The sequence below is a fragment of the Dyadobacter bucti genome (assembly GCF_005869225.1).
GTDB classification, from domain to species: Bacteria; Bacteroidota; Bacteroidia; order Cytophagales; family Spirosomataceae; genus Dyadobacter; species Dyadobacter bucti.
Window position 1 is genome coordinate 1 of sequence record NZ_SWFP01000021.1, and the last position, 47,526, is coordinate 47,526.

Annotated in this window: 38 protein-coding genes and 1 rRNA gene; 18 read left to right on the forward strand and 21 right to left on the reverse strand. The window is 45.6% G+C overall.

Translation table 11 applies throughout. The annotated features are described in order from the left end of the window. Positions 1–268: 268 nt before the first annotated feature. Together rrf and FBF61_RS33140 are read left to right on the forward strand one after the other, a co-directional pair. Positions 269–380, forward strand: a 5S ribosomal RNA gene (gene rrf, locus FBF61_RS33135). Between the two features lie 163 nt (positions 381–543). Continuing rightward, entirely contained in the window at positions 544–2,208 is a 1,665-nt protein-coding gene (locus FBF61_RS33140) for a mechanosensitive ion channel family protein (RefSeq protein WP_138485287.1), read from the forward strand. A gap of 266 nt (positions 2,209–2,474) precedes the next feature. Here FBF61_RS33140 and FBF61_RS33145 read toward each other — a convergent pair whose 3' ends face one another. From FBF61_RS33145 to FBF61_RS33165, 5 genes are all read right to left on the reverse strand, one after another. Further along, positions 2,475–3,497 (reverse strand): LLM class flavin-dependent oxidoreductase, encoded by a 1,023-nt coding sequence (locus FBF61_RS33145; RefSeq protein WP_138485320.1) that lies wholly within the window; start codon positions 3,495–3,497, stop codon positions 2,475–2,477. Positions 3,498–3,631: 134 nt separating this feature from the next. Continuing rightward, positions 3,632–4,762 (reverse strand): PepSY-associated TM helix domain-containing protein, encoded by a 1,131-nt coding sequence (locus FBF61_RS33150; protein WP_138485288.1) that lies wholly within the window; start codon positions 4,760–4,762, stop codon positions 3,632–3,634. Between the two features lie 14 nt (positions 4,763–4,776). After that, positions 4,777–7,185, reverse strand: coding sequence for a TonB-dependent receptor (locus FBF61_RS33155; protein WP_205748351.1), 2,409 nt, complete (start codon positions 7,183–7,185; stop codon positions 4,777–4,779). Between the two features lie 349 nt (positions 7,186–7,534). Continuing rightward, positions 7,535–7,900: a DUF2200 domain-containing protein gene (locus FBF61_RS33160; RefSeq protein ID WP_138485290.1), complete on the reverse strand. Its 366-nt coding sequence runs from the start codon at positions 7,898–7,900 to the stop codon at positions 7,535–7,537. 286 nt (positions 7,901–8,186) lie between these two features. Beyond that, a complete protein-coding gene (locus FBF61_RS33165) occupies positions 8,187–8,753 on the reverse strand; it encodes a dihydrofolate reductase family protein (RefSeq protein ID WP_138485291.1) in 567 nt (188 codons plus the stop codon). Between the two features lie 456 nt (positions 8,754–9,209). On the opposite strand from FBF61_RS33165, the gene FBF61_RS33170 reads away from it, so the two are divergent. Both FBF61_RS33170 and FBF61_RS33175 read left to right on the forward strand, forming a co-directional pair. Further along, complete coding sequence (locus FBF61_RS33170; RefSeq protein ID WP_205748352.1) at positions 9,210–9,608, forward strand: hypothetical protein; 399 nt, start codon at positions 9,210–9,212, stop codon at positions 9,606–9,608. A gap of 17 nt (positions 9,609–9,625) precedes the next feature. After that, a complete protein-coding gene (locus FBF61_RS33175; protein ID WP_138485292.1) occupies positions 9,626–10,201 on the forward strand; it encodes a hypothetical protein in 576 nt (191 codons plus the stop codon). A gap of 234 nt (positions 10,202–10,435) precedes the next feature. Here FBF61_RS33175 and FBF61_RS33180 read toward each other — a convergent pair whose 3' ends face one another. Further along, positions 10,436–11,761, reverse strand: coding sequence for a Gfo/Idh/MocA family protein (locus FBF61_RS33180; RefSeq protein WP_138485293.1), 1,326 nt, complete (start codon positions 11,759–11,761; stop codon positions 10,436–10,438). 314 nt (positions 11,762–12,075) lie between these two features. On the opposite strand from FBF61_RS33180, the gene FBF61_RS33185 reads away from it, so the two are divergent. Then, complete coding sequence (locus tag FBF61_RS33185) at positions 12,076–12,681, forward strand: DinB family protein (RefSeq protein ID WP_138485294.1); 606 nt, start codon at positions 12,076–12,078, stop codon at positions 12,679–12,681. A 38-nt stretch (positions 12,682–12,719) separates the two neighbouring features. On the opposite strand, the gene FBF61_RS33190 is transcribed toward FBF61_RS33185, so the two are convergent. The 6 genes from FBF61_RS33190 to FBF61_RS33215 all read right to left on the reverse strand — a co-directional run bounded on the left by FBF61_RS33190 (position 12,720) and on the right by FBF61_RS33215 (position 22,992). Further along, complete coding sequence (locus FBF61_RS33190) at positions 12,720–13,118, reverse strand: response regulator (protein ID WP_138485295.1); 399 nt, start codon at positions 13,116–13,118, stop codon at positions 12,720–12,722. Beyond that, positions 13,115–16,147, reverse strand: a complete 3,033-nt coding sequence (locus FBF61_RS33195; protein WP_138485296.1) for a PAS domain S-box protein — start codon at positions 16,145–16,147, stop codon at positions 13,115–13,117. Before FBF61_RS33195 ends, FBF61_RS33190 begins: the two co-directional genes overlap by 4 nt. 378 nt (positions 16,148–16,525) lie before the next feature. Continuing rightward, positions 16,526–18,469 carry a sensor histidine kinase gene (locus FBF61_RS33200; protein ID WP_138485297.1) on the reverse strand — a complete coding sequence of 648 codons (1,944 nt, stop codon included), beginning with the start codon at positions 18,467–18,469 and terminating at the stop codon, positions 16,526–16,528. 56 nt (positions 18,470–18,525) lie between these two features. Then, the gene (locus FBF61_RS33205; protein WP_138485298.1) at positions 18,526–19,170 is read right to left on the reverse strand and encodes a response regulator; all 645 of its coding nucleotides are present in this window, start codon (positions 19,168–19,170) and stop codon (positions 18,526–18,528) included. Further along, positions 19,130–21,079, reverse strand: coding sequence for a sensor histidine kinase (locus FBF61_RS33210; protein ID WP_138485299.1), 1,950 nt, complete (start codon positions 21,077–21,079; stop codon positions 19,130–19,132). Before FBF61_RS33210 ends, FBF61_RS33205 begins: the two co-directional genes overlap by 41 nt. Further along, complete coding sequence (locus FBF61_RS33215; RefSeq protein ID WP_166444688.1) at positions 21,079–22,992, reverse strand: sensor histidine kinase; 1,914 nt, start codon at positions 22,990–22,992, stop codon at positions 21,079–21,081. The genes FBF61_RS33210 and FBF61_RS33215 overlap by 1 nt, the downstream gene beginning before the upstream one ends. Positions 22,993–23,121: 129 nt before the next feature. Here FBF61_RS33215 and FBF61_RS33220 point away from each other — a divergent pair, with 129 nt between their 5' ends. The 10 genes from FBF61_RS33220 to FBF61_RS33265 all read left to right on the forward strand — a co-directional run bounded on the left by FBF61_RS33220 (position 23,122) and on the right by FBF61_RS33265 (position 36,135). Further along, positions 23,122–23,367: a hypothetical protein gene (locus FBF61_RS33220; RefSeq protein ID WP_138485301.1), complete on the forward strand. Its 246-nt coding sequence runs from the start codon at positions 23,122–23,124 to the stop codon at positions 23,365–23,367. A 408-nt stretch (positions 23,368–23,775) separates the two neighbouring features. Continuing rightward, on the forward strand, positions 23,776–25,953 hold the full coding sequence (locus FBF61_RS33225) for an Ig-like domain-containing protein (protein ID WP_138485302.1): 2,178 nt from the start codon (positions 23,776–23,778) through the stop codon (positions 25,951–25,953). Positions 25,954–26,004: 51 nt separating this feature from the next. After that, positions 26,005–27,243, forward strand: a complete 1,239-nt coding sequence (locus tag FBF61_RS33230) for a hypothetical protein (RefSeq protein WP_138485303.1) — start codon at positions 26,005–26,007, stop codon at positions 27,241–27,243. A 3-nt stretch (positions 27,244–27,246) separates the two neighbouring features. After that, positions 27,247–28,542, forward strand: a complete 1,296-nt coding sequence (locus FBF61_RS33235; protein WP_138485304.1) for an OmpA family protein — start codon at positions 27,247–27,249, stop codon at positions 28,540–28,542. An 11-nt stretch (positions 28,543–28,553) separates the two neighbouring features. Then, positions 28,554–29,774: an outer membrane beta-barrel protein gene (locus FBF61_RS33240; protein WP_138485305.1), complete on the forward strand. Its 1,221-nt coding sequence runs from the start codon at positions 28,554–28,556 to the stop codon at positions 29,772–29,774. Between the two features lie 6 nt (positions 29,775–29,780). Then, on the forward strand, positions 29,781–30,914 hold the full coding sequence (locus FBF61_RS33245) for a hypothetical protein (RefSeq protein WP_138485306.1): 1,134 nt from the start codon (positions 29,781–29,783) through the stop codon (positions 30,912–30,914). Then, positions 30,911–33,778, forward strand: coding sequence for a tetratricopeptide repeat protein (locus FBF61_RS33250; protein ID WP_138485307.1), 2,868 nt, complete (start codon positions 30,911–30,913; stop codon positions 33,776–33,778). The genes FBF61_RS33245 and FBF61_RS33250 overlap by 4 nt, the downstream gene beginning before the upstream one ends. 311 nt (positions 33,779–34,089) lie before the next feature. After that, the gene (locus FBF61_RS33255) at positions 34,090–34,539 is read left to right on the forward strand and encodes an Hsp20/alpha crystallin family protein (RefSeq protein WP_138485308.1); all 450 of its coding nucleotides are present in this window, start codon (positions 34,090–34,092) and stop codon (positions 34,537–34,539) included. Between the two features lie 91 nt (positions 34,540–34,630). Next, a complete protein-coding gene (locus FBF61_RS33260) occupies positions 34,631–34,924 on the forward strand; it encodes a hypothetical protein (protein ID WP_138485309.1) in 294 nt (97 codons plus the stop codon). A 38-nt stretch (positions 34,925–34,962) separates the two neighbouring features. Further along, positions 34,963–36,135: a cation:proton antiporter domain-containing protein gene (locus FBF61_RS33265; RefSeq protein WP_205748353.1), complete on the forward strand. Its 1,173-nt coding sequence runs from the start codon at positions 34,963–34,965 to the stop codon at positions 36,133–36,135. 79 nt (positions 36,136–36,214) lie between these two features. Here the strand turns inward: FBF61_RS33265 and FBF61_RS34835 are convergent, their stop codons facing one another. Further along, a complete protein-coding gene (locus FBF61_RS34835) occupies positions 36,215–36,397 on the reverse strand; it encodes a hypothetical protein (RefSeq protein ID WP_166444689.1) in 183 nt (60 codons plus the stop codon). Between the two features lie 329 nt (positions 36,398–36,726). Here FBF61_RS34835 and FBF61_RS33270 point away from each other — a divergent pair, with 329 nt between their 5' ends. Then, positions 36,727–37,065, forward strand: a complete 339-nt coding sequence (locus tag FBF61_RS33270) for a hypothetical protein (protein ID WP_138485310.1) — start codon at positions 36,727–36,729, stop codon at positions 37,063–37,065. Between the two features lie 185 nt (positions 37,066–37,250). Here FBF61_RS33270 and FBF61_RS33275 read toward each other — a convergent pair whose 3' ends face one another. Then, positions 37,251–37,667, reverse strand: a complete 417-nt coding sequence (locus tag FBF61_RS33275) for a response regulator (RefSeq protein ID WP_138485311.1) — start codon at positions 37,665–37,667, stop codon at positions 37,251–37,253. A gap of 1,464 nt (positions 37,668–39,131) precedes the next feature. Here FBF61_RS33275 and FBF61_RS33280 point away from each other — a divergent pair. Further along, on the forward strand, positions 39,132–39,965 hold the full coding sequence (locus FBF61_RS33280; RefSeq protein WP_138485312.1) for a PAS domain S-box protein: 834 nt from the start codon (positions 39,132–39,134) through the stop codon (positions 39,963–39,965). A 75-nt stretch (positions 39,966–40,040) separates the two neighbouring features. Here the strand turns inward: FBF61_RS33280 and FBF61_RS33285 are convergent, their stop codons facing one another. From FBF61_RS33285 to FBF61_RS33315, 7 genes are all read right to left on the reverse strand, one after another. After that, positions 40,041–40,754, reverse strand: coding sequence for a hypothetical protein (locus FBF61_RS33285; RefSeq protein WP_229215342.1), 714 nt, complete (start codon positions 40,752–40,754; stop codon positions 40,041–40,043). Between the two features lie 32 nt (positions 40,755–40,786). Next, a complete protein-coding gene (locus FBF61_RS33290) occupies positions 40,787–41,551 on the reverse strand; it encodes a LytR/AlgR family response regulator transcription factor (RefSeq protein WP_138485313.1) in 765 nt (254 codons plus the stop codon). A gap of 28 nt (positions 41,552–41,579) precedes the next feature. Then, a complete protein-coding gene (locus FBF61_RS33295; protein WP_138485314.1) occupies positions 41,580–42,644 on the reverse strand; it encodes a sensor histidine kinase in 1,065 nt (354 codons plus the stop codon). A gap of 82 nt (positions 42,645–42,726) precedes the next feature. Beyond that, positions 42,727–43,677, reverse strand: coding sequence for a fasciclin domain-containing protein (locus tag FBF61_RS33300; protein ID WP_138485315.1), 951 nt, complete (start codon positions 43,675–43,677; stop codon positions 42,727–42,729). 156 nt (positions 43,678–43,833) lie between these two features. Continuing rightward, entirely contained in the window at positions 43,834–44,538 is a 705-nt protein-coding gene (locus FBF61_RS33305) for a MarR family winged helix-turn-helix transcriptional regulator (protein ID WP_138485316.1), read from the reverse strand. Between the two features lie 11 nt (positions 44,539–44,549). Further along, positions 44,550–45,794 (reverse strand): NAD(P)/FAD-dependent oxidoreductase, encoded by a 1,245-nt coding sequence (locus FBF61_RS33310; protein ID WP_138485317.1) that lies wholly within the window; start codon positions 45,792–45,794, stop codon positions 44,550–44,552. A 5-nt stretch (positions 45,795–45,799) separates the two neighbouring features. After that, entirely contained in the window at positions 45,800–46,447 is a 648-nt protein-coding gene (locus tag FBF61_RS33315) for a flavin reductase family protein (protein WP_138485318.1), read from the reverse strand. 339 nt (positions 46,448–46,786) lie between these two features. Between FBF61_RS33315 and FBF61_RS33320 the strand changes: the two genes are divergently transcribed. Then, positions 46,787–47,526 (forward strand): T9SS type A sorting domain-containing protein (locus FBF61_RS33320; RefSeq protein WP_138485319.1); only part of this gene is annotated, 740 nt, incomplete at its 3' end.

Genomic DNA, 47,526 nt, shown 5'->3' on the forward strand with positions numbered 1-47,526 from the left:
GCTGCAGGTATACGTGTAGAAATACATTCAGCCGAGCAGTACTAATTACCCAACAGCTTGCACATTAACATATCTTTATCTCTCTCTCTTTTACTTCCAATATGACATGAAAATCAATGTTGAATGTGTCGATGAGCGAATGAAATATCCAGTCGTTCAATCATTCGAAATTGATAACTCAAAGACCTTGTTGGTGGCTATTGGCCTGGACGGTGCGACGATTTGCTTCACCCCCCTTCCCCATACCACACAAACCAACAAAGACCTTGTTGGTGGCTATTGGCCTGGTGTTCACCTCTTCCCATCCCGAACAGAGAAGTTAAGCCCGGGACCGCCGATGATACTTGGATCAAACCTGGTAAAGTAGGTAGCCGCCACAATATTATTACAAAACCTAAACAGCATCCCCATAAAGGATGCTGTTTGCGTTTACAGATACTTTCATATCTCTGACCAGGCCCTAAGTACCTAAACGTTCTGAAATGTATACAGAGGTTATGGCATAAAATTTACAAGGTTCGCGAATTCATGTCGCCTTTAAAGATGCTAAACAAAAAAAATATAAATACCAGTGCCAGACATCTGGCGGTAGGCTGTCTGCTATTAATTTTTGCATTATTTGATGCCAATGCACAGCTTCCTGTGCTGCCCGGCGACAGCGCCCGCCCCGCCCGCGCAGTTTACCCGCCTGATTCCCTGGGCCGGCGCACACCTCGTGGAACGATCGACGGCTTTTTAAAGGCAAGCTACCAGAACGATTATCGAAAGGCTGCTCTGTACATCCGCCGAGACCCGGCGCTTAAAAAAAGGCAGAACTCGATCAAGCAGGCTAAGGCATTGCAAGCGTTGCTGGAAGTCAACGGGCGCATTTATCCGTACTCCTGGATCAGCAATGAACCCGAAGGAAAAACGGACGATAACCTGGGTCCCAATTTGGACCGGATCGGTGCGGTGACCATTGATAACGAATCTTTTGACCTTATTCTCGAAAGCGTCCGGGACAAGCAGGGTAACCCTATATGGCTGTTCTCTACACAAACTATTGAGCATATACCTTTGAACCTGGACGATCTCGAGGGTAAAAATCTGATCAGTGAAATATCTCCGTCCTTCTTGCAGGAAAACAAATGGGGAGGGGTGCCCATAGCACATTGGATCGCAACCATATTTCTGTTAATCGCCTCGTACCTCATGGCTCTGGCCGTTGCAAGATTTTTCGTTTACCTCATTCCGAAAATCTATAAAAAAGCAGGTGATGACCCTTACATTGGAGTAATCCGGGCGTTTTCGCTTCCCGCACAGCTTTACCTCGCTATAGGGGCGTTTATGTATTTCAGCCGGGAATCTGGTGTCTCGCTTGTGGTAAGACAACGTTTCAGCAACCTAACGGTGATTGTCGGATTGGTAGCAGTGATACTTCTGATCTGGCAACTGATTGACGTGATTGGCATTATCACCGAACGACGGATGAAAAGATACCGTAACCAGTCCGCGGTTTCTGCGATACTTTTTTTGCGTAGGGCACTGAAAATTGCCTTGGTTGTAGTAGGGGTGATTATGGTGCTGGACACACTTGGTTTCAATGTGACCACAGGGATCGCTGCACTTGGGATTGGGGGTATTGCTTTGGCGCTTGGTACACAAAAGACCGTTGAGAATTTTGTCGGTAGCGTTACACTCATTGCCGACCAGCCGGTTAGGGTCGGTGATTTTTGCAAGATTGGCGAGATTACGGGCACTATAGAGCGCATTGGTATGCGTGCCACACAAGTGAGGACTAACGACCGCACTGTTGTCACTATTCCCAACGGCGAGCTGTCTTCACTTAAAATAGAAAACTATGCGCACCGTGAAAGGTTCTGGTTTCACCCCATTTTCTATCTGCGTGCAGAAACCACCCCGGACCAGATCCGGCTATTGATTACAGATCTACGCAGGATATTGCTGACACACCCTCGGGTCAATCCCGCCCCCGCCCGTGTCCGGTTTATCGAAATAGGGTTAAATGGTGTGAAAATCGAAATATTCGCCTACGTTGATACTGGCGAGATGGATGTTTTTCTTGAAATACAGGAAGAACTGCTGTTGGAAATGATGGATGTGGTGGCAAGTAGCGGTACCGGATTTACACTTCCAGCACAAACTATCTATTTAGCGAAGGATCAGGGCTCTCCGAAGAAGGAGAGCCCGATCATATCGCCGGAGTAGGTATTTCGAATTCATCCTCACAAATGGATACTGACCGATTCTGGCCACTGGTTGGACACTGGTGCGAACAAATCTTTGGCCAATCCCATAAACGTAATGGACTGTTCCAGTACGCCAAATTTTAAATCGGGAGATTTTGGAATTGATCCGGATTTTCAGGTCCACTGACGATTTCAGTCTTGCTGATCTCTATAGGACCCGGTTCTTCAACGGTTATTTCCAAAAAAAACTTAGTTAAACCCCGTCACGTGCCTTTTGTTAAATATTTAACGCCAACCCAGTCCGGGCGCTACGTGCTCTAAAATGGAAGACAACACATGCACGTTGTAGTCAACACCAAGTGTATTGGGTATTGTCAAAAGGATCGTATCCGCTTCCTGAATAGCTTCGTCCTGCGCCAGCTCTTTGATGAGCCGGTCTGGTTCAGCAGCATAGCTTCTGCCAAAAATCGCGCGTTTGTCCTGCTCGATCATTCCGATTTTATCGCTACGTTCGGCTTCCTGCCCAAAGTAATAGCGATCCTGATCGGTAACCAGTGCGAAAATGGACCGGCTCACCGAAACTCTCGGTTCGCGCTGATGTCCCGCTTTTTTCCATGCTTCCTTATACAACCTAATCTGCTCCGCTTGCTGCACATGAAAAGGCTTGCCACTTTCATCGTATTTCAGGGTAGAGCTTTGAAGGTACATTCCGTTCTCGGCTGCCCAAACAGCAGTGGCATTGGAAGCGGCGCCCCACCAGATGCGTTCCCGCAGTCCTTCCGAGTGTGGTTCCAGTCGTAGTAAGCCCGGTGGATTAGGAAACATCGGGTAGGGGTTTGGCTGCGCAAACCCTACTCCTCTGAGCTTGTCCAGGAATTCCAGTGCCTTACGGCGCCCCATATCTGCGTCGGTTTCTCCCTTTAAAGGTTCATATCCAAAATAGCGCCACCCGTCGATTACCTGTTCCGGTGAACCTCTGCTAATCCCCAACTGCAACCGCCCCTCAGAAATCAGATCCGCAGCGCCGGCGTCTTCTACCATGTAGAGCGGATTTTCATAACGCATGTCAATTACACCCGTTCCAATCTCTATCTTGCTTGTTTTGGCACCGATAGCCGAAAGCAAAGGAAATGGCGAAGCGAGCTGGGCTGCAAAATGATGAACACGAAAATATGCGCCGTCTAAACTGATTTCTTCGGCTGCAACAGCCAGGTCAATGGATTGAAGCAATGTATCGCTTGCTGTTCGGGCGTTATAAGCGGGATGGTTAGACCAATGCCCGAACGATAAAAACCCTATTTTCTTCATCATGCGTCTTTCTCGTTCTTGTTTCAGATTCACCTTAAAATTAGCCAGATTATTTGATTTCGGAACCTTCCGGTTTAGGATATACTTGGCAAGATGCATTTACCTCAAGCCTTCTGCTAAGTAAAACAGGCACATTATCGCTTCTTTCTTCGGCCCCACCAGATCCGAAAGCCGGTAACAGGCAGACTGGCGGCGATCAGGCCGGCAAAAAAAGTCATGATTTTCCCTGGAAGGCCGAGCACAGAACCTGTGTGCAGGTCGTAATTGAGCTGATAGATCTGATCGCCCCCGTTCAGCCGGGCAAATGGAGCGGAACGCAGCAGTTTTCCGGAGTAACGGTCGTAGTTTTCCTGTACGCGGTTGTATCTGTTCCAGTCTTTACGATAGGAAGAAATATTAATCGCCGCATTGGCCTTAAGGGGGAAATTAACCTGATATGCAAATGCTTCGGAGTTTCTCTCACGGGCTGCGGCAAACGCCTTGTCCAGGCCGGAACTAGCATCGGGCAGCATGACAGCGGATGTCGGTAATTTTGTTTTTTCAACAGTTTCCGCACCGTTCGCAAGATACCTGACCGAGTTTTCCATCCATTCAAAAACCCACACAAGGCCCGTCAGGGATGTTACAAGCAGAATGCCAGCGACGTAAAACCCCAGGACTTTGTGAAGATCGTAATTGACGCGTCTGGAACTTGCATCCCATTTGACTTTGAAACTTTGGTCACGGCCTTTCCTGGTCCACTTCTTTGGCCACCACATGATAATGCCCGAAATCAGCAACACTACAAACATCAGTACCGAACCGCCAACCACATAGTGCCCGATCTTTTCGCCAAAAAGCATACGCATGTGCAGGCCGAGTACCAGCTGAAAAAACTCTTGCTTTGTATCTTCTACTTTGACGACTTTCCCATTGTAAGGATTGACATAAACCCTGTAAAAATACTGGTAGTAATCCCAGTAAGTGAGCCCCTCAGGATCGAGCTTGACAGACCTGAACACGTAGGTACGATCAGGTTGTACCGAGATTTCTACTCTTGCGACAGGCTTGTCGTTCAGCGCATTTTCTGCGACGGCCAACAACTGGCTAAGCGGTAGTACCTTGGTTTTCCCGGGCACAACGTACAGCCGTTCTTTGTAAAAAACCGGTTTGAGCTCCTCCACGAATGCATAAGTAGCGCCGGTCAAACCGATGATGACAACAACCAGCCCGGATGTGAGTCCGAGCCAGAGGTGTATTTGATTTATTGCTTTTTTCAGGGTCACAGGTTCCTTTTTCTTTAAAACTTAAAGGTAATGCTACCCGTTACCCGGAGCGGGTTTTGCGCCGCCAGTCGGTAAGACCAGTATTTTTCGTTCGTCAGGTTGTCAGCTTTCAGCCCAATTCGGTATCTGGGCTTATCATAGAAAACAGAAGCATCCAAAACTGTATAGGACGGAATGGTAAATGTAAATGTTTTGGTGTTGGTCTGAAACGATTCACTTCCATAGATACCTCCAAATCCTGCACCCAATCCTTTTGCAGCACCTTTTACCAGGCGGTAGCTGACCCATAAATTGGCCATGCGAGGAGGGCCGGCAGTGGTCGGACGATATCCCTGAATGTTCTCGTTGCTCTTGGTGTATTTACTGTCGTTATAGGTAAAACCGGCGACGATGTTCAGTCCCGGCGCGGGATTGGCAATCAATTCAGCCTCAAAACCTTTGCTGACCTGTGTGCCATCCTGAATTGAGAAATTCACATGGTCCGGATCATCCCGGGTAACGTTGGTGACCGATATGTCATAATAACTGAATGTTGCCGTCACAAAACTGTAATCCAGCTTGATCCCGCCTTCGAATTGATTAGCCTGGTTGGGCTTGAAAGTATTGCCAAAAAAATCAGATCCGCTTACATTGCTGAAACCATTCATATAATTACCGAACAGCGATATTTCGTCTTTGACGATCTGGTAGACAATACCAAACTTTGGAGATAACGCGGTTTGTCTGAAGGCACCCGCCGTAGAGTCCGCGCTCGGGAAATATGTTCCGAGATTGGAATAGCGGTCAATACGAAGACTGGCCATAAGCAGTAAGCGGTCGGTAACATTCAGTACATCGGAGGCATAGGCACTGTATGTTCTTTCATTAAACGATACGAAATTTGTAAAGGCAGGAGTCGCAAATAACGGTGAAACCTTTGCCAGATTGAAATTATTATACGCATTGCCGGGCTTTTTCAAATTCAGCGCAGGCATGTTTACCATAGCATCATTCCTTGTAGCGCGGAGAGTATACACATCGATGCCCGCAACAATACGGTTTCTCAGCGGCCCGAGGCGAAAATCTCCGATAAAATTTTGCTGGAAATTAGTACCGTAATAAGGATAATCCTGGTTAGTAACCGTCTGACGCAGAGTAGAATCGGTCAGAATTGTAAGACCTACCACATTTCCGTCAGCGGAGGATCTTGTCCTGGATACTATCGTTTGCGAAGTCCATTGGGGCGACAATTTATATTTGATCTGACCGTATATGTTATACTGCTGCCCTGAATAGTTGATCGTATTATTAGCAAAAGACAGCTTGTAGGGCAATCCCAGCTCGGTGACACTCCTGGCGGTCCCCCTCGCCGAAGGCGTAACCCGCATGGGCGATGTGGCTTTATAGCCGCTGAATTCTACGTCCAGAAGTAAAGTCAGGCGGTCATTTACAGCATAGGAAAAACTGGGCGCTATCAGAAAGTTACGGGCAAAACCGGCGTCCTGAAAACTTCTTTCGCTGTGCATGGCAGTATTGACGCGTACCAGAGCCGATTTGTCTTCGTTGAGCGGTGTGTTAATGTCGAGCGTCAGACGGTTCAGGTCCCAGCTTCCGGCAGAGAAGGAAACTTCTCCTTTAAAGGCATCGAAAGGTTTTTTGGTAACCCTGTTGAACAATCCCCCGAACGATGATAAGGTACTTCCGAACAAAGTGGCTGACGGCCCCTTAATCACCTCAATCCGTTCGAGATTGGCAGGGTCAACCGAGGAATATGTGAAACTTCCAACACCGTTGCGAACGAGCTGGGGAGTTGCAAAACCTCTTGATATGGAGGTGGTCCTCCCCTGGTTTCTTATTTCCGCGATACCGGCCCCGGGTACATTTTTGAAGGCACTGTTGTAATCCGTAACGATCTGCTCTTTCATCAGCTCTTTGCTGACCACAGTGTAAACCTGCGGATTTTCCATGTTCGAGATCGGCATTTTGGAAACGTCGTCACTTTCCTTTCTGGCGAAACGGTTTCCCCCGCTGGTAATGATCACTTCGTCGAGTTTACGTGAGGAGAAATCAAGCCGGACCGCCAGATCGGCAGTAGGATTATCCTCGGTAATCACAGCACCGGCCGTTGAAGTTTCATAACCTATCAATGAAAATTCTACGATATAAACCCCGGCAGGCATGTTTCTAAATTCAAAACTACCGTTTGCGTTCGCGATGGTGCCTTTTGATGTATTCCTGAGGCTGACCGCGATACCTTGTGCGGGTGCTCCGTCAATCGTTGTCACTATCCCTCTGATTATTCCTGACGGATTCGGCTGAGCGTTAACCGAAATAGCCAATACAATAGTAACCAAAAGGGATTCCAGGATTTGTTTTAAATAAAATGTCTGCTGGCGTATCAGTGGTGAGCGGAGAGAATTCATAACATGTAATGGTAAAAGCATAAATGTTTGTTTTCTTATTTAGACTTATTACAAAGTAAATACAAAAACATATACCATATGCTGCCATCCATATTAAATTGATAGTTCCGGCGCGCTATTATTATCGGCAACTTTCAGCCGGACAGACTGTTTGACCTGATTATTAAAAATGAGAATGCACCTGTGGGCAACCACATTGAAACGGACCGCATTCGTTAGCGGCATTTTATCACGTCGCCGCAGCGGATATGGAGGCTAATAGGGTATTGGATACCGGCACACTATAGAAGGCCTGAATATGTTGATCAGGCGGTTGAGAACTATTGCTGTTTTATTTCTGATTTTTATACCTCAAAACTGGTGTCTGATGCTAAGCTTTACGCAGTATCTTCTCCATCTTCCTGCCTTTCGCTAATTCGTCCACCAGTTTGTCCAGATACCTTGCTTGTCTGGTCAGTTCGTTATCAATTTCTTCAATACGATAGCCACAAATGAGGCCTGTTATCAGGGCCGCATGGGGATTCAAGTTTGCTCTTTCAAAAAATGTCTTAAAAGTTACCTTCTCTTCAATCAGGTCTTTCACTTTTTTTTCGTCAAACCCGGTCAGCCATTCGATTACCTGATGCAACTCTTCTTTTGTCCTGCCCTTATTTTCAACTTTTGCAACATAGTGCGGATATACCGATGAAAAGGTCATTTTCGCGATTCGCTCATTGTGTTCGGGTGTTGTTGGCATAACTTTTTGTCTCCATGTTAAACACTCAATTTTACAATAAACAAAGGTACTTTTCAAGTATTACCTGGCATGTCCAAAGAAGTTCACAGACCTTATCGGCATTAGTCAGAAATGCCGGAGCCGGGTCATTTGTACCACGAAGACGGGAATTTAAAGAACAGTCTGCCAAAAAAGTAGTGAAAGGCGGCTGCACGTGCCAGTTCCGGAGTGTCGGTAAGTCTTAAACGAAATTGCAGATTTTGCCAAGACAAATAGGCTCAATGCGGGCTAAGGCAGTTTGGGACAACTAATCAGTTGTGGGTCGATATTTATTTATTAAAACTCCGTTGTTGCATACAGTAGAGGTTATTAACCGAAGCTTATACCTGTCCGGAAAAATTCTCAGACCATCTCCCAAGACGGTCGGATTGATAAACAGATTTAACTCGTCAATAAGATTGTTTTTGATCAACTCCGACACAAAATTAGCCCCGCCATAAACGATGATATCTTTTCCTTCCAGTCCTTTGAGCTCGTTTACGGATTCAACTAAATCTCTATTTTCCACCACGATATTTCTCCCTTCGACTGAACTGATACTTTTACTGAAAACTATTTTATGTGTGTCTACGAAAATTTTAGCGTAAGGATATTCGGGACTGTCTTGCTCGTTGTCGACAACATTTTCCCAGTATGATGTAAATTCGGCTGCCATCTTGCGCCCCATAATAATAGTATCCATACTTTCAGTAAGTTCGGACAGCACTTGCAGTTGTTGTTTATCTGTTTCAGGTTCCATCCAATCCAACTCGCCATTAGGTCCGGCAGCAAAGCCGTCGGTGGTGATGTTCATTTGCAACTTTAACTTTCTCATCTTTTCAGTGTTTTGTCACATTGGTCTGAAAAAGTGTGCCAATGTTATGGTTCTGTTGTCTTGATAACGGCCTGGAAGTGGCTGTAGATGAACACGCCCGGTTGGGCAGCTTTTGGAAAATATTTCCTCAAAATCTCCCATTTAGACCTCAATAAGAAATTTGTTCTGCAAGATACAGAACACCAAAATTCTTTCGGGCTTACAGTACATTCAGTGACTGGAAGCCCGGACTTTAAAGGGGGCAATTTGTAACACGCCACCAATCACCGCCGTTATGCTTGCGATCTCAGCAATGACTACGAACTGCGGGCACGACAATTTCTGATCATTTCTTTACAGTCGATTACAGCTCAGAAATATATGTGATGCTAATTGGCCTGAGAGGTGAAGAATAAAAATTTAACAACCCTTTATTTCATGATAACAATCAATATGTCTTCAGAAACCAGAAGTTTTATGCAAAGGTTAATGGTACTTCTGATTATTTGCTGCATGTCTGCATGTACACGAAAACTCTCTTTTCGCGAATCGGCCATTGTACCGGCAGCCCAGGGAAATGTGAAGTTCAAAAAGGATAAAAATAAGAATTACGCAATCGATCTGTCGGTCCGTCATCTATCGCCTCCCGAACGACTTGTCGAATCGAGGGATACGTATGTAGTTTGGGCAAAAACAGAACGGAATGGTCTCAAAAACTTAGGTCAACTCAGAAGCAGGCGCGGACTGTTCTCCAAGCAGCTTAAAAGTGAGTTGGAAACGGTAACCACGTTTGAGCCAAGGGGCTTTTTTATCACAGCGGAAAGGGCGGCGGACATTGGCTATCCCGAAGGCCAGGTTGTACTGACCACGGACTGAACAGCTGAACCGGAAGTATGAAAACATTAAAAAATGAACAGCAAAATATTGCAGCAAGGATTTTGACGATCGGCAGCGTTTGTTTTGCTCTGGCGACCTTGGTCGCTTGTAAGGATAAAAACAAAAAGGAACAGCCTGAAAGAATCTGGACCGATGGTATTGAGGCGAATGAAATCAACGCCACCATAGGAGACTATGTAAGCTTTGTAAACAACGATCAGAACAAGATGATGTTTTACCATGCCTACACCAGTGAAGCCCTCACGAAAATGACGTTAGCAGTTTGCGCGATAGCCGGTAAGACGGACCCGGAAATCAACGATGACCTGGAAAAAGCAGAGGGATATGCTGTACAGATCCTGGACAATCCTTTCGAGACCTCCCACATCGGAAAGATTCGAAAGACTGCCCTATTATTATCCGGTGTGCTGCAAACTATGCAAGTAGCAAAGTATCCAGGCTTGTCTGACGAGGCCAGAAGCGTTAGGAATTCGGCTGCGGCAATAGATCCAGGGACGGGCATAGCAGACCAGGAAAATGCCGTGAACATATTTTTTTTAAAAGGAGCGGACCTTCTGGATAAAATGAAATAGAGGCATTTTTATAATCCAACATTTTTTACCCAGGTGCACCCTCACGTCCGTAAGCGAATGTGGTAGTCATGCACCTGAAAGAAACCAGGTCGCAGAAGGTGCGGGTTTGGCATGGCCGGACCTCACACTTCCTGCGACCATCTACTGCGTTTCCGAATCAGCGGCCCGGCCTTTCCCTGCCACCAGGGAGGCTTCCTGGCCTTTCTTGGAAAGGGTTCCTGCTTTTTTCGCGGCCTAGAATTTCCGATATATGCCACCGAGATATTGGTTGGCGTCTTCTTCTGCGAACTGCGCTTTTTTAGCGTCCCAGTGCAATGTTTTATTAGGGAAACGCCCGGCAATTACACCAAGCAATATCGTTTCCGTAAGGCGTGAGGCGTAGGAAAACGGTGCGCTCGTTGATCCTTTTCCCAGACATGCATCCACAAACTCATGGTAATGCTTGTGTGACTCTGAGCTGTAATCGCCAACCGGCCCGCCTAATTTGAACGGCGTGACGTCGATTTCTTTATAGGCACCATCAACGATCAGTTTAGGCAGTACCTGGAAATGCGGCAGATACAATCTTCCTTTTTCTCCAATGAACATGGCGCCCTGGTCGTGCAGGTCCCCTCCGTCAGGGAGCATCAGATCTTCGCGCTGCTTATCGGCACCCACGCCATCATACCATACCCATTTCAAAGTATCTGCCGTGTATTTTGTTCCCGGAAACTCATAAGTAACCATGTTTTTTTCAGGGTATCCAAATCCGTTCGGTTTTCTGCAGTTCGTCGTGATCGTCCTTGGCACATCCAGTTGCAAAGCGTTGTAAGGTGTATCGAAAATATGTACACCCATGTCGCCCAAAGTGGCACAACCAAAATCAACAAGCTTCCGCCAGTTGCCAGGATGGTAAAAGCCACTTTTATACGGTCTTTCTGCCGAAGTTCCCTGCCATAAATTCCAGTCCAGGTTGCTGGGAACAGGATCGCCGGTTTCTGGCATCGGACCATTATAACCCCAGTTTTTGGGTGACCAGGCCCTCACGGTGTGCACTTTTCCGACAATCCCGGATTGGATGAGCAAAGTGGCCAGTTTGTAGTCGTAAAAAGAATGCACCTGAATACCCATCTGGGTTACCAGTTTTTTTTCTTTGGCGATTTTGTCCATTGCCCTTGCTTCTTTCACATAATGGGTGAGCGGCTTCTGACAATAAACGGGCTTGTTCATTTCCATAGCCATCATCGATGCAGGCGCGTGGGTGTGATCAGGTGTGGACACAATCACTGCATCGATGTCCTTACTCATTTCTTGAAGCATCACGCGATAGTCCTTATACGTCTTTGCATTCGGGAATTTTGAACTCACCTCCGCCAAAACGCTTGAATCAACATCGCAAAGCGCCACCACGTCCACATTGCTGTGTAACGATATGGACGCCAGATCGGCCTGACCCATCCCGCCTAATCCGATATGAGCGGTTCTCAACCGTTTGTCGGCAGAAAAAGCCCATGACTCAACGGGCATCATGGCAAGGGACGACAAGGCGGCCGCATTTTTAAGAAACTCTCTTTTATTCATGAATTTAAAGGTTAAATTTTTTTGGGCTGGAATCAGCAGGTTTTTGGAAAAACTTAAAATTGAGCTGTTTTTCGGTCAATTCCAAGAATAGGGGAATTGTTAGTGATCCGTCTGATCCTAATCTGGTTTGTTGCAGCGAATTTTCCAAGTTTTGCAGTAAAATTGTTTTGTTGAGCGAATCGGCTTTTATAAAAGTAACCACATGTAGGTACCGGCAACATCCGTTTGCTCAAAAAAATTACCGGTCACACAAATCCGTTCTTCCCGATTTTTTATTTCCTCTACTTTTGCTTGGACCTATAAACCGACAGAAAATGAAGCATTTAAACCACTATTGCTTACTAGTATTTACTTTACTTACATTCCCTTGTTCGGCTCAGGAAAAGCGCTGGACAGAAACTGACCGTCAGTTTACTATCGACCAATTTAACCGGACCCGGGATGAGTTGGTCAATGAAACGAAAAATCTGGCACCCGAGCAATGGGCATTTCATGAGTCGGCCGAACGTTGGTCCATCGGGGAAATTGTGGAGCACCTCGCGTTATGGGAAATCATCTGGGCGCGGGAAATCAGTATCGGTTCGCGTAACAAGCCGCAGCCGGAACTCAACGAATCGGCCAAACCCGACAGCTACTATCTGGATTTTATTATGGAAACAAACCCACACGTAGCCGCCGATATTGCCATTCCGACAGGTTTTATCAAAGGAAATGATAATCTTAAGTTTTTTCTGAGCCGGCGCGAGCAGAACCTGTCTTTTCTGAAAAAGACTGAGGTGGATATGAGGGCACACTTCGAGTTGACTGCCACCTCAAACCCCAGAAATATGCATCAAGTGTACATTTATCAATGGGGACATGTAGACAGGCACTTAAGGCAGATCCGAAAAGTAAAAGCACATCCAAATTTTCCGAAGTGAGATCTGGTTTTTGGCTTGCTGACGTTTGATCAGATGCGTTATCGGTTAAATATCTTGCTCATCGTTTCCTTGCTCAGCGGTTTAGAATGATAACCCTGCACATGAGGGTGCTTTTCAGCCTTTTCTTTGTCTCCCGGATCGATGGATGAAGAAAGGATAAATATGTTGTACAAAGCATGTAGGCCGGAGGGAAACGAGCTGAATTCATCAAGGAACTCCCATCCATCCAATACCGGCATGTTGATATCAAGAAACAGGACCGTTTGCAGGTCCTCTTTTCTGTTGTCATAGTCAGCCTGGATCCATTCGAGTGCCTTTTCGGGATCAGTAAAGAGCTGGACGCTGGCGGCCGGAGCAATAGCGGCAATGACATATTTACAGATAAGGTTGTTACCGCGATCGTCATCTACGACAATAAATTGCGAAGGCAGCTTCATAAAGCAGGGGTTCTGAAAGCGTTGGAACTAAATTCAACCTTAAATTCGGTGCCCTTATTGACTGCACTTTTTACGGTAATATTCCCGCCGAGCATTTCCACCTGGGTCTTGACCATGAACAACCCCATCCCTTTACCTTCAACATGGTAGTGGAAGCGTTTGTATAGGCCGAATACCTGCGCGCCTCTTTCGGCCAGGTCAATTCCCATGCCATTATCCTGAAACGAAAGGGCCACCTGGTCCCGGTCCAGGCTGCTTTTTATTCTGATCACTGGGTCGATGTCCATCTGGCGGTATTTTATACTGTTCATGATCAGGTTAAAAAAAATGCTGTGTAAATAACTTTTTAGCGTAAACAGTTCGTTTACAGCGCTGAAATCGGTTTCTATCCGCACATGCTCTTTTTCGATGATATTTTGAATACTCGAGCCGATTTCATCTATCATCTGCTGCAAAGAAACCGGCTCCCTTGTTTCGCTTACGCCTCTTTTAACCTGTAAAATCATATTAAGGTCTGAAACGACATCGTCGAGCCGTTTGACATTTACCGATAACTCCTCCAAAAATTGTTCCTTTACCTCCAGAGGGTAGAGATCCTGGTTTACGAGTTCGGCCAAGCCTATGATATTGGCCACGGGGGCACGCAGGTTGTGTGATACAATGTAGGAGAACTGTTCAAGACCCTTGTTGGAGGCGATGAGCTCATCGGTATATTTCTGTAGGTTGCTGTTCAGCTCCTTGAGTTGCGACTCAGAGTGTTTTCGTTGCGTAATGTCCCTGAAATATACCGAAAGACCACTCGCTGATGGATAGGCTGTCACTTCCAGCCAGGTATTGTCCCTTTTATAGAAGACTTCAAAATGCTGGGTCGTATTTTGCTCAAAGGCTTTTTGGTATGAAGTATGGAACGGGGACCCCGTGGCATCAGGAAATACATCCCAGAGATTTTTACCCAGAATATGTTCCTTTCTGCATCTCAATACCGCTTCGGCCTCTTTATTCCAGTATGTAACAATCCAGTCCCGGTCTATTGTGTAAAAGGCATCCCCGATACTTTCGAGAATAATATTTTTCTCTTCAAGCGCTTTCAGCACCTCCTCTTCAGCCTGTTTCTCTTTGGTAATATCATTGGCAAAACACGATAAGCCGACAAGCGTGTTGCTCTCTATTATGGGATGAATGGAGAATCTGAAATGATTACGTTTCCCGTTATAAGAAATTTCTTTTTCAAATTTCATGATCTCCCCGCCTAACGCCCTGGCATTGATTTCCTGCCAGTCGGATTCAGAGCCCGGATCAAACTTGCTCAGAGATTCGAGGATGTAATGGCCGGGGCGAACATCTACGCCATACCTTTCCTGCATCATGTTTTTAAGCGCATCGTTGTAGGTAATGTATCTTAAGTCGGTGTCCAGTGAATAAATGAGTGCGTCTGTATTGTTGATGATCGCGTTCATATTCGACTCTGAGCGCTGGAGTAGCTCCCGGGCCAGTTTCCAGTCGGTAATATCCCTCACGGTCAGGCTGAGGCCGGTGATCTCACCTTTTTCATATACTGGAACGATCATGACGCTGAGCCATTTCCTTTCCCCGTCAAACTGCTCATATATGTGGTCAAACTGCCGGGTCTCACCGGAAAGTACACTGGTGATCACCTTTTCGTAATCAGCGCTTTTGTCCTCACGGACTGCATCATACAAACTGCCGCCGACTTCCATTTTTTCGCCAGTACTTAGCTTATAAAAATTGCTGGCCTTGTTATTAAAGTATTTGACAACTGCTTGGGTATCGGCCAGGATAAAACCTTCCGTGGAATTCTCAAAGATTGCCCGCAGATTGGATTCCGAATTTCGTAGCGCCTGCTCGGATTTTTCTAACTCGGTCACATCGTACAAAACGCCGTATAAACTGGTGGGTTGTCCCTGGTTATCCAGTTCAATATGAGTTTGGGTACGCAGGTGCCTGACCTGCCCATCCTTCCTTACGATCCGGTAGTAATAATCCGCGGCCTGGAACGAATTTAATGCCTCCCTGCTCTGTTTTAGTACATATTCTACATCATCAGGATGTATGAAGGATATACATGAAGCCGTGCTTTGAATGTTGTCTGTGTGGGATAAACCATAAATCCTGCAGGCTTCGTCGGAGAACACACTGGTTTGCGTCGACAAATCGAGTTCCCAACTGCCCAGATGCGCAACGGCCTCTGCCTGGCTTAAACGTTTTTCCTTGTTTTTGAGCTGCTGGTCCGACAAATATCTTTCGGTCACGTCCCGGAAGTTGTCTACAATCCCGTTTACAGCCGGTTCGTGCAAAAGGTTGGTTACCGTAGCATCAATCCAGCGCCAGGTGCCATCCTTGTGCAGCATCCGCCCGGTGTGGCCCTGCAGGGGCACGCCCGGACTGGCCATCACCTTGACCATGATCTTGGCGAGTTCCTGCGCGTCGTCCGGATGTGCCCTCGAAAAAATATCCATTTCCAGTATTTCCTGTGGTGTATATCCCAGCACATTTTTGACTGCTGGCGAAACATAGGTCGGCTGAGCGTTGACATCCAGGACAACCACTGCATCGGTACTGTTTTCAACCAGCGTTCGGAACCGTCTTTCACTATTGATTAACTGTTCCAGTATCTCCTGTTGCTCTTTTTTAAGCTGATATTTTTCCAGACTCCGCTGTATGGCGAACGGCAGGCGGCCGGGCTGGTTCAAGCTGATGTAATCATCCGCCCCGATCAGCAGAAACTCTTCCGTCATTTCGTCGGACACTGCATTGCAGACGATAATGACAGGTACATTCATTCCGCTCTGCCTCAGAATCGCCACAGCCTCAGAGCAATGGATACCAGTTGAAATATATTCCGAAAGGACAATATCTGGCTGGAAACCGGCTAATGCAGCCATATACTGTTGTGTGTCGCTGGCAACACGTATTTCGGCATTTAACTCCGCCTGACATAACGTTTGTTTTGCTGTAAGTACCCCAGCCTCCGAATCCCCCAGGTACACTATTTTCAGGATACTTTTCATCTTTTCAGTGCTTAGGTGTGCTAAAACCAGGGTGGGTCGTTGTTTTTTCTGAAAGGCTGTAAGTCCTCCAATGCCTGAATGTAGAATGATTTTCGCGATGATTTCGCTTAAAAAATTTATTTATTTGCCTCATCTGCAAATAACCCCCCGGGAGCCATCCCTTGGTCGGAGGACTTCTCTCACAAACCAAAGTTTTCGATCTTGTGGGAAACGTATTTCCAGCAACATAAAAAATAAGTCGTTAAAATGAAGCTGCGTGCCTATGGAATAAGCGTCAGGCAACTTGTCTTAACTAGCTATGCAGTGTCTGGTTTGAACTCTACTTGCCCGTCCGGAAGCACGGCGAGAAGGTAACGGAAGGTAAGCCATACAGGTCGGTTAGATGTCAGTCTCATCTTTTGCCAAATGGTAAGGAATGTCGAGAATTACCAAAGACCCGCCGGCACTGGTCTCTCTTGTCAGAGTTGCACCTATATAGTCAGCCCTTAATATACAATTTTTTAAACCTAAGCCCGGAGATTGTGTATTTGACTGGGGGTTATTTCCTAAACCATCATCCTCCACCAGGATTCGTAAAAAACCGCCGAAATAGATTAGTTGAATCGCCGCTCGCCTGGCTTGTGCATGCTTGAGAATGTTTTGAATGAGCTCTGAGACAATTCTGTAAGCGTTCAGTTCAACGTCTTTTGGAAGTCTTTGCTCGTTTCCCGAACACAAGTATTCGAATTGGGTAGTTACAGCCGGTAAGGCAGCGATCAGCTGTGATAGTGACCCCGACAGGCCGATTCTTTCAAATTCCGGTGGCATTAAGTTATGTGATATCCGGCGAAGGTCGTCGCTGCTTTTTTGTATCAGGGGTTCCAAGTTCTCGAATTTTCTCCGCGTTCCGGGAGTCGCCGACTCTGCCATCAGGTCCGTTATACTTCTTTTAATAGTTGCCAGCGTGCCGCCCAGATCGTCATGCAGATCGGCAGCAATTCGCTGGCGCTCCATATCCTGGGTTTGTAAAATCGAAGAGGTGAAGTTTTTTTGCATCCGGTTTAACTGAAGCAGGTATTCATCCCGGTCTTTGAGCAGCTTGTAACCGATACCTGCGCCTAAAATGATAATTTCGATAAGTGAAGAGTAATGGCTCGCTTCGAAAAACAACCACGTCCGGGGATAATGAAAAAGAACTGATGTGGCAAACCACAGCGCGATCACAAAGAAAGGCGCGATCGCAAGCAAATAGAGAAACGCTTCATATTTTCGTCGGAATATGCCGTACAAGATCATAATGGCGACGAGTATCAATGTCATCAGCGACAGAAAAGAGGACAAAGAAGCATTCGTTCCGCTGAATGGGGATAGCCAAAAATAGAAAATAAAAATGAACGATATATATGTGAATATCTTCGCTATTTTGAAAAGCAAAACAGGCGCATATGATTCTATTTGAAGAAAATTGATCGAAAATGCAACCATAAAAAAACCGGCAATCGAGATGAATACGATACTGGTGTTTTCGTCGAGGAAAGGGATATTTAAACTAAAATATTGAGTTAGGAAACCTTCCAGATTGGCTATCGCTAATCCGTAAAAGGAGGTGTAACCCGCATAAAATAACAATAAAGCATGCCGGGTGACCAGGTAGAGGATACTGGTAAGAATAAATGCAACCGCCACAATTCCCAGCGAAAAGTACAATAAGAAGTCGGCAGTAAACAGGTACTCAGTAAAGCCAGCTTTGCTGTATAATTTCAACGGCATTGACAAAACACTGTGTTGGCGCTGACCGCGCCAGTAGATCGACAGGCGTTGACCCGGCTGAATCTCGACAGGAAAGGCAAAATATCTGGTCAGGAGCGGTTTTTCAGATATATGTGTTTTTCTGCTGAATTTTTCCTGCCGGAATCTGATCTGCCCATGCTGATCTACCACATAAAATGCGAGATCGGAGAATTCTTTGTAATGTAGGTTTGAAACAAGCAATTGAGGTCCGGGCCCTTCATTCATCACATCGAACCTTATCCAATGATAGCGATCGTCCATGCCCAGGCTGAGCAATTCCCTGTCGACCAGCTGGAAATCTTGTTCATGTTTCAAAATCGCTTCAACGCTCATTGCGCTGTCAGGAGTGCTAAATAGGTAGAGATGCCCAAAGAGATTGCTTTGGGTGAATCCTTTTCTGATTTTTAAAGGCAGAAACTTGTCTTTGTACAGTGCTTTTTCACCCGTTTCCTCCATGCGCTGCGCGGGAAGCCTTCCAGGATTCAAAAATATCAGCGCAAACCAGACGGTCAGAACATTAATTGCTCGAAAGTAGCTTTTCAGTTTCTTCACAATTGGAGAGTGAATGTATTGTTACCATATCGCAGCCCGGTCTGGTTATACTAACCTCAGATTCCATTTTTTATAGCAAAATCTATTAATTCTGTGACTTTACTCAAACCAAGTTTGAAATGTATATTTTTTCTATGGGTTTTGATCGTGAAAAAACTCAGGTGCAGTTGGTCTGCAATCTGCTCATTGGTGTACCCGTTTTTTATGAGTCGGATGATCTCTATTTCCCGGAAAGTTAAATTGAGCTTTTGCGCAAATGTGTCAATGAATTGGTCCTGATCTGTCGGAGAAGATCCGGCGACGGCATTGTCAAAGTAAAATTCACCTTTCAGGACGGCTTCAACACCCGCTAAAAGTTTGGACGTGGTTGAATCTTTTAATAAATATCCATGAAGCCCGATTTTTCTGGATTCCTCCAAAAGTTTGGCTTGATTGTACATGGTCAGCACGATCACTTTGATTTGGGGATAATCTTTGATAATCCGTTTACCGATATCAATGCCGTTGATGCCTTTTAAATTAATATCTAAAAGAATTAAATGCGGCCTGAGCTGCTCTATGGCTTGAAAAATATCTTTTGACTGGTAAACTTGCCCGCAGACAATGTAATCCGGTTGCTCATTGATCAGGCGTTTGAGCCCCTCGTTGAAAATATGGTGATCATCGACCAGTAGTATCCTGGTCTGACTTGTCAGGCTCATTTGAAAAAGAACGGTAAGGAATGTCGAGTATGACGGATGTTCCGGCTTCTCCACTGTCACGATGGAGGCTGGCACCGATATATTCAGCTCTCAAGGTACTGTTTTTTAACCCCATTCCGGGCACTATTTTGTAGGATTTTTCAGACTTGTCTCCGATTCCGTCATCTTCTACCACAACCCTCAGTAAATCAGGATAATACAATAATTGAACCGATGCACGGGAGGCATGTGCATGTTTGAATATATTCTGGACTAATTCTGATACTATCCTGTACAAATTCAGTTCCACCTGAAGAGGCAGTCTGTCCACATCTCCCGTGATAATAAATTGGAATGCAGTTGGTTGCGAAGGTATCTCCTGAATAAACTGTCTGAGCGAATTGGCAAGCCCGATACGTTCAAATTCCGGTGGCATCAAATTGTGGGATATCCTTCTCAAATCATCACTGCTTTTCCTGATCAGAGGATCAAGCTCGTCCAACTCCTTTGCTACCGAATCAATTTTTATTTTAAACCTCAGATCAGTCAACCTTCTCCGGATCGTCGCGAGTGTGCCGCCCAAATCGTCATGTAAATCTGCCGCAATGCGTTGCCTTTCTGCGTCCTGCGTGTTGACAATGGACGATGTAAAGCGTTTTTCCAAAGCATTTAATCCCATAAAATAGTGGTTCCGGTCGCTGATCAGCTTATAAGCCAGACCGATACCTAAAATCACCATCTCAAAAAATGGTAAAAAGGGGAAAGACTGGTAGTAAAACCACGTTCGTTTGAGTTCGAAGATCAGGGTTAGAATGAGCCAGCATGCGCTGAAAAATAATGGCAGCGTGGCCACCAGGTACAGCAATGCTACCCGTCTGTTGTGAAAGAATGCTAAAATAACCAGGGTCAGGATCAGCAGCGTATCGAACATCGCGATGCCGGAAAGAACCACTGAGCTGGTTCCGGTTAAGGGAGTCAATAACATATACACCCCAAAAGCCAGAACAAGTGTGGCTTGCATAATGCAAAAATGGTAAACCCATTTGGCCAGGAAAGATCTGATATCCAGAAAGTGAATGGCAAAAAGGATCGTAAAAAAATTCAGACTGCATACCAATAAATTTTTGATACTGTCTTCCGGAAATGGAATGTTCAAATGAAAATACTGTATCAAAATTCCCTCCGTACTGGCGATGGTGAGCGCATATGATAGGGTATATCCCGAATAAAAAAGCAGCAATCTGTATTTGGTAAAAATGTATAAAATCGAGCTGAGCAGGAAAATGAAGGTGAACACACCCAGGCTCAGGTACAGGAAAAAGTCATAAGTGGTATTGAAGGTGAAAAAATATTCCTGATCGAAAAGCCCAAGAGGTAGTACAATGAAGCTTTCTTTGCGGTGTACCCGCCAATAAACCGTAGCTTTTTCGAAGGGTTTCAGCCTCAGTGGGAAGGAAAAGAATCTGCCTTGAACGGCTTTGTTGCTGATATATGTATTGCCAGCGTAGTGCTCTTTGGCATATATGATCTTATGATTGCTGTCCAGAACATAGTAGCATACATCATCAAATTCATTCTCATGCAGGTCGGCAATCAGGCTTTTATCGGCCGACGTGCTATTTTGAACGGTATATCTGATCCAGTGAAAGCGGCTATCCATTCCAATGACCGGGATTTCGTCCCTGAGCAACCGAAACGATTTTTGCCGCACGCTGCTGATTCCTTCCGGGGATGCTGTGCTGAAAATATAAACATGACCCACCAGACTTGATTTTTCGAAATCTGGTCCAATGATGAATGGAATGTAGTTTCGTGTGAGCCTTGGGACTGTTTCGCTAGGTCCGGTCTGCGAAAAAGCGGGTGCCCAGGAGAAAACCATTGATATTAAAATCAGCCTGAACATGTTAAATGTTGGTACAGTGCGCTCCATTATTCGGAAAGCACGGACGTGGTTGGCTCAGTATATGGTACTTCTACGACGACGAAGGTGCCTGATTGACTGACTTCCAGAACCAGTTTTCCTCCCAGATGAGCCGCCAGCAATGAGCTGCCGGAAAGATCCTTTTGAATGACCTTCACCGCATCCGAAATGGAATCTATCTTTTCGTCCGCCTCGACAACGATTCGCAGTTCGTCGGCGCAATACAATATCTGTAAAGAGCCGCGTCTGATAAGATCCCTTCGCGCAATGTTCTGCAGGGTTTCCGTCGCGATCCTGTAACTGGCGAGCTCTCTTTCAGGAGACATGGCACGCTGCTTTCCGGCAGTCAGAAAAGCGAAACGGGTCGATTTTGCCGGCAGCGAATCAACCGCGTGCTGCACGCTGCCCAACAATCCTATTCTTTCAAATTCCGGCGGCATCAAAGTCTCGGAAAAGCGCCGCAGATCATGACTGCTTTTGTAGATGAGTGGCTCAATGTCTTCCACGACCTGCAGTGCTGACTGTCCGGATTCTTCTTTTTGAGACAGGTTTCTCTTTAAACTGGCGAATTTCAGTCGGATGGTGGCAAGGGTTCCCCCGAGATCGTCGTGCAGGTCGGCGGCAATTCGTCTTCGCTCCGATTCCTGGGTATGGAGAATGGAGGAAGTAAGTTCACGCTGCAGACTACCAAGGCCGTTAAAGTATTTGTCGCGTTCCCTGATCAGCTTATTGCCAAGTTCAATCCCGAGCACTACCATTTCAATGGTCGGAATGAAAAGGACGGACATGTAATATGGCCAGGTAACGGGAGTATCAAATATCATGATCAGTACAAACCATATGCAGGACAGGAAAAACGGTGCCACCGCAAAAAAATAAAGATACGCCTCGCGTTTACGCTGATACATTCCATGCGCGATCATCACCAGGATTAAGACTACCGAAAGTCCTGCCAACAAAAAGAAAATCGTAAAGAACATCGCATTCAGAGAAAACAACGCAATCGCCAGCGCAAGGGCCGGAAGGATAAACGAAAGGTAGTCAGTGACTAAAATGAAACGGGCAGATATGAGTTTTTCAGCCCCCAGGAAGTGTTTGGAGAAATGAAGCAGAAAAAACAGCATGACACCTGTGGCAACCAGCTTGGCACCAATAGCTATTTTGAAAGGATCAATGTGAAAGTACTGTAAGACTATTCCGTCATTGACAATGCAAAGGAAAAAGTAAAAAAGGCAATAGCCCGCATAGTAAAACAGTACTTTCTGTCTGGTAATAAAAAATAGTATAAAACTCAAAAGGAACGCCGAAAGTAGGACTCCCAGGATCAGGAATGCCAAGGAATCGTACATCACCAGAAATGAGTCAAATGATTCTTTGGTGTACAGCCTGATCGGTGCCACCACGCTATTCTCATCTTTATAAATTCTCCAATAAACGGTTACTTCCTTTTTCGGGGGCAGATTGACCGGGAATGCGAAAAATCGCGTTTGTATCGGTTTTTTATTAATAAATGTCCGCTGACTAAAATGTTCCTGCTGATAAATGACTCGGTTCTGATCATCGACCACATAAAAACAGAGGTCTGTCAATTCGTTCAGGTGCAGGTAGGAAACCAGCTGACTGATTTGTACCCCCGCATTTCTAATGTTTATCCTGACCCAATGGTAACGGTTATCGTTGCCAAAATGAGGGATTTCGCGCTCCAAGAGCCGGAATTGAGGACGCTGGGACAAGATCTCCTGAACCCCGAGGCTGCTATCGGCGGTACTGAACGCATAAACGGACCCGAGCAAATCCGATTCACTAAAATTATCGTCTACAATGAAAGCGTTGGTCTTGGCGGAAGTTTGATCACGCAGTTGTGCCAAACAAAGAGCATTAAGACCAAAACAGATGAACAGGATCAGGAGAGGTTTGAGCATAGAAAGATATTTCACGAATATACGGGGAGACGGTGCATGTAAAAAATACCCCGATGGGGGTATTGCAGTACTTGCAGATACCAGTGCAATTTTGTCCATACGAAACCCGACTCTATCAACTCTTCCCGAATGGCGAAACGTCTACTATTACCGGCTATTTATGCATTCCTTTTCTGTTTCAGCTGCACGCGGGAAGTCTCGGTTCAGCTGTCGGGGCCGGTAGTTGAAGATGGCCAGATTTCGGGAAGGGTGATTTTGCCCCCAAACACAAAAGCGGATACTGCCGGGCTGGTAGTGCTTTCTGCTACTGGATTTGATTGTTGGAAAGTGGTTAAATGTCCGAGAAACAGGGGTTACGGAGGGAATTCCTTATAATAATGTTATTGATGAGCCATTTTATTTAATCTTAGGTTCCGACGGGTCATGGAAAGAAATAGAGTCAGATGGCAATGTTGAAGACGCAGGTCGCTATCAAGTCGATGAACAAAAATCGTTGATCTCGATCATTTACCAGTATGAGTCAGCGTAATGGCAGGATGTATATAAAATCACGGACTTAACCCATGAAAAGCTTATTCTCGGATGGGGAAGTGAAGATGGCACTGATTACTACGAATTCAAACGAATTCCTGACGATGGGCGAATTGCTTCTTTAAAAGTGATTTCCACTGTACGCCTTAACAGCAAGGTAGTACGCCCCAAAACCGGAAACTGGGTTAAAGGCCAACGAGGGCTGCATAACAAAAAATAATTTTCCAGCTAAACATGATCCAACCGATTCCTATGAGACTATTCTACTATATCCTATTGGCATTTCTGATTCTTTTTGATACCAGTTGTACAAGAGAAATCAATATTCAGCAAGGCGGACCGGTCATAGAAAAGGGACAGATTGGCGGTAGTGTTGTTTTACCTGCAAATAATAGGGTAGATACTACGGGACTGCGGGTGTTGTCGGCGAAAAACTCCACAACACCGGTCAATGCGGGCTATGCAATTGATACTACTGGTGAAACATCTACGACATTTTTGCTTAATAAACATGGAGATATTCTGCTCATGGGATATAACTATCCGGGACAGACGAAGAGTAGTGTTTCAGCTGAATCTACTGCTTTGGCCTTTTTGATGAATACACTGACGATACGGTCCTTGTCTGTGAGCGGCAGGATCGATGCTATTGAAAAGATTAAAGCAGCTCCATCTTATAATAATCTGGTTGAGGCTGTTGAAAATTCATTGAAATTAGGCAAAGCGATTTCTGATACAACCAATACTGAATTAATAAATGCAATAGGGAAGGTGTTCGAATCTACGATGAGCGGCTTGCGGACTTCAAAAACAGAAGGCCACAATGACCCGATCATCATCAAGACAGCCAACACTGAGTTGCAGCTAAGGAATAATCAGGTAGCGAATTATTATGTTGCAGGTATTTACAAAGATGGTGTTCTACGAAAAACACTTACGATCAAGGGCTACACATTTTTCGCAAGTGGAATCGCTGATGCGCTCCAAGCAATATTTACGGATGGATACGGTATTCCCGAGTCGGTAGATTATCCGATGTCGGAAGAAGGGGAGTATGAGATCAAGATCCGATCGGGTAGGCCGGGCTCAGACGATGGAACCACTGAGCATAAAAAAGCCAGAAACGAAAATGTAACCCGATTTATTTACAGGCAGATTATGGATTATATGCCGATCCCTGCAAGTTGTACAGATGCAGCTTTGTTAGCATTGAAAAACAGGATTGTCAATCTGCTGGCAGTCAAAGAAGTTGTACTTAACAGTACAAGCAGTCCCTCGGATTACGCATTTTTAGCTTCCGGCATCGCCGCGGATGTCTTCGCAGATACCAAAGAAATCCTGCAGCAATGTGAGGGGGTCCCAGAAGAATCGTTTCAGTTTTTCAAGGGATTGGGCAAGGTGGTAAAGGTGCTGGCAAAAGCAATGAATGTCGCCGAAGCGGTAATGAAAACCGCGAATATTTACAGTCACACTGAAGATCTCTTCAAATCCAGGTCGGCCATTGATACATGTTTTCAGGTGGTGGGTTTAAAAACATTCAAATGTGGAGAAGAAGTAACTTATCTGGTGAAAGAGGAAGGTGGAAACAACCAGAAGGGCGAATCCGGGAAGGTCCTTCCAATCCCCATGAAAGTAAGAGTGACGTTTCCTGACGGGAAGCCGGCCATCAAGACAGTAGTTCAATGGGTGATAAAATCGGGCGGCGGCACGGTAAGCGCTCCCACTTCAACCACCAACTACGATGGTATCAGCGAGATCAACTGGACCATTGGATCTGGAAAACAAGAACTGGAGGCATTTGTGAATAAGAAGAAGGAATCAACATCTATGAATTTCCTCGCCAGCACAAACACCGTCGACGTTGCTAAAATAGAGATTGTAAGTAAAAATGTGGCCGGAGGATTTACCAATCCGCTTAAAGTGAAAGTAACTGATGCCGACGGAAAACCGATGCCGAATGTTGAAATAGACTGGAAGGTTAAAAGCGGCATTGTTATGGACAATTCCGATCCTGTTACGAATGATCAGGGAATAGCCGAAGCCGCCTTTGCACTGACTTTAGGACAGGCATTTTCTATGGAAATTACCGTCAAAACGGACGAGTCGAAATTCGTGCTTTTTACAGCCCGTCCATTTATGTTTAATGGTATCGGTACAATTTACTTTCACCCTGCGGACGATAAAGAAATTTTGCCAAATCCATTCCGGGTCTTTTTTGTTGATAAATACTTTCTACCCGTCGCGGGAGTGAATATAAGGCTTACACCTGCAAATAATCCAAAGGCTGATTACAGCGCTTCCAGCAGCGACGCATTAGGACTCATGAACATTTACCGTGACGACGTATCTGTGACACAATATAAACTGGAAATGTTCTACCCGGGGTCTTCGAAGCTTAATGAGAGCCGGAATAACTTCATTATTAAATAATCAGATTCAGAATCCAACTCTTCACCGTCTCACCTTTCGCTCACCGTGCACATGAAACATTTATACATAACCATTATTATCCTACTTTCAAATGTATTCACCACCCACGCCCAGGAAACCCTCTACTGGTCCAACGGCAGCAGTTTTCCCTTTAAACTCGTGGAAGCCACAGAAAGTATTGTGAAGGTGGGTGAAATGAAGGGGGAGCGGATGGTGAAGAGGAGTGTGCCCCGGGAGAATGTGCTGGTCGCATTCAACGCGCGTGGCAACTATCTTTTGGTTTCGGATTTGCCTTCGGACCCTGCCCAGGCTTCGCAGCAGATTATGAATTTTTATAACGCCGCAGGCCCGTCTAATGACTTACTGGTACAAGCCAATCCGCTCAAAGTCATCGAATGCAGCATTAGTTATAAAAGCGATAATGTGGTCAATTACAATACGCCGCAGGGCACTACCGCGTCTGTCAATAGAAATGAGCTGGCGCTGATCATTTTTAAAGACGGGCACCACGAATTCATTTCGCCCCCGGCAGAAGCAGCCACACTGCTGGAAAGTGCGAAAGGGCAGGTTCAAAAGGCGATCAGCCAGCCTGCAAAAAAATCAGTTCCAGAAGCTCAGTCCAATGTGGTTGCACAAAAAACCGCCGACGCTGCTGCGGAACCTGTTCCGGCTCCCGCGCAGAAATGGACAGAACCTGTCGCCGAAAAACAGCCGGAACCAGCTGCTCAAAGGCAGCCCGGGCAGCCCGCGGAGCCGGTTACCCGGGTGGCGGCTCCAAAGAAAGGCTTGTCGGACGAGGAGATCAGTTCCTATGGTAAAAAAGGTATCAAAAAAGTGGATGAATTTGTTCAGTATCTCAACATCATCAGTGACAAGAACATTGATCCAGACAAAAAGAATGAGGCAATCGACCAGGCGGTAAAATTGTTTCTGGCCGACGCTACCATTGAAGTTTCTTCTGCCAACCTTCGGGGTAAGCGGAAATATCCGGTCAAAGACTACCTCACCAGGCTTAAACTGCTTCCTTACAGCTCGACCAACATTGCCTGGAATGAGGTTAACTACGTGAAAGACCTGACCGAAGCCAGCGACGGAAACTACTACGGAACGATCACGGGGTCCCAGACTTTTACCGGCTACGGCGCCAATAATCAGGATGTCATGTACAGCGATGTAACCCAAAAGAGTGTGAAGGTAAAATTGCAATCTTACAAGAAAACGGTAGAGGGGCAGCAAACCACCAATTGGGATATTTTGCTGGGTAATGTAGGTATCAGTGTAAACCAGTAAGCAATGCTACGTGCTCTTTTTTGTGCGCTGTATTTGTGTTTTTCAATGGTATGCCGCGGTCAGTGCGTGAATATTTACGGCAGTATCACTGACGCTTACACAGGAAAAGGAATAGCAAATGTATTGATCACCCAGGCAATGAACGGCACATCGCGACCATCTTCCAAAACTTCACCGGACGGATCTTACCGGATCACATTGCCCTGCGATGCCAGGGGGATCAGGGTGGAGGCGGAGGGATACCGCGTTCAAAGCCTGCCCGTCAATTTGCTTGGAAAACCATTCGCCGCGGGATTTTACGTCCCTGTTAAACTCGTACAGATTGACAAGCAGGCCAGCGATCAGCCTTATTTTCAGGAGCAGCAGAAATACGTGTCGATAGCTGGCGGAGCTGAACGCGCTCAGCAGCATGCAACACGTTTGTTTGAAGTGACGGATGCCATATCAGCCAGGCAGATTAATGCGGAGCTGTGTTTATTTTATACCAAATCGGGCGTAAAAGATTGCCAGAAACTGATAGCCGGACAACCCGGTTACGAGGTCGCTTTTACAAAAACAGATATCGTCGCCATAGAGGTCAAAGCCAATGGGTACCAGACCTATTTCGGGAATCTCATCGTGGATAAGCTGGACAATCAAAAAAGTAAATACCGGATCCGGCTGAGTACGCAGCTGAATATGATGTCCCTGACTGTGGACGCCGGTGGACAGAAAGTCCAGTGCCTGCTTTCCGGTCAGAGGTCAGTTGTGATGTCATCGGACGGTGTTCATTTTTGGGCGGATATTCCGGCAAAAGGGGATTACAAGCTGATCGTAAAAGGGCCAAAGGATGAATTGCTGCATTCCGGAACACTCAGTGCATCCGCAGGGTTGAATTTCTTTTCCCTGATTTTACCGGCTTCAAAAAACATATTGAAAGTACCAGCGCGAGTTGCATTACCCGCTGCTGAAAGCATAGGTACCGGACCTCGGACCATTTATTTTGACAAAAGTGATTACAGACTCCGGTCGGAAAGCAAAAACGTGTTAGATACCATCGCCGTCTGGCTGCAGGCAAATCCCTCCGGATATCTAAACATCGTCGGCCACACGGATAATGTGGGCGACCGTCATCTGAACCGAACCCTTTCGGAATACCGGGCCAGGATCACCTATCATTTCCTTGAACAGGCAGGAGCCGATATCAAACGCATTACGTATAAAGGTAAGGGTGATGGCTATCCGGCCGCACCGAATGACATCGAAACTAACAAGGAGAGGAACAGGAGAGTTGTAATTGAGCTGTTGACTAAACAATAAACACCAACTGTATGCGAAATTTTTATCTGATACTATTCTTACTATCCACCTGTCAATGTTTTGCACAAAATTCAACTGACACGATCTATCAGGTGGATCAGACAAAGTTTGCGGCGATCGTGGATGAAGTAGCGTCCGGCGAGATCGTTTATTTTCTCCCGCAAGACGCACCACGTCAGGAAAAGATCCGTATTGCGAGGGATAAGGTCTGGAAGATCATTTACGGCAATGGCGAAACCGAAGTATTGAATGCGGCCAAACCGAGAGTGGTTCAGACAGATAAAATTCGTTTGAAAAACGGAAAGACCATTGAGGCGGGTGTTTCTGAGGTTACGGCTTCCATGATTAAATATGTACTTCCTTCTGATAGTAAGGAAAGGCAAATAGCTATCAGTGAAGTCGGTAAAATTACCTACGCGAATGGCATCGAACAGGATTTTGAAGAAAAGCCCGTAGCGCAGCCTGAAAAGGCACCAGCTCCGACACCGGAACAACCAAAGCCGACCGTCATAACCGGTAGTGAGAAAATTGCTACGTCGGGTGGGCAGAAAACCGAAGTGACGAAAACGGAAGAAACCATTAAAACTGCCGAAACGCCGCCAGCAAAACCGAATGAGATCATAATTAAAATACAACACGAATATGCCGAGGGCCAATCAGGGAAGGAGCCGAAGCGCGAGCACAAGGGTTACGTCGGTATCCGTGTCGGCGGTTCCATGACATCATTTTATACGGATAAAGTGGCGTGGCCGACCAAGCCTTTTTACAACTGGGAGGCAGGACTGGGATTTAGTCTGGCAAGCACAAAACATTATAATGCCCGTCTTGAACTGGTTTATGCCAACAAAGGCTCTAAGGAAACATCATCAGATCAGCTCCCTGAAATCACAAGCAGGACCAAAATGACCTACGGACAGGCAAACCTGCTGCCGCTCATCCTGAAAGCGGGCGGGCGCAAACTGAATCCGGCCATTGGGGTAGGGGGCTACTATGGTTACCTGATCAAGCACGTCTCCGAGTTCAAGGAATCGGATGGCGAGTACGAGAGCGACGATCTGACCCAGGAATTGATCAACAACAAGTATGACTACGGTGCCCTTTTGATGCTGGCATTCTATTCCGGAGACAAGCCTTTGCTTGAGTTTCGGTACGAGCATGGTATCGCCGAAGTAATGAAGGGTTTGAAAGTTAAAAATAATGGACTAAGCGTATCTCTGTTTCTCAAATTCTAGAACCCAATGAACTCTATCCCTGTAAGATACATTCTATTCACGTTGTTCCTGTCAGCGACATTGCACGTTCAGGCGCAGATCCGTACGGATCTCATCTATAAGCTGGATAACACCACCTTCAATGCAGTAGTCGATGAAATCGGCGAAACTGAAATCCTTTACTTTTTACCAAAAGACACAGCAAGGCGGACTACGCTGCGCATTGCCCGTAAGGAGGTATGGAAAATCGTGTATGGCAGCGGGGAGACGGAAGTGATCAACAAGCCGGTCGTTGCGGTAGCGGCACCAGCGGCTCCGGCCGCGACCCAGGTATCAAACAAGCCGGATCGGTTGTTCCTGAAAAATAAAACGATGGTGACCGGAAACGTTACTAAAGTAACAGATCAAAAGGTAGAGTACCGTCGCCGGGAAGCCGGCGCGTTGTATGAGGTGATGAAAAGCGATTTGATCCGGGTGGAATATGGCGATGGCCATGTTGAGAATTTTGATGCAAAAGTTACGGAAGGGGAAAGCCCGTCTGACCCAGCAAGTCAGCAAGCATCGGTAGCTGCTGAAAAGACTAAAAGCAATCCACTATCCAAAATATCCATTACAGCCGGGTTTGATGGAAACTATTTTGCCGGATCAAAAATCTGGACGGACAAGGAAGATGGTGCCGGGCTGCTCACCTCGCTGGGGGGAAGTTTGAGGGGGAATTATCAGATCAGCAAACTATTTGGAGCCTACCTGACGCTGGGATATTCCCAGGCATCTGTCCAAAAGAATTATCTGGCTGGGAATGAACTTATGTACAAGGAGGAATTCTCCTTGGCCGGTCCGAGCGCAGGGGTAGGTCTCAAATATTTCCTGAAAGAATCGGTATATGTGCATGCGGAAGGCAAAGGCAACTTCCTGAAAATGAAAGTTTCAGTATCAGAGGATGGCGAATCTACGGAAGACCGGTTGTCGGCTGCCTGTCCATCTTTTGGGGCGGGCATTGGCTTTACCCGTAAAATCGCAAAAGTTATTGTGGAGGCGGATGTTCATTATCAAATGATGAAGAGCTCATTCGAATCAGTGACCAAGCCTATTCATACGGTCGGTATCAGACTGGCGGTAGGCATGAGTATGCCATCAAATTCGACAAAAAGATCAAAATGAGGAAACGTCAGGGAAGCATTAGAATGAAAACAATTTTTGCATTGCTGGCTTGTCTGCTAAGCGTCCGGCCTGCCGTTTCCTGCACGCTGGATTCGCTTACAGTGAGAGACAGCCAGGAAATCAAGCATCTTGCTCAGAGGAAAGTCGAGAAAGGTCTGAATGATCTGCTGAACACGGTGGCATTCGAAGATCTGGGGGAATTCGAACGTAAAGCACTCCGGGCCGACAGTTACGGCAACTCGGTCAACAAGATATTTAGCGACGGAAAGGTCATTGTAGAAGATGACGTTAACCCCGAGCATATATCGGCCAAAACCGGTACCGATCTGACAGTGGAGCGTTACCTGGCTGATTTTGAGCTTTTTTATCCGAAAAGTGCGGACAGGACTATTTCCTTTTCTGATTTTACTGTGAGCAATGTCAAGAAGTTGGATTATTATTATGTTAAGGTGTATTTCAAATCATCTTTCAAAGGGCAACATTCACAGATTAAGGTTCCTTACCGGCAGCATAACCGGGTAGCAGAGGTGCGCGCGGAGCAGAAGGGCAAAAAATGGCTGACCTACATTACGAGGGTCGGGTTTGTCGGGGATGGGGATTCGTCTCAAAATTCTTTGAATGATGTTGTTCTGGCCAGAGATATAACGGCAGCGGACAGCAGCCGGCAAACTTCTGAGGTGGAAAGCGCAGCCGAAATAGCGAGGGATAAAGAACGGGAAACTGAGAAAAAGGCGCTGGAAGAATATAACAGGTGGCTCACCGAAGGGGACAAGGCTTTTGCTTCAAAAGATTATGATAAAGCTCTGGAAGCATATACAGAGGCGGAAAAACGCAATGATTTTGATGACCTGCTTCCACGGAGGAAGATTTATCAGGTAAAACGGGCATTTGAAAAGGAAAAACAAACGGCGATCGATCTGCTCCGTGAGTATCTCGCGAAGGGTAACATTGCGCAAAAAAACCGAAATTATTCGGAGGCGGTCGGATACTATAAAAAAGCACTGGAACTTAAACCGGACTCCGTAGCGCTGGGCGAAACCATCAGGTCGCTGAACCAGAAATCCAGTGTAAAAACTGAGCTGGACGAGAAATTTAACCTTGGAAAATACGCGGAGGTTATCAAAGACTACTCACGTATCCTGAAAAAAGAGAAGAACAACTCGGATTACTATTTGGGCAGGGGGCTGGCATATGTGGCTACCACAGATCTGGACAAGGCTTTAAAGGATTTCAGTCAGGCAATTGAACTGGATTTTGCCAATTTGGCTGCGCTCAAAGCCAGGGCGGATTTGTATGCTATGAAAAAGGACTTCCCGAAAGCAGCCGCGGACCTGACCAGCTATCTGAACATTGACAACACCGCGGCAGGCATTTACAGCAAAAGAGCCGGATTCCGTATTCTGACCCGCAATGTCAGCGGAGCTTTTGAGGATTATTCGAAGGCAATAGAGCTCTTTCCAAAAAATGCCAGCCATTACTTTAACCGGGGAATGCTGCATGTGCAAACCGAAAATTACCCGTCTTCGATTGCAGATTTTTCCAGTGCTATCACTTTGAACAATGCATACAATGAAGCCTACTATAATCGTGGGCTATCCCACATCAAGCTGAATGAAGTGGGATTGGCAGGTGGGGACTTTGCGCAGTTGAGAAAATTGGCCATTACAACGGAGCAAACCCAGCAGATATCTTCGATAGCCGCCCAATATTTTCAAATAGCGTTTAATGCGCTCAGCCAGAAAAAATTTCAAAATGCAATCGAGGGATTTGATCATGTGATCAGTGTGCTGCCTACCCATGCAGAGGCGTGGTATCATCGTGCGAAGGGACTTGAAGGTATGGCCGATAGTCTGGCCGCCATTGAATCCTATGATATGGCGATTCTCAGCAGATCTGATTACAGCGAGGCCTACCATGATCGCGGTAGATTATGGTTTGGGATGAAAAAATATGAGAATGCCGCAGGTGATTACAAGAAAGCCTTTCAACTCGCACCTACGAATTTTCGGGCAGCAAAGGGGATGGCGGACGCTTACTTTGCATTGAAATCGTATGACAACGCAATGGACGCTTATGAAATCATTAAGGTAAACGAGAAGAAAATCGGCACTGCGCTGGCAAATCACGAACTGGCCAGTGCGTACAACAACCTGGGACTTTGCTATCTGCAAAATCAAATGGTAACGAAAGGTATTGAAGAGTTCGACAGGTCGTTAGATAAAAATTCCGCCTACTCAGACGCCTACTTCAACCGGGGGCGGGCATATGAATTGGAAAACAACCTGCGCAGGGCCATTACCGACTATAAAAAGGCGACCACACTGGATGTTTCCAATTCCAGCAAATATTTGTCTTTGGGTTTGGCCTTGTATAAGGATGAAGAATACGAAGAGGCAATCGGGTCGCTTTCTCTCGCGATTGAGAAAGATCCTGCGAATCTTTGCTGCCAGGCCGCATCCAGATCCAAAAGGGGCGACTGTTATATGCTCACCAAACAATACAGGAATGCCATTGATGACTATGTGGCAGCTTTTCAACTCGACTCAGCCACGAAAGCGTCCGATGCTTTGTACAATATCGGAATAGCCTTCCTGCATCAGAAACAACCTGATCAGAGCATTAAATTTTTGTCGGAAGTAGGCAACAAAGACCGCCTGAAAGGTCAGTGCTACTATGCGATCGGCTGCGCCTACATTCAACAAAGGAAGCAGGATGAAGCGCTCAAATGGTTTGCAAAGTCATTCCAGACCGGAATGATCACTAAATCTTATATACGCAAGGATAAGCTTCTGGAGAGCATTGACAGGTCCTTCGCCGGTACTGCTGCTTTTAAGGAGCTGGTGAACCAGCATGTGATCAAGTAAATGTAATTTGTCGACCCTTTCAGCATTACGTACGGTTTACTGTCTACGGGAATTCGGAGGTAAATAGGCACCGGTTTCCTAAACAACTTTATTCAAGGCGCCGGGGATGTTAACCGGGATTGCCTTGGAGTTTTGGTCGGCCGCGCAGTAATCCCAGTAATGAACCCTGTCATTGTCCTGGCAGAAAAAATGTCAGTATGCTGAAAAAATTTCTGCCATCGGCCGGCTGGCACAGGACTTGATACTGCATTTTTACAAGGCGAAAGGCCTTTAAAATTGTTTTATTGTTTCACTTAAAAACGAGGTTGATTATGTCACTCATCAAAAGGAACGGGCTACTGCCCGCAACATTCCCAGCGCTGTTCGACGATTTCTTTGGCCGCGAACTTTTCAACTGGGGCAACAGCAATTTTTCATCCACAAGCACTACGGTGCCTTCGGTAAACATTCGGGAGGATGCAGAAGCCTTCGAAGTGGAGGTAGCAGCGCCCGGCATGCAGAAATCGGATTTCCAGGTCCGGCTGGAGGGTAACACCCTTACGATTTCTTCTTCCAGAGAACATCAGGAGGAAAAGAAAGAAGAGAATTACAGCCGGAGGGAATTCAGTTACCAGTCTTTCCAACGCAGTTTCCTGCTGCCTAAAGATGTTGTGGACGAAGATGGTATCTCGGCCAGATATGAAAACGGGTTGTTACACCTGACCATTCCCAAAAAAGAAGAGGCCAGGAAAAAAGAACCCCGGCTGATAGAAATCGGCTAATATTAACTAAGGCTTGCCGATCGGCAAGCCTTAGTTATTTTAACATGACCGCCGTCTGAAAAAATGAAGCTTCACATCTGAAACCGGTTGAATGATGAAGGAAAACACCTATTTTGTAACGATAAATATGAAAGTGCCGCAAGGCATGATGGAGGTGGGGAGATTTTTTATTGGCAGTGATAAAGACTGGGCAATGGAAAGTTTTGGCAGGTTGCGGGGAGAATCCCACACCGGCGAAGATGATGTGCTAAGACTGGACCTGCTGGAAAAGCATGAGGGTACAGACCTTTTGCTCGGCCAATTGAGCTGCACCCTGGATCAGCTCGAACAGAATTGCAAACTGATCACCGTTGATGCCTTTAAATATTTCAATCTGGAGGGATAATCAGGTTTTATTGCAACATAAGCAAACGTAGTATTGTTATGAACGATTTGTTACTTCGGGTAAACCTGATGTGCCTACTGATCCTGTTGTTGATCTTTTTGTTAAAGAAATTTAACCAACCCTACCTGGTGGCTTATATTCTTGCCGGTGTTCTGATGGGACCTTACGCCACCGGTGTTTTCACTGAGATTGAAGATACGGCATCCATAGGGGAGTTCGGTATCCTGCTGCTGATGTTTTTCCTGGGTATGGAACTGGATGTCCCTGACCGGCGATCTTTGCTGATGAAGCCCGTGATTGCGCAGATTATGCGGATGCTGATGAGCATAGGCATGGTTGCCGTAGCCGGCTACTTTTTGGGCTGGCCGTTTATAACGGTGGTACTGATCGGTACCCTATTTATATTTAACAGTACGGCAGTGGTCAGTGAGTACCTCAGAAAAAATGGTGAGCTACATTCCGGCCTTGGCAGATTGATCCTCAATATCCTGCTTTTGCAAGACGTGCTTTTGGCACCGGTATTGACATTGTTCCCGCTTTTGGGGGGTGAGCCTGTACCTGCGGCCAGGATGACCGCCTCTGTCGCCGGCAGTGTCATTATCTTTCTTTTGCTCCGCTCGATAAGAAACCGCGATTTTTTTCAGCCGGGTATCCAAAAACTGCTCGGTAAAGATCACGAAATGCAGGTATTTGCAGGAAGTTTTATTTGCCTGGGCTTCGGATTGATAGCTGAACTGGCGGGTTTGAGCGGTGCTGTCGGCAGTTTTCTTGCCGGCATGATGATCGGCCGCCTGGATGCATTCCAATGGCTGGAACGAACATTAAGCCCCTTTAAGGTTTTTTTTGTGGCCCTCTTTTTTGTCTCCGTGGGACTACGTTTGGACCTGACCTTTATTTCTGCAAACCGGACGCTGATATTGACGGGAACACTGGTGCTTTTCCTGGTCAACAGTGTGTTGTCCGCCTTTGTCCTAAGACTATTGCAATACAGCTGGCGGGAAAGCTTTTACGGAGGCGCATTACTGTCGCAGGCCGGGGAGTTTGGTATACTTGTCTGTTCCCTTGCCTATAAGACCGATATCATAGGGGAGGGGCTTTTTAAAACCGGCATTGCCATTACTGCGCTTTCCCTTTTGTTTTCAACGATATGGATCAGCTTACTAAGAAAAACGGTTGTTCCCCATCAGCGTGACGGCCGGTTAATTAGCTGAGGCCCAGAACTCCGCACTTACAGGTCCCGAAAGAAATATCCCGGCTGTTTGTCGTATATACACTTGTTGCGTCACCTGCTCAGCAACCGGGAGTTGATTTGCATTGCAACGGATCGAAAACCGGGCCGGTCTGACGGTTGAGGGTAATGGCTTTTGATGCCGGCTGCGAAACCTCTTCGATCGGAATAATAATCACAATGCAGGTTTCTTCCACTTCCTGACGCAGCGAGCTACACCTTGCTGCTATCAATTTCCCTTGCAATGAATTCGGTGTCCATTTTGTAGGTACGCGTGCTGTTTAAATAATTCCGAGCTTTTGATCAGCACAATTTGCAGACAGGTACATATCCTTTCTGCGAGAACTGAACAGTTGAAAACAGATTTTTTTAAGTTGTTTGAAGGATAAATGATTATAATTCGATTAGAGTAAATATGCCACGGAACCTGTTGGCCGCACTATCTAATTTTTTCAATAATCTGCATAAAAATATTTCATTATAACGAAAAAAAAATACTTTTGTAAAATAGTCTTTCAGCTAGGTAATAGTTAAAGATTATTTACAAATTCTCATTCATATACCCTTCATAAAAATGAAAAAGTCTAATATTTTCGCCTACATTGAATTAAACAAATTAGTACAAGAGTTGGCACCAAATGTGTCGATATCTCTTAAAAATTGCTTGAAATCGCAATCAGCTTACTTCAGTATTATTGAACCGAAGTATTTTTCTGACGAATTAATGAATGAATGGAATGAGATATTAAGTATTCTTAAATACAACGGACCTACTTTAAGTAAGGAGGGGATAGTAAATTATAATGTAATCAGCACCGTAATCGAAAACCTGACCGATGAACAATGCGAAGACATAGCTGATCGTGTTTTGGTTCTCCACGGTAAACTTGTACAAGAGTTTAAAGTAGGATGAAGCTGATTTGATTTGACACAAGAGCCAGCAGAGATCGAGTTTAATTAGAGAACCGAAAAGAATCGTTTTTTTAAAGGCGATTTTTAATTCCCCGCAACTTTTCACCGCATGGAGCGAACTTCTATCTCTGACGTGGCAACAGTTTTTTGTAGTTGTAACAACTAAGCAGCCATAAAAAGAATAGTTTACGCTAATAGGTAGGTGCAGAGCATATCCAAAAGTATAGTAGGATCTGTGGGCTTGTGCAGAACCTCAGACGCTCCGCAAAGCATTGCTCTGTCTATAATTGCTTTACTCACACTCGCCGTCAAAGCAATTATGGGCAGATCCATGCCACTGTCACGGATTTTGCGGATCGCCATATATCCGTCAACAATAGGCATATTCAAATCCATAAAAACCAGCTTGTGAGCAGCGGAATCCAGTATATCAATCACTTCCTGGCCATTTGCAGCAAAATCAACCACCATTCCCCACCGCTGCAGAACTGCCCTTAATGCAATTCGATTAAGGCTGTTATCGTCTGCCACAATAACTTTAACTCCAGCCAGCATAGCTATCTTCTGATCTTTTGAGAGCGTCTTTAAATCTTCGTTCAACATCCTCGTATAGCGTTTAGTATTTGGTCGCAAATTACTTCGGTTGGCCTTCCAAAACAGGAAGGGAATTTGTGACCAAGCGGTTAAAAATAAAAATTAATTTCTTAATTACCTTTTATTCAAAACAGAGAATCGATTATTTCATTGGGATATGAAACATCAAATATCATGTAAAGAAAATTTTGAATTGCTGCCTTCTGAAACTGTTAATAGTGCCTTGGCGTTAACAGGTTTGTTTGTGTTTTGGAGAACTCTTGTTTTGTTTCAGTTTTGTTTGGTTCTCGTTCGGAATCCGGCCAGCTAAATAGATTTGATAAATAATATTTGAACATGATACACAACTTCTTAACATTAACATACTGTTTAAAATTATATTAAAGTTTAAAAATATTTGATACGCAAATGCATTCGTAATTGTTGAATGCATTTGGTTCAATTATCATATCCGGACTACTGGTAATAAGTTAATTATTAACAGTGGTATTCTTTTCTATAATAAAAAATTACTTTATTTTTTGCATCAGGTCTAAATAATACATTTTTGTACAGCCAATGTTGCTAACAAATATTTTGTTAACGATAGTTTATTTTTATGCTGTGTATTTTAATCGAAATTAATCTGTTAATGCCCTTAAAAAAATAGATTCAGATTTGATAAATTTTATTGTCGGTTTTATGAATGACTTTACACATTTATTTCAATCCGGCTATTCAATGTCCGACTTATAAAAAGCTTATATGAATTTTAATATCATTGATCTAACCGGATCGATATAAGTTTTCAATTAATTGCTGATATAATATACACTTAGATTCCCATCGCGCTAAAACTAATCCGACACGGTGATCAAATTTTGATTACCATCCGCAAAACTCCTACATTTAAAGCTAACAAGACTGTCAGTTTAGTTAACAAAACTGCCAAATTGGATACCCTCGACGGGAGTCATGCACGATTCCCGGGAATTGTTCGTCCGCCAGCAGACTTGCCGGCCATGTTGCCGACGAGAAGCAGGTGTTGATTTCAGATGCAGCGTTCATCCAATTTTAAAGAACCGATATTGATTCGACGCCCCGGACAATTACAGCCCCTGCCCATCCGATCACAATCACACCCTGATACAACGGAATTTATTTTCTAAGCTAAAATCGGTAGCTTTGTAAACACAGAATTACAGCTCCAGGCTGCTGTACTAGTTAGTTTTGAAGGCTTCGGAACCCATTCTCAGCATCTCCCCACACAACTGGCTTGACCAGAAAATGCTTAGAGTAAAAATCGTTAGGTTCATCATCACGCTCGTTCTGAGACTTTTAGCCAATTTCAGGTGTCCTGTTTTGCCAGGGATAACGTCCGTGTTATCCTGAAAAAACTGCATGTTCGCGCAGGAAAACGTCAGGCCCGGTTATTTGCTGATAAGTCAAGAAATAAATTATTTTACACCGATTTTTACACCCCTCAGGACTTCTATGACTCAGACTTTATCTGACAAAACCTTCGACCTTGAATATTTTTATGAATTATCACCGGATTTGCTTTGTGTAGCCGGTTATGACGGTTATTTCAAAAAAATAAATCCTGCCGTCTCCAAAACTTTGGGGTATAGCAATGAAGAATTATTCTCGAGACCTATCAACTCCTTCGTTCATCCGGACGATCAGGATATTACACATCAAAAGCGGGAACGCATTAAAAGAGATATCCCGCTGCTTAATTTCGAAAACAGGTATATTGCTAAAAACGAGTCAGTTGTGTGGCTTTCCTGGACTTCAATGCCCATTACAAGGGACAGGGTAGTATTCGCGATTGCCAAGAACATTACCTATAAAAAGAAAGTACACGAACTGAGAAGAATTTCTGAAAGTCTGGGTATTTCAATGACTGGAAGGGAAATGCTCCCTGATGTTCACACAATTGCTCGAACAGGATTTGATTTAGAAGGAAAATCCCCGGGGATGTCGATGGCCAGCGAAACACTCGCTGACCAGGTTTGGTTGCAGGAGTTTGAAAATATTGTGAGAAAGTATATTGGCAGGATAGATATCAGCCTTCATTTAATTTGCAGTGACCTGGCAATGAGTGAGAGAGCTTTATTTAGAAGGGTCAACAGAATAGTGGGCATGACCCCTAACCGACTGATAAGAATCATAAGATTACAAGTCGCACTGGAGGCGATCCGGACCGGTAAATATCGTACCGTGTCAGAGATATCGTCCATTGCAGGCTTTAATACACCTGCCTATTTCAGTAAAATTTTTGCTCAACTCTATGGAGTTGATGTTCTGAAACTACTTAAATCATAGATCTTAAAGGCATTTGTTAACTAACAGTCAGACGACGAATCAATGCGCAGATGACGAGTAAACAAGAACATGGTTTTAAAACGAGAACCCTGCCCTTAAAGTAAGTCTGTTGAAGTCTTCCAGATTTTCCAAGCCATCCTGCGTCGCCGATGATCTTTGAAAGCGGTAGCCTGCGGCGATGGTGAACCCGGTGTTACCGCTGAAATAGATCTTCATTCCAACACCGGCCGAAAAAGTTGCCCCGCCACCAAAACGCACGCTGTCCACATCATTAGACGTGGCGTTGAAACCATAGCCGCCTTCCAGAAAATAGAAGGGAATCTTAGAGCCTTTGTCCGTAAAATCACCTCTGATGCTCAGAACCACTGGTACAAACGTCTGCACAGCGTACAAGTCTGCACCGATCCCCAGACCGGTGTAAACCCACTGGTTGAACTTGTAACCGTTGGTGGTCTGAAAGGAAAACGCGGAAGTGGTAACGCCATTTGAGGCCCGGTTACTCATCGCCAGCGGCCCAAGTTCCGTATAATGCAGAAATCCTTTGTGTTTGTAGCGGATGTTAGGGTTGGCAAGCTTTTCAGCGATCAGTGTGTCGACTTCTTCTTCTTTGAATACCCAGATGCTTTTGTCATAAGTTTCCAAGCGATAGGCGCCGTCTGCTTCTAGTAACCGGCCACGGATCAGCGAACCGTTTTTCAGGTGCAAACTAACTTCCCGGGCCTGCTGGCCGACTGCTATGGATGTCCAGCCGGTAATGAAAAAAATGAGTAGGGTAAATAGCAATTTCATAAAGTGAAGGTTTGGTTGTAACATTTTTCTTTTTAATTATCCAGCCAGTTCTTAAAGTCGTGGCTTTTGTATTTGCTCACAAACAAGTCCTGGTTAAAAACAGGCTTTAAAAATACCTGCAACCTACTGCTGAGCAGTGACTTGACTTTTTGTATAGCTTCGATTCTGGCAATTACTTTCCTGTTGATCCTGAAAAACAGTGCCGGGTCGAGTTGTTCTTCTAAGCTTTCCAGATTGCTGTCCATCAGGTATTTTTTTCCTTCGTTGGTAACCATGAATACCACCTTGTCGTCGGCATAGAAGTAGGCTACTTCTTCGATATTTTTGAAGTGTATAGTGTCTCCAAACCTGACCAGAAACCTGGTTTTATATTTTTTGGTCAGCGACTGGATTGTCAACCTGAGATTCTCTATGTCCAGGGTGGAAATACTTTTACGGTCGTGTTTTAAACTATGATATTTATCTAATGCCCCTTTGAGCTCAGCCTTGTCCAGGGGTTTAAGCAAATAATCAATACTGTTTATTTTGAAAGCCTGTAGTGCGTACTGATCATATGCTGTGGTAAAGATCACAGGGCTTTTAACGGTGACCCTTTCGAAGAGACCAAAGCACAGTCCGTCGGACAAGTGGATGTCGAGCAACATCAGGTCGGGCTCGGGGTTTTGATTAAGCCAGATGGCCGCTTCGTCAATTGAATCCAGGACCTGTTGTACTTCAATGGTCGGATCGTACTCGGTCAGTAGTTGGGAGGCTCTTCTGGCCGAAAGTGCTTCGTCTTCTAAAATGAGTACTTTCATGGAAGGTAAATCTTAATGTTGAACAGCATTAATCAAAAGAAGTCATGTCGTTATGCATTGCCTGTTGCGCGCTAAGCCGGATCAGTGGGATTGTCACACTGAAAAACTCGTCGGTATGCTCTATCACTACGCCGTGCTGTCCGAGGAAATCGTATCTTTTGGCAATGTTGGTCAGGCCCAGCCGCGTGGATTGATCATCTTCTATTATTTTTTTTTGTAAATTATTTTTCACGGTAATAGACTCATTGTCAAGGCAAAATATGTCTATGTGTAAGGGTCTGCTTTTAGAAATAATGTTATGCTTCACTGCGTTTTCAACAAGCATTTGAAGGGATACAGGAAGAATATAGGCCGAGAGGCAGCCTTCGGAAATATCGACCTGGATGCTGAGTCCGGACTCGAAACGGGTTTTTAGCAGATACAAGTACGATTGAATGAATCTCAGTTCTTCCCGCAGCTCGATCAGCTCCTTCTCATCGCTTTTGAGAATGTAGCGGTATACGTTTGAAAATTGTCTGACAAATTCCACCGAAGCCGCTGTGTCCTGAGCAATCAGCGCTGAGAGTACGCTCAGGTTATTAAAAAGAAAGTGTGGGTTTACCTGATTTCTGAGCGATTGAAGCTGGGCCTGGCTGGTTGTTCTTTTGTAAGCCTCCAGTTGCCGGTGACTTTCTTCAAGCTTTTTCATGTACAGAAAAATGACGTGGATGGTATTTAAAAACAAATTCACGCGGAAACAGAACATCAGCAGTAATTTTAACGGAAGCACCCAGTCCAGCCAGTTGCCGGATAGGCTGTAGAAGGCCGTCGGAATGCCCAGCAGCAGTGTTACCAGTGCCGTAATGACCACACTTCCTGCAAAATTATAGCTGACCCTTTTCCAGAATGGTTCGATATCCCTGGCAGAGATCCAGTTGTCCCACAGCCGGTTACCTTCCCAAATGCCAGCAGTAACTGCCAGAAAAAGCAGGAATATGACCGATTGGGCCACGCCGAGCTGATAATAGTCGAATGATTCAAGCAGCAGTGTGTTCAGGAACGAATAGGCCCCGAGCAAAAACATAAACCCAAACCGATACCTGATGTTGAACATGACTGCGGCCAGTAGAAAATTAGAAAAAGATTGGCAAACAGATTGAAATTCAACCGTTTGCCAATCAGGCGTTCATTTTAGTTTAGGGCATTAAGACTTTGTCGATTACATGCACTACCCCGTTGGTAGCGAGTATATTGGCGGCCGTTATGTTGGAAGCACCACTTGTCATGCCGATTACTTTCGCCCCGCCGGCCAGGTCAAAAGTGAGTGTCCCGCTGGTATTGGCAGTGGCTACTGGCCCGGATACATTGGGCAGGTCGGTAGAGAAAACGCGGCCTGGCACAACATGATACAGTAAAACGCTGGTAAGCAGCGCCCGGTTAGCCGGTGCAAGAAGCGTGGCTTTCGGTGTCGTTTTATATAATTCACGGAATGCCGCATTGGTAGGAGCAAATACGGTCAGGCCGTCTCCGGCAGAGGTGAGCGCAGTGGCTACCGCAGGGTCAGCTGCCAGCACAAGTGACACCAGCTCGGTAAAGCTGGTATCTGCCTGTGCAATCTCCACAAGCGATTCGGAAGGAGGGACGATAACATTATCAATGACGTGGATCACGCCGTTTGAAGCCGCCACGTCCGTCGCGACCACCTTTATTTTTCCGTTAATAAATACGCCGTCGGCATTTTTGGACAAGTAGATGTCATTGTTGGTATTTACCGTTTCAACGGCCCCGCTTTGCACGTCCGCCGCTTTCACCGATCCGCTGACCACGTGCGTAGTCAGGATAGGGGTCAAAGCATCTTTGGTCAGTCCGTCCAGGCTCGTAATGCCAGCGGTAGTGAAAGCCGCATTATTGGGCGCAAAAACTGTGAATGGCCCTGTCCCTTGCAGAGTTGTAACGAGTTCTGCTTTTATAAGCGCAGCAACAAGCGTCGAAAACTGGGGATCTGCCGAGGCAACTGCGGGGATGTTGCCAGGCCCCGGATCTACTGTCGGGGCGTCATCATCGTCTTTGCACGATGAAATAGAAAAGGCTAGTACAGCCGCAAAAAGGCATGTTTTTAGATTTGTCGTTGTTGTGAACGTTTTCATAATTTGAACTGGTAAGGTGTTTAAAAGTTTAACTTACTATCAATTCAAAAACCCTGGGTGCTGCCCGATCGGTTCTTCATTTGGTGTCAATCGCCTTCGTGCAGGGATGAGCAGCCCGTTATCAGGAATGGACAGACGAAATTTGCGAAACGATATTCAGTCTTTTGGGTCAATAAGCGCTTCGGCCACCCGTTTCAGATCCGTCTTACTGGCAATGGTTTTATTTTCATGATGCAGCTGATGGAAATCTTCTAATTTTTGTAGCAAATACCGAAGCGTCAGTTTTTCGGAAACCGTCAGTTTTCCGGATATCATTTTGCCAACATGGTTCATATCTTCAAATACCATATAAAGCAATTGTTTCCCTTGCCCGGTGATAGCAATTTGTTTACCTCTTTTGTCTTTTTCGTTGTCCCATTGTCTGATTAACCCTGCTGCAAGAAGCCGTCTGATGACTTCGGTGCCCGAGGTTTTCTCCTGCAAATTATGATGGATCAGTTCGCTTTTGGACAGATTGTCGTGAGTGAGGAGAATAGCCAGCGCGGTAAAATCTTCGGCTGTGAGCAATGGCGTACCGTCCAGTGCTTTTTTAATGTAAAACTTCGCATACCGGCTCATGTACACAAATAATTGGCCAATGTTATTGTCAAGCTGGTAGGCAAGGGCTTGTGCTTCACTTTCATTTTTGCCAAATCTGACGTCGTGTCCCAAGTGTTTTCCCGGGCTGTGCGCAACGTGGTTGCCCATCGAATTAACCAGAAATCCTGCAAAATCCTGGATGTTAACCTCACGCCCCGGGTGTTCTTGCTCGAGTTGCTCGACAAGTGTGATCAATTCATGAATAAGCTGGTATGATTTCATCTTTGGTTTTATTACTGGCTGGTAATTATCGCTTCGGCGGCTAACCTTCCGCTTTTCATGGCCGCATTGATCGATCCGTTCATCAAATGGTCTCCGCAGATAAAGCAATGCGGACTCAGCCGACTCGCTGAGGCTCCCAAGTCATTGGTGATCCGCTCAACCTGGGGTAGGGCGTAGCCAATATGATAGGTTTTTAAATGTTGCCACTGTATCGCCTCTGGAAACCAGGCTTTCATTTCATGCAGAACATCTGCCTGCAGGTGCGCGCTATCGGTGTTGGAATGATCGCCGATCAGTGATAAGGAAATTAATGATGTACCATTTTGGGAATAACCTGGTGCAATCTGGTTCATCACAGCCATGTTATTAACCAGTTTCTGCGGTGCCGGATTTAAAGCAATCAAGGGCGCAGTATAAGGTTTACGATCTGTAGTAAAATACATATTGGTAACCGAATGGTAGGCTGACGGTATTTGCCAAAACGGGCTGGGTACTTTAAGCTGGTCTGTGGCTATCAAAATACTTTTAGCCTTAAAGACCTGACCAGTAAATGTTTTTACATCGTTTCCGTCGATAAAAACTACTTTTTGCCCGAAACAGATCTCTTCCGGGCTAAGTCCGTCTGCGAGCTGCAAAGGGATCATTCTCATTCCCTTGGCGGGAACAGCTGCATCGCCCTGGCTGAACATTTTAAATACGAATTCAAACATCCGGCTGGAAGTGCTCAGCCTATCTTCCAGGAAAATCCCTGTCATGAAGGGTTTGAAAAACTGGCTGATGATCCGTTGGCTAAATCCGGACTCTTCCAGATATGCCAGTGTGGTCGCTTCATTGCCTGCAAAAATTTCATCAATACTTTTGCCGGTGAGCTTCAGCTTCAATCCTAGCATCCGGATTTTATCGGCGAATGTACCCGCAGGTGATGCCAGTGTGCTCATCAAGGCACCGGGTTGCCTGAGCGGATCGCCAATTTTTGTGATACCGCGTGTATTGAGTATCAATGCGCCGGGATCAAATCTTTGCAAATCCAGCGCGTCGTAATCCAAAAACCTTTTCGTTTCCGGATAAGCCGTTAATAAAACCTGGAATCCCCTGTCCAGCAGGAAGCCCCCTACCTCTTCCGTTCTCACTCTGCCGCCTAACTGGTCAGAAGCTTCCAGTATTTTTACTGATTTTCCAGCAGCTTTTAAAACTTTTGCAGCTGTCAAGCCTGCTAGTCCTGCACCGATAATAATGACGTCTGTAATTTGTTCCATCGCTTTCAGCCGGGACGGTTTAGTTCCTGGGGTTCGATACCGGGTTTAGCATAAGCCAGCCGTCCGAGAGCCTCGGGCAGGAAATAGGCATCCAGCCCCGCTACGGCCACCGTTTTTGCCTCGACGTGATCTACGGTTCCGTCTTCGTCAATGAGCACATCATCAATCAGAATTTCGACAATTTCCCCAATCACAATCGTGGTGCGGTTGATTTCCATAGGAATGGTCTCACGTAGCTCTAACCCGATCCGGACCGTCGATTGTTCGACAAACGGAGCTTTGAACCCAGCTACATATTGTTCGTTAAATCCACAGATATCAAATTCGGAAACGCCGGACGGGTAGCTGGCGCTGGTTTGATGCGCCTGCTTAAACCAGTCGGGCAGGACGTTATTGAGGGTGTACTGCCTGGTTGCCCGTATATTGTTTAGCGTGTCGTTGTGATCGCGCCCGGGCCGCATCACCAGCCCGACGAGGGGTGGACTGGCACCCAGGTGAAAAGCCGAACTGATAATACAGAGGTTGGTATTTCCGGCTTCGCTGACGGTACCCAGCAGATTCAACGGCTTATAGCCGATCAGACTGTTGATCAGGCATATGCGATATTGTTTTTCCAACGCGGCAATGTGATCGCCTTTGATATTTGTTGTCATATGAAGCGGTTTTCAATGTTCCAAGCCCTGACGCAAACTGTCTAAGGGAGTGTCGTTCGGCTCAGGAGGCCCTCAAATTGTTAAATATAATACGATATAAAACTATATTCTAAATTATATTACAAAAATATACCAATATTTTACCGGGAATCGGGGTCGTCTATTCTTTAACCCCGGCTCTCAGGCACATCGCGCAGACCACCCCCAAAGGGTGGCGACACCACTGCTATTTCACGGGCAGGATCATAGAAATACTTAAATAAAAAATTAAAATATTGATAATCCACAAAAAAGAAATACTATTACATGAATATCTAACTATTACTATACAACCAACCATTGGAAACATTACGAAAAAACATCTACAATCACATCCGCGCCAGTTTTGTAGTCTTTCCACTTGTACTTGCCATCCCCAATGCGCATGCTCAGGAAGTGATTGATGCTTCGGGTGGTGTGGCAACAGGGTCCGGAGGTACAGTCAGCTACTCGCTTGGGCAGGTGGTTTACACTTTCAACACCGGGGACGGGGGTATGGAAAACCAGGGCGTGCAGCAGCCGGTGGATTACACCTCGCTGCCGGTTACACTGGCTTATTTCGAGGCAAGCGCTGTCGATGATCAGGTGCAGGTGCGCTGGGAAACAACGTCGGAAGAAAACAATGATTTTTTTACCGTTGAAAGAAGCAGGAACAGCATTGCTTTCGAAGAAGTCACAACAGTGAAAGGGCCTGGCAACAGCAGTACCGTCAGAAAATACAGCTGGACGGACGCTTACCCTCTCGCGGGCATCAGCTATTACCGCCTCAAACAAACCGACTTCGACAAGTCTTTCACCTATTCTACAATAAAGGCGGTGAAAATCAAATCCCTTTCAAAAGGTGTCGTAGTGTACCCAAACCCGGTCACTGACTACCTGGTCCTGAAGGATGCAGACGAAGGCAAAAGCCGGTCTTACAAAATCTTCGATATCAAAGGAAGGTTGGTTGAAACCAGGGAATTTCCGGATGGAGAAAGGAAAATCGACATGACGCATCTTTCCCCTGCCGCCTATGTGATACATTATATTAATAACAGCGA

Bases quoted from the DNA above. Each gene is read 5' to 3' on its own strand.
- FBF61_RS33140 (WP_138485287.1), top strand. From the start codon at position 544: ATGCTAAACAAAAAAAATATAAATACCAGTGCCAGACATCTGGCGGTA.
- FBF61_RS33145 (WP_138485320.1), bottom strand. From the start codon at position 3,497: ATGAAGAAAATAGGGTTTTTATCGTTCGGGCATTGGTCTAACCATCCC.
- FBF61_RS33155 (WP_205748351.1), bottom strand. From the start codon at position 7,185: ATGCTTTTACCATTACATGTTATGAATTCTCTCCGCTCACCACTGATA.
- FBF61_RS33160 (WP_138485290.1), bottom strand. From the start codon at position 7,900: ATGCCAACAACACCCGAACACAATGAGCGAATCGCGAAAATGACCTTT.
- FBF61_RS33165 (WP_138485291.1), bottom strand. From the start codon at position 8,753: ATGAGAAAGTTAAAGTTGCAAATGAACATCACCACCGACGGCTTTGCT.
- FBF61_RS33170 (WP_205748352.1), top strand. From the start codon at position 9,210: ATGCAAAGGTTAATGGTACTTCTGATTATTTGCTGCATGTCTGCATGT.
- FBF61_RS33175 (WP_138485292.1), top strand. From the start codon at position 9,626: ATGAAAACATTAAAAAATGAACAGCAAAATATTGCAGCAAGGATTTTG.
- FBF61_RS33180 (WP_138485293.1), bottom strand. From the start codon at position 11,761: ATGAATAAAAGAGAGTTTCTTAAAAATGCGGCCGCCTTGTCGTCCCTT.
- FBF61_RS33185 (WP_138485294.1), top strand. From the start codon at position 12,076: ATGAAGCATTTAAACCACTATTGCTTACTAGTATTTACTTTACTTACA.
- FBF61_RS33190 (WP_138485295.1), bottom strand. From the start codon at position 13,118: ATGAAGCTGCCTTCGCAATTTATTGTCGTAGATGACGATCGCGGTAAC.
- FBF61_RS33195 (WP_138485296.1), bottom strand. From the start codon at position 16,147: ATGAAAAGTATCCTGAAAATAGTGTACCTGGGGGATTCGGAGGCTGGG.
- FBF61_RS33205 (WP_138485298.1), bottom strand. From the start codon at position 19,170: ATGAGCCTGACAAGTCAGACCAGGATACTACTGGTCGATGATCACCAT.
- FBF61_RS33210 (WP_138485299.1), bottom strand. From the start codon at position 21,079: ATGGAGCGCACTGTACCAACATTTAACATGTTCAGGCTGATTTTAATA.
- FBF61_RS33215 (WP_166444688.1), bottom strand. From the start codon at position 22,992: ATGCTCAAACCTCTCCTGATCCTGTTCATCTGTTTTGGTCTTAATGCT.
- FBF61_RS33220 (WP_138485301.1), top strand. From the start codon at position 23,122: ATGGCGAAACGTCTACTATTACCGGCTATTTATGCATTCCTTTTCTGT.
- FBF61_RS33225 (WP_138485302.1), top strand. From the start codon at position 23,776: ATGAGACTATTCTACTATATCCTATTGGCATTTCTGATTCTTTTTGAT.
- FBF61_RS33230 (WP_138485303.1), top strand. From the start codon at position 26,005: ATGAAACATTTATACATAACCATTATTATCCTACTTTCAAATGTATTC.
- FBF61_RS33235 (WP_138485304.1), top strand. From the start codon at position 27,247: ATGCTACGTGCTCTTTTTTGTGCGCTGTATTTGTGTTTTTCAATGGTA.
- FBF61_RS33240 (WP_138485305.1), top strand. From the start codon at position 28,554: ATGCGAAATTTTTATCTGATACTATTCTTACTATCCACCTGTCAATGT.
- FBF61_RS33245 (WP_138485306.1), top strand. From the start codon at position 29,781: ATGAACTCTATCCCTGTAAGATACATTCTATTCACGTTGTTCCTGTCA.
- FBF61_RS33250 (WP_138485307.1), top strand. From the start codon at position 30,911: ATGAGGAAACGTCAGGGAAGCATTAGAATGAAAACAATTTTTGCATTG.
- FBF61_RS33255 (WP_138485308.1), top strand. From the start codon at position 34,090: ATGTCACTCATCAAAAGGAACGGGCTACTGCCCGCAACATTCCCAGCG.
- FBF61_RS33260 (WP_138485309.1), top strand. From the start codon at position 34,631: ATGATGAAGGAAAACACCTATTTTGTAACGATAAATATGAAAGTGCCG.
- FBF61_RS33265 (WP_205748353.1), top strand. From the start codon at position 34,963: ATGAACGATTTGTTACTTCGGGTAAACCTGATGTGCCTACTGATCCTG.
- FBF61_RS33270 (WP_138485310.1), top strand. From the start codon at position 36,727: ATGAAAAAGTCTAATATTTTCGCCTACATTGAATTAAACAAATTAGTA.
- FBF61_RS33275 (WP_138485311.1), bottom strand. From the start codon at position 37,667: ATGTTGAACGAAGATTTAAAGACGCTCTCAAAAGATCAGAAGATAGCT.
- FBF61_RS33280 (WP_138485312.1), top strand. From the start codon at position 39,132: ATGACTCAGACTTTATCTGACAAAACCTTCGACCTTGAATATTTTTAT.
- FBF61_RS33285 (WP_229215342.1), bottom strand. From the start codon at position 40,754: ATGAAATTGCTATTTACCCTACTCATTTTTTTCATTACCGGCTGGACA.
- FBF61_RS33290 (WP_138485313.1), bottom strand. From the start codon at position 41,551: ATGAAAGTACTCATTTTAGAAGACGAAGCACTTTCGGCCAGAAGAGCC.
- FBF61_RS33295 (WP_138485314.1), bottom strand. From the start codon at position 42,644: ATGTTCAACATCAGGTATCGGTTTGGGTTTATGTTTTTGCTCGGGGCC.
- FBF61_RS33300 (WP_138485315.1), bottom strand. From the start codon at position 43,677: ATGAAAACGTTCACAACAACGACAAATCTAAAAACATGCCTTTTTGCG.
- FBF61_RS33305 (WP_138485316.1), bottom strand. From the start codon at position 44,538: ATGAAATCATACCAGCTTATTCATGAATTGATCACACTTGTCGAGCAA.
- FBF61_RS33310 (WP_138485317.1), bottom strand. From the start codon at position 45,794: ATGGAACAAATTACAGACGTCATTATTATCGGTGCAGGACTAGCAGGC.
- FBF61_RS33315 (WP_138485318.1), bottom strand. From the start codon at position 46,447: ATGACAACAAATATCAAAGGCGATCACATTGCCGCGTTGGAAAAACAA.